Source organism: Sphingobium sp. WCS2017Hpa-17 (assembly GCF_031843765.1).
Classification (GTDB): Bacteria; Pseudomonadota; Alphaproteobacteria; order Sphingomonadales; family Sphingomonadaceae; genus Sphingobium.
Map to the genome: position 1 here is coordinate 57,099 of NZ_JAVTIV010000007.1, position 55,955 is coordinate 113,053.

The 55,955-nt window shown below is 63.1% G+C and carries 57 protein-coding genes (2 of these 57 cut by a window edge); 30 read left to right on the plus strand and 27 right to left on the minus strand.

The genetic code is table 11. The features are described from left to right. The 5 genes in view from ftsY to RQH62_RS12300 are tightly spaced (at most 43 nt apart) and all read right to left on the minus strand, a layout consistent with a single transcriptional unit that may run on beyond the window. Nucleotides 1-762, minus strand: the 5' portion of a protein-coding gene (gene ftsY / locus RQH62_RS12280; RefSeq protein ID WP_311269042.1) for a signal recognition particle-docking protein FtsY. Its footprint begins 177 nt before the window's first position; 762 of the gene's 939 nt are visible here — the first part of the coding sequence; it begins with the start codon at nt 760-762; its stop codon lies beyond the left edge, outside the window. Further along, nucleotides 762-2,096 (minus strand): tRNA (N(6)-L-threonylcarbamoyladenosine(37)-C(2))-methylthiotransferase MtaB, encoded by a 1,335-nt coding sequence (gene mtaB, locus RQH62_RS12285; RefSeq protein ID WP_311269043.1) that lies wholly within the window; start codon nt 2,094-2,096, stop codon nt 762-764. The genes ftsY and mtaB overlap by 1 nt, the downstream gene beginning before the upstream one ends. A 4-nt stretch (nt 2,097-2,100) precedes the next feature. Beyond that, complete coding sequence (gene dapF / locus RQH62_RS12290; RefSeq protein ID WP_311269044.1) at nt 2,101-2,901, minus strand: diaminopimelate epimerase; 801 nt, start codon at nt 2,899-2,901, stop codon at nt 2,101-2,103. Between the two features lie 43 nt (nt 2,902-2,944). Then, nucleotides 2,945-3,565, minus strand: a complete 621-nt coding sequence (locus RQH62_RS12295) for a TonB family protein (protein ID WP_311269045.1) — start codon at nt 3,563-3,565, stop codon at nt 2,945-2,947. 10 nt (nt 3,566-3,575) lie between these two features. Then, the gene (locus RQH62_RS12300; protein ID WP_311269046.1) at nt 3,576-4,973 is read right to left on the minus strand and encodes an amino acid permease; all 1,398 of its coding nucleotides are present in this window, start codon (nt 4,971-4,973) and stop codon (nt 3,576-3,578) included. Between the two features lie 509 nt (nt 4,974-5,482). Between RQH62_RS12300 and ffh the strand changes: the two genes are divergently transcribed. The 11 genes from ffh (at nt 5,483) to RQH62_RS12355 (ending at nt 15,229) form a co-directional block, all read left to right on the plus strand. Continuing rightward, nucleotides 5,483-6,958 (plus strand): signal recognition particle protein, encoded by a 1,476-nt coding sequence (ffh, locus tag RQH62_RS12305; RefSeq protein WP_311269047.1) that lies wholly within the window; start codon nt 5,483-5,485, stop codon nt 6,956-6,958. A gap of 118 nt (nt 6,959-7,076) precedes the next feature. Beyond that, the gene (gene rpsP, locus RQH62_RS12310; protein ID WP_311269048.1) at nt 7,077-7,526 is read left to right on the plus strand and encodes a 30S ribosomal protein S16; all 450 of its coding nucleotides are present in this window, start codon (nt 7,077-7,079) and stop codon (nt 7,524-7,526) included. A 5-nt stretch (nt 7,527-7,531) separates the two neighbouring features. After that, a complete protein-coding gene (rimM, locus tag RQH62_RS12315; RefSeq protein ID WP_311269049.1) occupies nt 7,532-8,026 on the plus strand; it encodes a ribosome maturation factor RimM in 495 nt (164 codons plus the stop codon). A 31-nt stretch (nt 8,027-8,057) separates the two neighbouring features. Then, nucleotides 8,058-8,330 (plus strand): AbrB family transcriptional regulator, encoded by a 273-nt coding sequence (locus tag RQH62_RS12320; protein ID WP_311269050.1) that lies wholly within the window; start codon nt 8,058-8,060, stop codon nt 8,328-8,330. Further along, nucleotides 8,327-8,725: a type II toxin-antitoxin system VapC family toxin gene (locus RQH62_RS12325; RefSeq protein WP_311269051.1), complete on the plus strand. Its 399-nt coding sequence runs from the start codon at nt 8,327-8,329 to the stop codon at nt 8,723-8,725. Before RQH62_RS12320 ends, RQH62_RS12325 begins: the two co-directional genes overlap by 4 nt. Next, nucleotides 8,722-10,224 (plus strand): serine hydrolase domain-containing protein, encoded by a 1,503-nt coding sequence (locus RQH62_RS12330; RefSeq protein WP_311269052.1) that lies wholly within the window; start codon nt 8,722-8,724, stop codon nt 10,222-10,224. The genes RQH62_RS12325 and RQH62_RS12330 overlap by 4 nt, the downstream gene beginning before the upstream one ends. 37 nt (nt 10,225-10,261) lie before the next feature. Beyond that, nucleotides 10,262-10,543 carry a hypothetical protein gene (locus RQH62_RS12335; protein ID WP_311269053.1) on the plus strand — a complete coding sequence of 94 codons (282 nt, stop codon included), beginning with the start codon at nt 10,262-10,264 and terminating at the stop codon, nt 10,541-10,543. Then, nucleotides 10,540-11,277, plus strand: coding sequence for a tRNA (guanosine(37)-N1)-methyltransferase TrmD (gene trmD / locus RQH62_RS12340; RefSeq protein WP_311269054.1), 738 nt, complete (start codon nt 10,540-10,542; stop codon nt 11,275-11,277). The genes RQH62_RS12335 and trmD overlap by 4 nt, the downstream gene beginning before the upstream one ends. Nucleotides 11,278-11,283: 6 nt before the next feature. Continuing rightward, the gene (rplS, locus tag RQH62_RS12345; RefSeq protein WP_150411837.1) at nt 11,284-11,649 is read left to right on the plus strand and encodes a 50S ribosomal protein L19; all 366 of its coding nucleotides are present in this window, start codon (nt 11,284-11,286) and stop codon (nt 11,647-11,649) included. A gap of 323 nt (nt 11,650-11,972) precedes the next feature. After that, entirely contained in the window at nt 11,973-14,648 is a 2,676-nt protein-coding gene (locus RQH62_RS12350) for a TonB-dependent receptor (protein ID WP_311269055.1), read from the plus strand. 68 nt (nt 14,649-14,716) lie between these two features. Beyond that, a complete protein-coding gene (locus tag RQH62_RS12355) occupies nt 14,717-15,229 on the plus strand; it encodes a GNAT family N-acetyltransferase (protein ID WP_311269056.1) in 513 nt (170 codons plus the stop codon). Here RQH62_RS12355 and RQH62_RS12360 read toward each other — a convergent pair. Next, nucleotides 15,222-16,547 carry an MFS transporter gene (locus RQH62_RS12360; RefSeq protein ID WP_311269057.1) on the minus strand — a complete coding sequence of 442 codons (1,326 nt, stop codon included), beginning with the start codon at nt 16,545-16,547 and terminating at the stop codon, nt 15,222-15,224. The two genes, RQH62_RS12355 and RQH62_RS12360, sit on opposite strands and share 8 nt — an antisense overlap. A gap of 86 nt (nt 16,548-16,633) precedes the next feature. Next, nucleotides 16,634-17,431: an RNA methyltransferase gene (locus RQH62_RS12365; RefSeq protein WP_311269156.1), complete on the minus strand. Its 798-nt coding sequence runs from the start codon at nt 17,429-17,431 to the stop codon at nt 16,634-16,636. Nucleotides 17,432-17,562: 131 nt separating this feature from the next. Between RQH62_RS12365 and RQH62_RS12370 the strand changes: the two genes are divergently transcribed. Continuing rightward, the gene (locus RQH62_RS12370; RefSeq protein ID WP_311269058.1) at nt 17,563-18,660 is read left to right on the plus strand and encodes an AI-2E family transporter; all 1,098 of its coding nucleotides are present in this window, start codon (nt 17,563-17,565) and stop codon (nt 18,658-18,660) included. A 602-nt stretch (nt 18,661-19,262) separates the two neighbouring features. Beyond that, a complete protein-coding gene (locus RQH62_RS12375; protein ID WP_311269059.1) occupies nt 19,263-19,568 on the plus strand; it encodes a DUF5076 domain-containing protein in 306 nt (101 codons plus the stop codon). Nucleotides 19,569-19,713: 145 nt separating this feature from the next. Here the strand turns inward: RQH62_RS12375 and RQH62_RS12380 are convergent, their stop codons facing one another. The 6 genes from RQH62_RS12380 to RQH62_RS12405 all read right to left on the minus strand — a co-directional run bounded on the left by RQH62_RS12380 (nt 19,714) and on the right by RQH62_RS12405 (nt 24,117). Next, on the minus strand, nt 19,714-19,986 hold the full coding sequence (locus tag RQH62_RS12380) for an HPr family phosphocarrier protein (protein WP_311269060.1): 273 nt from the start codon (nt 19,984-19,986) through the stop codon (nt 19,714-19,716). After that, nucleotides 19,983-20,387: a PTS sugar transporter subunit IIA gene (locus tag RQH62_RS12385; RefSeq protein ID WP_056683923.1), complete on the minus strand. Its 405-nt coding sequence runs from the start codon at nt 20,385-20,387 to the stop codon at nt 19,983-19,985. The genes RQH62_RS12380 and RQH62_RS12385 overlap by 4 nt, the downstream gene beginning before the upstream one ends. A 28-nt stretch (nt 20,388-20,415) precedes the next feature. Beyond that, nucleotides 20,416-21,342 (minus strand): RNase adapter RapZ, encoded by a 927-nt coding sequence (gene rapZ, locus RQH62_RS12390; RefSeq protein ID WP_311269061.1) that lies wholly within the window; start codon nt 21,340-21,342, stop codon nt 20,416-20,418. After that, nucleotides 21,339-21,779 carry an HPr kinase/phosphatase C-terminal domain-containing protein gene (locus RQH62_RS12395; RefSeq protein WP_311269062.1) on the minus strand — a complete coding sequence of 147 codons (441 nt, stop codon included), beginning with the start codon at nt 21,777-21,779 and terminating at the stop codon, nt 21,339-21,341. Before RQH62_RS12395 ends, rapZ begins: the two co-directional genes overlap by 4 nt. A 69-nt stretch (nt 21,780-21,848) precedes the next feature. Then, nucleotides 21,849-23,444 (minus strand): stimulus-sensing domain-containing protein, encoded by a 1,596-nt coding sequence (locus RQH62_RS12400; protein WP_311269063.1) that lies wholly within the window; start codon nt 23,442-23,444, stop codon nt 21,849-21,851. Beyond that, the gene (locus RQH62_RS12405; protein ID WP_311269064.1) at nt 23,413-24,117 is read right to left on the minus strand and encodes a response regulator transcription factor; all 705 of its coding nucleotides are present in this window, start codon (nt 24,115-24,117) and stop codon (nt 23,413-23,415) included. The genes RQH62_RS12400 and RQH62_RS12405 overlap by 32 nt, the downstream gene beginning before the upstream one ends. 279 nt (nt 24,118-24,396) lie before the next feature. Here RQH62_RS12405 and RQH62_RS12410 point away from each other — a divergent pair, with 279 nt between their 5' ends. The 3 genes from RQH62_RS12410 to RQH62_RS12420 all read left to right on the plus strand — a co-directional run bounded on the left by RQH62_RS12410 (nt 24,397) and on the right by RQH62_RS12420 (nt 27,412). Further along, entirely contained in the window at nt 24,397-25,998 is a 1,602-nt protein-coding gene (locus RQH62_RS12410; RefSeq protein WP_311269065.1) for a phosphoenolpyruvate carboxykinase, read from the plus strand. Nucleotides 25,999-26,114: 116 nt separating this feature from the next. Continuing rightward, nucleotides 26,115-26,426: a hypothetical protein gene (locus RQH62_RS12415; RefSeq protein ID WP_311269066.1), complete on the plus strand. Its 312-nt coding sequence runs from the start codon at nt 26,115-26,117 to the stop codon at nt 26,424-26,426. Nucleotides 26,427-26,593: 167 nt separating this feature from the next. Next, nucleotides 26,594-27,412 (plus strand): ferredoxin--NADP reductase, encoded by an 819-nt coding sequence (locus tag RQH62_RS12420; RefSeq protein WP_066600555.1) that lies wholly within the window; start codon nt 26,594-26,596, stop codon nt 27,410-27,412. 62 nt (nt 27,413-27,474) lie between these two features. On the opposite strand, the gene RQH62_RS12425 is transcribed toward RQH62_RS12420, so the two are convergent. From RQH62_RS12425 to RQH62_RS12440, 4 genes are all read right to left on the minus strand, one after another. Then, complete coding sequence (locus tag RQH62_RS12425; RefSeq protein WP_311269067.1) at nt 27,475-27,945, minus strand: hypothetical protein; 471 nt, start codon at nt 27,943-27,945, stop codon at nt 27,475-27,477. Beyond that, complete coding sequence (locus RQH62_RS12430) at nt 27,945-29,771, minus strand: DUF885 family protein (RefSeq protein ID WP_311269068.1); 1,827 nt, start codon at nt 29,769-29,771, stop codon at nt 27,945-27,947. Before RQH62_RS12430 ends, RQH62_RS12425 begins: the two co-directional genes overlap by 1 nt. 85 nt (nt 29,772-29,856) lie before the next feature. Next, complete coding sequence (locus tag RQH62_RS12435) at nt 29,857-30,408, minus strand: hypothetical protein (protein WP_311269069.1); 552 nt, start codon at nt 30,406-30,408, stop codon at nt 29,857-29,859. Between the two features lie 223 nt (nt 30,409-30,631). Next, entirely contained in the window at nt 30,632-31,261 is a 630-nt protein-coding gene (locus tag RQH62_RS12440; RefSeq protein WP_311269070.1) for an NYN domain-containing protein, read from the minus strand. A 541-nt stretch (nt 31,262-31,802) separates the two neighbouring features. Here RQH62_RS12440 and RQH62_RS12445 point away from each other — a divergent pair. The 3 genes from RQH62_RS12445 (at nt 31,803) to RQH62_RS12455 (ending at nt 37,934) form a co-directional block, all read left to right on the plus strand. Beyond that, nucleotides 31,803-33,872, plus strand: coding sequence for a TonB-dependent receptor domain-containing protein (locus tag RQH62_RS12445; RefSeq protein ID WP_311269157.1), 2,070 nt, complete (start codon nt 31,803-31,805; stop codon nt 33,870-33,872). Nucleotides 33,873-33,983: 111 nt separating this feature from the next. Beyond that, entirely contained in the window at nt 33,984-34,799 is an 816-nt protein-coding gene (locus tag RQH62_RS12450; RefSeq protein WP_311269071.1) for a CoA ester lyase, read from the plus strand. 210 nt (nt 34,800-35,009) lie between these two features. Beyond that, nucleotides 35,010-37,934 (plus strand): TonB-dependent receptor domain-containing protein, encoded by a 2,925-nt coding sequence (locus RQH62_RS12455; RefSeq protein WP_311269072.1) that lies wholly within the window; start codon nt 35,010-35,012, stop codon nt 37,932-37,934. Between the two features lie 272 nt (nt 37,935-38,206). Here the strand turns inward: RQH62_RS12455 and RQH62_RS12460 are convergent, their stop codons facing one another. Beyond that, a complete protein-coding gene (locus RQH62_RS12460; protein ID WP_311269073.1) occupies nt 38,207-40,312 on the minus strand; it encodes a bifunctional (p)ppGpp synthetase/guanosine-3',5'-bis(diphosphate) 3'-pyrophosphohydrolase in 2,106 nt (701 codons plus the stop codon). 111 nt (nt 40,313-40,423) lie between these two features. Between RQH62_RS12460 and RQH62_RS12465 the strand changes: the two genes are divergently transcribed. The 3 genes from RQH62_RS12465 (at nt 40,424) to RQH62_RS12475 (ending at nt 43,109) form a co-directional block, all read left to right on the plus strand. After that, nucleotides 40,424-40,906 carry a helix-turn-helix domain-containing protein gene (locus RQH62_RS12465; RefSeq protein ID WP_311269074.1) on the plus strand — a complete coding sequence of 161 codons (483 nt, stop codon included), beginning with the start codon at nt 40,424-40,426 and terminating at the stop codon, nt 40,904-40,906. Nucleotides 40,907-41,199: 293 nt separating this feature from the next. Then, nucleotides 41,200-42,312 (plus strand): histidine kinase, encoded by a 1,113-nt coding sequence (locus tag RQH62_RS12470; RefSeq protein WP_311269075.1) that lies wholly within the window; start codon nt 41,200-41,202, stop codon nt 42,310-42,312. Continuing rightward, nucleotides 42,309-43,109 (plus strand): LytTR family DNA-binding domain-containing protein, encoded by an 801-nt coding sequence (locus RQH62_RS12475; RefSeq protein ID WP_311269076.1) that lies wholly within the window; start codon nt 42,309-42,311, stop codon nt 43,107-43,109. Before RQH62_RS12470 ends, RQH62_RS12475 begins: the two co-directional genes overlap by 4 nt. A gap of 132 nt (nt 43,110-43,241) precedes the next feature. Here the strand turns inward: RQH62_RS12475 and RQH62_RS12480 are convergent, their stop codons facing one another. Further along, nucleotides 43,242-43,973 (minus strand): SDR family oxidoreductase, encoded by a 732-nt coding sequence (locus RQH62_RS12480; RefSeq protein WP_311269077.1) that lies wholly within the window; start codon nt 43,971-43,973, stop codon nt 43,242-43,244. A 179-nt stretch (nt 43,974-44,152) separates the two neighbouring features. Between RQH62_RS12480 and RQH62_RS12485 the strand changes: the two genes are divergently transcribed. Continuing rightward, nucleotides 44,153-45,046, plus strand: coding sequence for an AraC family transcriptional regulator (locus RQH62_RS12485; protein ID WP_311269078.1), 894 nt, complete (start codon nt 44,153-44,155; stop codon nt 45,044-45,046). Between the two features lie 65 nt (nt 45,047-45,111). Here the strand turns inward: RQH62_RS12485 and RQH62_RS12490 are convergent, their stop codons facing one another. From RQH62_RS12490 to RQH62_RS12500, 3 genes are all read right to left on the minus strand, one after another. After that, the gene (locus RQH62_RS12490) at nt 45,112-45,450 is read right to left on the minus strand and encodes a hypothetical protein (RefSeq protein ID WP_311269079.1); all 339 of its coding nucleotides are present in this window, start codon (nt 45,448-45,450) and stop codon (nt 45,112-45,114) included. A 107-nt stretch (nt 45,451-45,557) separates the two neighbouring features. After that, nucleotides 45,558-45,740: a hypothetical protein gene (locus tag RQH62_RS12495; RefSeq protein ID WP_311269080.1), complete on the minus strand. Its 183-nt coding sequence runs from the start codon at nt 45,738-45,740 to the stop codon at nt 45,558-45,560. Between the two features lie 287 nt (nt 45,741-46,027). Continuing rightward, nucleotides 46,028-46,444: a GtrA family protein gene (locus tag RQH62_RS12500; protein WP_311269081.1), complete on the minus strand. Its 417-nt coding sequence runs from the start codon at nt 46,442-46,444 to the stop codon at nt 46,028-46,030. Nucleotides 46,445-46,489: 45 nt separating this feature from the next. Here RQH62_RS12500 and RQH62_RS12505 point away from each other — a divergent pair, with 45 nt between their 5' ends. Further along, nucleotides 46,490-48,388, plus strand: coding sequence for a hypothetical protein (locus tag RQH62_RS12505; RefSeq protein WP_311269082.1), 1,899 nt, complete (start codon nt 46,490-46,492; stop codon nt 48,386-48,388). Here RQH62_RS12505 and RQH62_RS12510 read toward each other — a convergent pair. Then, entirely contained in the window at nt 48,350-48,808 is a 459-nt protein-coding gene (locus tag RQH62_RS12510) for a nucleoside deaminase (protein WP_311269083.1), read from the minus strand. The two genes, RQH62_RS12505 and RQH62_RS12510, sit on opposite strands and share 39 nt — an antisense overlap. Nucleotides 48,809-48,963: 155 nt before the next feature. Next, nucleotides 48,964-49,185 (minus strand): hypothetical protein, encoded by a 222-nt coding sequence (locus RQH62_RS12515; protein WP_311269084.1) that lies wholly within the window; start codon nt 49,183-49,185, stop codon nt 48,964-48,966. A 146-nt stretch (nt 49,186-49,331) separates the two neighbouring features. On the opposite strand from RQH62_RS12515, the gene rpmB reads away from it, so the two are divergent. Next, complete coding sequence (rpmB, locus tag RQH62_RS12520) at nt 49,332-49,625, plus strand: 50S ribosomal protein L28 (protein WP_120250800.1); 294 nt, start codon at nt 49,332-49,334, stop codon at nt 49,623-49,625. Between the two features lie 219 nt (nt 49,626-49,844). Here rpmB and RQH62_RS12525 read toward each other — a convergent pair whose 3' ends face one another. Beyond that, nucleotides 49,845-50,828: an esterase-like activity of phytase family protein gene (locus tag RQH62_RS12525; RefSeq protein WP_311269085.1), complete on the minus strand. Its 984-nt coding sequence runs from the start codon at nt 50,826-50,828 to the stop codon at nt 49,845-49,847. 188 nt (nt 50,829-51,016) lie between these two features. Here RQH62_RS12525 and RQH62_RS12530 point away from each other — a divergent pair, with 188 nt between their 5' ends. After that, nucleotides 51,017-51,475, plus strand: a complete 459-nt coding sequence (locus tag RQH62_RS12530) for a glycine zipper 2TM domain-containing protein (RefSeq protein ID WP_311269086.1) — start codon at nt 51,017-51,019, stop codon at nt 51,473-51,475. 59 nt (nt 51,476-51,534) lie between these two features. On the opposite strand, the gene RQH62_RS12535 is transcribed toward RQH62_RS12530, so the two are convergent. Continuing rightward, complete coding sequence (locus tag RQH62_RS12535; RefSeq protein WP_311269087.1) at nt 51,535-51,777, minus strand: hypothetical protein; 243 nt, start codon at nt 51,775-51,777, stop codon at nt 51,535-51,537. A 78-nt stretch (nt 51,778-51,855) separates the two neighbouring features. After that, nucleotides 51,856-52,071, minus strand: coding sequence for a circumsporozoite protein (locus RQH62_RS12540; RefSeq protein ID WP_311269088.1), 216 nt, complete (start codon nt 52,069-52,071; stop codon nt 51,856-51,858). A gap of 229 nt (nt 52,072-52,300) precedes the next feature. Between RQH62_RS12540 and RQH62_RS12545 the strand changes: the two genes are divergently transcribed. From RQH62_RS12545 to metH, 4 genes are all read left to right on the plus strand, one after another. Continuing rightward, entirely contained in the window at nt 52,301-53,272 is a 972-nt protein-coding gene (locus RQH62_RS12545) for a metalloregulator ArsR/SmtB family transcription factor (RefSeq protein WP_311269089.1), read from the plus strand. After that, entirely contained in the window at nt 53,269-54,189 is a 921-nt protein-coding gene (metF, locus tag RQH62_RS12550) for a methylenetetrahydrofolate reductase (RefSeq protein WP_311269090.1), read from the plus strand. The genes RQH62_RS12545 and metF overlap by 4 nt, the downstream gene beginning before the upstream one ends. Next, entirely contained in the window at nt 54,186-55,232 is a 1,047-nt protein-coding gene (locus RQH62_RS12555; RefSeq protein WP_311269091.1) for a homocysteine S-methyltransferase family protein, read from the plus strand. Before metF ends, RQH62_RS12555 begins: the two co-directional genes overlap by 4 nt. A gap of 121 nt (nt 55,233-55,353) precedes the next feature. After that, a protein-coding gene (gene metH / locus RQH62_RS12560) for a methionine synthase (protein WP_311269092.1) crosses the window boundary here: on the plus strand, nt 55,354-55,955 show its beginning. Its footprint extends 1,999 nt past the window's final position; only the first 602 of its 2,601 coding nucleotides appear in the window; its start codon is at nt 55,354-55,356; its stop codon lies off the right edge, out of view.

Below are 55,955 nucleotides of genomic sequence, written 5' to 3' on the forward strand. Positions count from 1 at the left end.
CGTCACTTGCGCGGTTTCCTTGAAGACTTCGATCTGGTTCAACGCATTCTGTCCCGTAGTGGCATCCAGCACCAGCACAACGTCGTGCGGGGCGGCCGGGTTCAATCGGCCCAGCACACGGCGCACCTTGGCCAGCTCGTCCATCAGTTCGGTCTTGTTATGGAGACGGCCTGCGGTATCCACGATCAGCACGTCGATGCCGGTTTCGGTCGCCTGCTTGACCGCGTCGAACACGATGCCGGCGGCGTCGCCGCCTTCCTTGCCCGCGACGATGGGGATGCCGAGCCGTTCGGCCCATACCTTGAGCTGGCCAATCGCCGCCGCACGGAACGTGTCGCCGGCCGCCAGCATCACGCCATAATCCTGCTCCAGGAAATTATTGGCCAGCTTGGCGATGGTGGTGGTCTTGCCCGAACCGTTGACGCCGATCACCAGGATGACCTGTGGGCGCGGGAAGGCTTCGATCTCCAGTGGGCGGGCGACCGGAGCGAGGGTCTTCTCGATTTCCTCCGCGATGATCTCGCGCAGATATTCTTCGGTCAGTTCCTTGTTATAGCGCCCTTCGGCCAGACGATCGCGCACGCGCGCGGCCATGGCGGGGCCAAGGTCGCTGACGATCAGCGCTTCCTCGATCTCATCGAGGGTCTGCGCGTCGAGCGCGGCCTTGGAGAAAAGGCCGGTGAGATTGTCGCCGAGCCTGTCGGATGTGCGCTTCAGTCCGCCGAAGAGGCGGTCGCGCCAGCTGGTGCCGGTATCAGTCATTATGCTGCCTCTTGCGCGATCAGGGCGTCCTTCTCAAGCCCCGTGATGGTGGCGCGGACGATGGAGGAGGGGGGCTGTGCCGATGCGAAGCGCACTGGCGCGAAATTTTCGGCATGGCCGGTCAGGCCGTTGCGTTCGACCAGCACCGATTGGGTGGAGCCGATCAGGCTGCGCAGCCAGCCGTCGCGGCGGGTGGCGCAGGCGTCGCGCAGGCGGGCGGCGCGGGCTTTGATCGTGGCGCGATCGACCTGCGGCATGCGCGCGGCGGGCGTGCCGATGCGCGGCGAGTAAGGAAAGATATGGCCGTGGACGATGTCGCATTCGTCGATCAGGGCGAGGCTGCCCGCGAACATAGCGTCGTCTTCGGTCGGGAAGCCGGCGATGATATCGGCGCCGATGCTGATGTCCGGGCGGGCGGCCTTCACGCGCTGGACGATGGCAATGGCGTCGGCGCGGCCGTGGCGGCGCTTCATACGCTTGAGGATCATGTCGTCGCCCGCCTGTAGCGACAGATGCAGATGCGGCATCATGCGCGGTTCGTGGGCGATGAGGTCGAACAGCCGTTCGTCTATCTCCACGCTGTCGATCGAGGACAGGCGCAGGCGGGGAAGGTCGGGCACGCCCTTCAATATGCGCTCGATCAGCAGGCCGAGCGACGGGCTGCCCGGCAGGTCCGGGCCATAGCTGGTGACGTCCACGCCGGTCAGGACGATTTCCTGATAGCCTGCGTCGACCAGTTCTTTCGCCTTTTCGATCACGGCACCCGCCGGGACGGAGCGGCTGTTTCCCCGGCCATAGGGGATGATGCAGAAGGTGCAGCGATGGTCGCAGCCATTTTGCACCTCCAGAAAGGCGCGGGCATGGTCAGAGAAGGCGGAGGCCATGTGCGGCGCGGTGTCGCGCACGGCCATGATGTCGGAGACTTTCACCTTCTCCGTCATGCCAGCGACCCGAAGGGCGGCGTCAGCCAACGCGGGCATCTCACTTCCTTCGTGTGGAGTAGAAAAGAGAGATCCCAGCTCGCGCTGGGATGACGGAAGATAAGTCTCTGCTTCCATCTTCTCCCGATTCCCGATCACGCCATCCACCTCCGCCATGGCGGCGAAAGTCTGCGGTTCGGTCTGAGCCGCGCAGCCGGTGACGAGGATGCGGGCGTCGGGCCGTTCCCGCCTGGCGCGGCGGATCGCCTGCCGGGTCTGGCGCACCGCCTCGGCCGTCACGGCGCAGCTGTTGACGACGATCAGGTCGTCTTGGCCCTGCGCCATGTCGCGTATCGCCTCGCTCTCTGCGATGTTCAGGCGACAGCCCATGGTGATGATGTCGGGGCCGGCCATAGGCTCAGAAACGCGACCAGTCGGCCTCGCCATCGAAGACATGGGTGGCGGGGCCCGTCATACGGATCGAGCCGCCGGGCGCCCATGCGATGACGAGGTCGCCGCCCGGCAGGCTGACGGTCACGGGACCGGTCATCAGCTTGCGCCGGATGGCGGCGACGGCGGTGGCGCAGGCGCCGGTGCCGCAGGCACGGGTCAGGCCGGCGCCGCGTTCCCAGACGACGAGGCGGATGTGGTTTTCGCCCACGACCTGCGCGAAGTTCACGTTCACGCGCTGGGGGAAGAGCGGGTCATGCTCGATCAGCGGGCCGAGGCGATCAAAATCGACGGACTCCAGATCGTCCATGAAGAAGATGACATGCGGGTTGCCGACATTGACGGCGGCGGGCGCGGGCAGATCTTCCCAACTGGCGCCCATGGTCAGCGTGTCCATGGGATAGGCGAGCGGGATAGCGTCCCAGTCGAAACGCGGGGCGCCCATGTCGACGCTGGCGCCGCCGTCGACGGACTTGGCGTCGAGCACGCCGGCCTTGGTGCGGATCAGCACATCGCGGCCGACGAACAGGGGGACGCAGCGGGTCGCGTTGCCGCAGGCTTCCACTTCGGTGCCATCGGCGTTGAAGATCTGCATCGACACGTCGGCGTCGTCGCTCTCGCCGATCAGGATCAACTGGTCGCAGCCGATCCCGGCATGGCGATCGGCAATGGCGCGAGCACGGGCTTCCGTCATGTCGACAGTGTTTTCCCGCGCGTCGATCACGACGAAGTCGTTGCCTAGGCCATGCATCTTCGAAAAACGTCCCATGGCGCGCATGTAGTGGGGGTGGAGGGAAAAGGCGAGTCTGGCGTTATTCCGCCGCGACCTGGAATTTGACTATGAGGTGCCGAACCACCGGCACTGGCCGGCCTTCAGCGTTGGTGGCCAGCGAAGTGTAGGCTTCCTTTGCTTGCTGGCATGCGACTTCGATCAGCTTTGCGGATGATTTGTCGGGTTTGAACGGTTCGCAAATGGTGATGTGCCCCGTTGGGTCGAGCTTCGTAATAAGTGATACGCTCTCCTCCTGCGCCCCGCCTGGCAAGCGCTTGACTTGCAACGTCATATCAACGGGCGGCACGTAGCGATAGGATGGGCCACCTTGATTGCCGGGGAGGCGCCAGGACAGTAGTCCTCTATAAGAGCCGTATGTCTCAGCGCCATTTTCGTCCTTCGCCGCTTTAAAGCGACCGCGTGAAGCGATCATGGCACAGGTTCGTTCGTCCAAATCGGCAGAGCCGCTGGTCGCTGTGATTATGCAGTTGGCAATGCGCCCGCTCGGCGCGATGAGAAGGGAAAATGCTACCGGCCCTTCCTCTTTCCGCTGCAGCGCACCCGAAGGGTAGTCGTTGTCGCTCAGCCAATATGCGGGCGACTTTGCCGGCATTGTCGGAACAAGTGTCGCGGCCAGCGTGATGCTCAGTACGGCAGTCAATTCCAACTCCTTATTTTGCGGGGTTCGCCCGTCTCTGCCCATAGAGAAAGTACACGCCCAGCCCAATCGCATTCCAGATCGCGCAGGCGATGATGGTCTTCATCGGCAGGCTGAGGAAGAGATAGGCGCAGCCGGCCACCGCGCCGATGCCCACGACCCATGCCGCAGGTGTGCGGAAGGGGCGGCGCAGGTCCGGGGCGCGTTTGCGCAGGACGAGAAGGCACAGGCCCACGGCAGTGAAGGCGATCAGCGTGCCGGCATTGGCCAGCGCCGCGATTTCGTCGATCGGCAGGACGCCGGCGATGATCGACACCAATGCCGCTGTCACCAGCGTGATCCGGGCGGGGGTGCCGCGCTTCGAGATTTTGGCAAGGCTTTGCGGCAGGAAGCCGTCGCGCGCCATCACCAGGAAGATGCGGCTCTGGCCGTAGAGGAAACCCAGCAGCACGGTCGGCAGCGCGATCACGGCGGCGATGGCGACGATGCGGGCGATGCTGCCCTGGCCCATTTCGCGCAGGATCAGCGCCAGCGGTTCCGGGCTGTCGGCAAAGCGGGTGAAGGGCAGGGCGCCGATCGCCGCTGCGGCGACGAGGACGTAGATGAGGGTGCAGACGATCAGCGACCCGACGATGCCGATGGCAAGGTCACGATCGGGGTTCTTGGCTTCTTCTGCGGCCGTCGAAATGGCGTCGAAACCGTAGAAGGCGAAGAAGATGATCGCGGCCGCAGCCATGACGCCGCGTTCCACGCCGTCCGGTCCCATATGTTTGGCAAAGCCGAAGGGCATGAAGGGTTCGAGATTGGCGGCGTCGAAAGCGGGCAGGGCATAGGCGACGAACAGGCTGAGCGTCACGATCTTGATGAGGACGAGGATAGTGTTGAGGCGGGCGCTTTCGCGCGTGCCGAACATCAGCAGGCCCGCGACCACGGCGATGATGAAGATGGCGGGCAGATTGATCGCGCCGCCCAGTTCCGGCCCCTTGGTCAGCCATTCCGGGAAGCCCAAAGGCGTCAGCAGCGGCGCGGCATAGCCGGACCAGCCGACCGCCACGGTCGACACGACCAGACTATATTCCAGGATCAGCGACCAGCCGACGATCCAGGCGATGCCTTCGCCCAGCACGACATAGCTATAGCTATAAGCGCTGCCCGCCGCCGGCATCATGGTCGAGAGTTCGGCATAGGCGAGCGCAGCGCAGGCACAGATGGCGCCGGCAATGGCGAAGGAGAGCAGGACGGCGGGGCCGGCACGATCCGCGCCGACGCCGATCAGCGTCAGGATGCCCGTGCCGACGATCGCACCGACGCCCAGCGCGAGGAGGTGTGGCCAGGACAGGGTGCGGGCCATCTGATGCCCTGCATCCTTCGGCGTCATCGCCTCCATCGGCTTGCGGCGTGTCCAACTCATGATCTTAGGCTCCCCTCTGTCTTTGCCTTAACTTCGCATATTTCCCGCAAAAAGCGAAATAAAGTTACACTGCGTTGATCCTATCGGAAAGTGGGAGGGTGCTGCTTGTCCGTGCCTTTCGGGGGGAGGGCAGCCTGCTTTAGATGTCGTCCGTTCGTCCTGAGCCTGTCGAAGGACGTTGCGCGCGTCCTTCGACAGGCTCAGGACGAACGGAGGTTGAGTGAGGCAGTTAAACGCGTAATGCTCTAGCAGGGAGGGGCGATGTAGGACAGGGAGCCATCTGTCGTCCGGCCATCCTTGCCGTTCCATGCGCCCGCTTGCACTTCTTGCCTGTTTCCCGTAAAGGCGCCCGTGCAATCGGTCGGTCTCCGTCCGATATCCTGACGACTCCAGGACGCCCAAGAGGGGCATCGGATGGACGCTGGCCGGCGAAGTTTCGCCCGCCGGCGATTTTGTCGTTTGATGGGTAAGCACGATTTTTCGGGCCTTTCGGCCCAAATGAGGTGGTGATGTTCGATTCGCTAAGCGATCGTCTCGGTGGGGTATTCGACAAGCTGCGTGGGCGCGGTGCGCTTACGGAGGACGATGTCCGCGCCGCGATGCGCGAGGTGCGAATCGCACTTCTCGAAGCCGACGTCGCGCTGCCCGTGGTGCGCCAGTTCGTCGATCAGGCCACCGAAAAGGCCGTGGGCAGCGATGTGCTGCGCTCGGTTACGCCGGGCCAGATGGTCGTCAAGATCGTATCCGACACGCTGACCGAGACGCTGGGGTCCGAAACCAGCGATCTGATGATCGACGTGTCGCCGCCCGCCGTCATCATGATGGTCGGTCTGCAAGGCTCCGGTAAGACCACCTCCACCGCGAAGATCGCCAAGCGGCTGAAGGAAAAAGAGCGCAAGAAGGTGCTGATGGCGTCGCTCGACGTCCAGCGTCCGGCCGCGCAGGAACAGCTTGCCGTTCTCGGCACGCAGACCGACGTTGCAACCTTGCCGATCGTCGCCGGACAGCAGCCGGTCGATATCGCCAAGCGGGCGTTGCAGGCGGCGAAGCTTCAGGGCTTCGACGTGGTCATGCTCGATACCGCAGGTCGTCTGCATGTCGATCAGGCGCTGATGGACGAGATGAAGGCGGTCGCCGACGTCTCCAATCCGGCGGAAATCCTGCTGGTGGTCGACTCGCTGACCGGGCAGGACGCCGTGAATGTCGCGACCAGCTTTACCGCGCAGGTGCCGCTGACCGGCGTGGTGCTGACCCGTATGGACGGCGATGCGCGTGGTGGTGCGGCGCTGTCGATGCGCGCCGTTACCGGCCGTCCGATCAAGTTCGCGGGCACCGGTGAAAAGCTGGACGCGATCGAGCCGTTCCATCCCGCCCGCGTCGCGCAGCGCATCCTGGGCATGGGCGACGTCGTGTCGCTGGTCGAGCGTGCCGCCGAGACGATCGACGCCGAGGAAGCCGACAAGCTGGCCAAGAAGATGGCCAAGGGTCAGTTCGACATGAACGACCTGCGTAGCCAGCTGAACCAGATGCGTCGCATGGGTGGTCTTGGCGCGTTGGCGGGCATGTTGCCGGGCCTCAAGAAAGCGCAGGCGGCGATGGCCAATAGCGGCGCGAACGACAAGACCTTGCTCCATCTGGATGCGATGATCGGATCGATGACGCCCAAGGAGCGGGAAAAGCCCGCCCTGATCAACGCCAAGCGCAAGATCCGCATTGCCAAGGGTGCCGGCCGCACCGTGCAGGATGTCAACCGTCTCCTGAAGATGCATCAGGAAATGGAAGGCGCGATGAAGAAGATCCGCAAGATGGGCGGCCTGAAAGGGCTGGCCAAGATGTTCACCGGTGGCGGCATGGGTGGCCTTGGTGGCCCCGATGGCGGCGCGGGTGGTCCGCCTGACCTGTCGGGTCTGGGCGGAAGCCTTGGTGGTCTGGGCGGCAATATGCCCAAGCTGCCGCCCGGTTTTCAGAATTTCATGAAGAAGTGAAGTAACCCGTCATCCCAGCGAAAGCTGGGGCCTCGCCGCCCGCAAACGGAGGAGAGGCGCCAGCTATCGCTGGGATGGCAATTCCTAAAAAGCAGTTGAGTTAGAAAGGTTTAGTTCCATGGCAACCTCCATCCGTCTGTCGCGCGGCGGCTCCAAGAAGCGCCCCTATTACCGCATCGTCGTGGCCGACAGCCGCGCACCGCGTGACGGCAAGTTCATCGAGCGTATCGGCAGCTACAATCCCGTCCTGCCCAAGGGCGACGAAAAGCGCGTCGTGCTCGACACCGAGCGTGCGAAGCATTGGGTTGCCGCTGGTGCGCAGCCGACCGACCGCGTCGCTCGCTTCCTGGACGCCGCTGGCGTGAAGGAGCGCAAGGCGCGCAACAACCCGAACAAGGCTGAGCCGGGTCAGAAGGCCAAGGACCGCGCTGAAGACCGCGCTGCCAAGGCTGCCGAAGCCGCTGAAGCTGCCGAAGCCGCCAAGGCTGCTGCCGCCGAAGCCGCTGCTGCGCCGGCCGCTGAAGAAGCGCCTGTTGAAGAAGCTGCTGCCGAACAGGCTGAAGGCTGAGCATAATGACAGACAAGCCCGTCACTCTGGCCGCGATCATCGGTGCGCATGGGGTGGCGGGCGATGTCCGTCTGAAACTCTTTGGCGAAGGGGCGGAAAGCCTCAAAAGCTACAAGAGTTTCGATGTGGCGGGGCGCATGCTGACGTTGAAGTCGGTGCGCCCCGGCCCCAATGGCGCGGTGGCCCGCTTTGCCGAAATCGGCGATCGCGGCGCGGCTGAAGCCCTGCGCGGTACGGCATTGACTGTGCCCCGTTCCGCCCTCCCGCCGTTGGCTGAGGGCGAATATTATCATGCCGACCTGATCGGCCTGCCCTGCACCGCAAGCACCGGCGAAGCGTTGGGCACGATCATCGCGGTCGAGAATTTCGGTGCTGGCGACATCATCGAGGTGGAGCGTCCTGCAGAGGAAGGCAAGAAGCCCAAGCGTTTCATGGCGCCGATGCACGCAGTGACCGTGGGCGACGACAGCGCCGTGATTGACGCGCTTTTCACAGAATAGTATATACACTCCGTATATACGGAGGTTCGCCATGGGCGAAGAGTATAGAGCCAAGGTCTTCAAGTCCGGCAATAGCCTGGCCTTGCGGCTGCCGCGCAGCCTGGGCCTTGCCGATGGCGAGGAGGTTGTGGTCATCTCCCATGACGATGGCAGCTTCTCATTTTGGAAGCAGGATCAGTCACAAGAGATATTGCTGGGTCTGTATGGCAGCATGTCGGCAGGTTTCATGAGCGATGGGCGCGGTGACGTCGATCAGGCGGATCGTGACTGGGGCGATGATGGCGGCGCGACGGCGGCTGCGTGACCGAACTTTCCTATCTGCTCGACACCAATGTCTGCATTGATTTTCTGCTGGGGCGTAGTGCGCCTTTGGCCCAACGCATGGGAGCCAATCTGGGCGGATTGGCCGTATCTGCGGTGACGGCAGCGGAATTGCGGGTGGGTAGCCGCATGTCCGCTGATTCGGACGGCGATACGCGGCGGATCGACACGTTCCTGTCCCTGATGCAGGTTATGGCCTTCGATGATGCAGCGTCGCATATCTATGCGAAAGTGGTGCGACAGGTTGGGGTGCGTCGGCGTGGCTTCGATCGTTTGATCGGAACGCAGGCTCTGGCTCTGGGCCTGATACTGGTCACCCGCAATGAAAAGGATTTCGCCGATATTCCCGGCCTGAGAGTGGAGGATTGGACGCAGTGACGGGACGCTTCTTCTCATGGTTGCTGCTGTTGAGCCTGCTGCCCGCGACGGCGCAGGCGGCCGATGAGAAGAGGATCGAGGCGGCGCTGCCGGCCATCGACACGCTGTTTGCCGATTTTCAGGTGGATAGTCATGCGCCGGGACTCGTCTATGGCATCGTCGCCAATGGCAGGCTGGTCCATGTGAAGGGGCTGGGGATGCAGGATCTGGTGCGCAAGCGGCCGGTGACGGCGGACAGCCTGTTCCGTATCGCTTCGATGACCAAGGCGTTCACCGCCCTGTCCATCCTGAAACTGCGGGAGGAAGGCAGGTTGTCGCTCGACGATCTGGCGGAAACCTATGTGCCCGAAATGCGCGGATGGACCTATCCGACCAAGGATAGCCCGCGCATCCGCATTCGCGACCTGCTGACCCATAGTGCAGGGCTGGTCGACGACAATCCCTGGGGCGACCGGCAGACGCCGCTGCCGGAGGCGGACTTTACGCGTATGCTGCAACAGGGGGTGCCGTTCAGCAGCGCGCCGGGCAGCCATTATGAATATAGCAATTTCGGCTTCGCGTTGCTGGGGCGGATCATCGCGAATGTCACGGGGCAGCCCTATCGCGTCTATGTCGAGCGGACGTTGCTGACGCCGCTGGGCATGACGTCCAGCGGCTATGAGATTGGCGAATGGCCGGTCGAGCGGCGGGCGATCGGCTATCGCTGGGAAGAGGGGCGTTGGAAAGGCGAGCCTGACATGCGGGATGGCGCTTTCGGGGCGATGGGCGGGTTGCAGACCAGCGCCAACGATTATGCACGCTGGGTGGCGTTCCTATTGTCCGCCTGGCCGGCGCGGGACGAGGCGGATGATGGACCGGTGTCGCGGGCATCGGTCAGGATGTTGGCCGAGGGCAGCAATTTCACCAGCGTAGCACAGCGCTACGGCGCGAGCGGTGCAGCGGCCTGTCGTCAGTCGCTATCCTATGGCTTTGGTATGCGGATCGCGCAGGATTGCGACCTGGGCCTGACGCTGGCGCATGGCGGCGGCTATCCCGGCTATGGCAGCCATGTGATGCTGATGCCCGACTATGGCGTGGGTATCTTCGTCTTCACCAACCGCACCTATAATGGCGGGGCGGGTCCGGCCTGGGACGCGGCCATCGCCTTGCAGAAGGCCGGTGCGTTGATCGAGCGGACGCTGGCGGTGTCGCCGCTGCTGGCGGAGGGCTATGCCGCAGCGGGGCGGATCTATGCGGCGGGCGATGTGGGCGCGGCGCGGGACCGGCTGGCGATGAATTTCCTGATGGACAGCGAGTTGGACAGTTGGCGGCGGAAGCTGGCCGCGCTGAAGGCGGAGGTCGGGGCATGTCGGACCGATGCGCAGATCAAGGCGGGTGGTGGCCTGTCCGGCAGTTTTACATGGGTTTGTGAGAAGGGCAGGGTGGCTGGCACCATCCTGCTCGCGCCGGCCCCGACGGCGCAGATCCAGGAATTGAAGATCGCGATCAAGGCCCCCTGATCTGGACGCTGGGCGCCGCATCGCCTAAGCGCGCTGCATGCCCATCGTTCCGCAACTTGCGCTCGGCGCCTATCTGCTGTTCCTGATCGCGTCCGGTTGGCGGCTGTGGGTCATCGGCTGGTCGCCGCGCATCAAGATGCTGACCGCCATGGCGCTGATCCTGCCGATGCCGCTGCTGTTCATCATTCCCGGCGCGATGCGGCATGACGGCTGGTCGGATATGCTGATCCGGTTGGGACTGACCCTGCTGATATGCGGTCTTCTCTGTCTGGCCGGCGGCTTTTCCGCGGCGCGGCTGCGGGCGCGGCGGTGCAAATGAGCTTTACGGCGCAGATATTGACGCTTTACCCCGATATGTTTCCGGGGCCGCTGGGCGCGTCGCTGGCCGGCCGGGCGCTGGCGGACGGCAAATGGACCTGCGATCCGATCCATATCCGCGATTTCGCCGCCGATCGCCATCGCACGGTGGACGATACGCCGGCGGGTGGTGGCGCGGGCATGGTGCTGCGGGCGGACATAGTGGCCAAGGCGGTCGATCATGCGCTGGACAGGCGCCCCGACCTGCCGGTGCTGGCGATGACGCCGCGTGGGAAACCCATCACCCAGCAGCGCGTGCGCGCATTGGCCGACGGGCCGGGCGCGACGATCCTGTGCGGCCGGTTCGAGGGGTTTGACGAGCGGATTTTCGACGCCCGGCCGATCGAGCAGGTCAGCATGGGCGACATCATCCTGTCCGGCGGCGAAATGGCGGCTTTGCTGCTGCTGGATGCTTGTGTTCGGCTGCTTCCCGGTGTAATGGGCGCGGCTTCCAGCGGAGTCGAGGAGTCCTTTGAAACGGGGCTGCTCGAATATCCGCATTATACCCGCCCGGTGGAATGGGAGGGTCGCGCGATTCCCGAAGTGTTGCGATCGGGGGATCATGCGAAGATCGCCGCCTGGCGGAAACAACAGGCGGAGGCAGATACACGGCTAAGGCGGCCGGACCTTTGGGAACGTCACATCGGCGTTCGGGACCGTTCGCCCTCTGGTGCGCAGCAAAAGACCAAGGACTGACGTTACATGAACATCATCCAGCAGATCGAGGCGGAAAACATTGCCGCTCTCGCCAAAGATATCCCCGAATTCCGTCCCGGCGACACCCTGCGCGTCGGCGTGAAGGTCATCGAAGGCGAGCGTAGCCGCGTTCAGAACTATGAAGGCGTGTGCATCGCCCGTTCGAACAAGGGCATGGGTTCCAACTTCACCGTGCGCAAGATTTCGTTCGGCGAAGGCGTGGAGCGCGTGTTCCCGCTCTATTCGCCCAACCTCGATTCGATCACCGTCGTCCGTCGCGGCGTCGTGCGTCGTGCGAAGCTTTACTATCTGCGCGGCCGCACCGGCAAGCGCGCTCGCATCGCCGAGCGTCGGGATAATCGCGAAGGTTAATCCTTCGCTGTCTCTTGACAGTTGTAAAAATGAAACAGGCGGTGACCCCCAGGGTCGCCGCCTTTTTCTTTGTGTTACAAATATTTGAATTGCTCAACGGTCGCCCGACGGCGGATGCCGACGGGAGGATTTTGCAGTGCGGCATAAATGGCGTTTGACCCGCCGTGCTTTTATGTCAGCCTTTCATTTCCAGACGTTACCAAATGTTGCGATGCCGAAATCCTTGATTTTGGCAGCGGGTGGTCGCGGCCAAAATCACTGGATCTGTCGGGGAAGGGGAATGTCGGAAGGCCTCAACTAAAAGACATTAAGGGGGCTTTTTGATGAAGATTGAGGGTCTGATTTCGCGCGGCGCGATTGCTGCTGCGCTCCTCTACACTGTTCCTGCCGTTGCGCAGGACGCCGGACCGCAGGAGGCCGCGCCGGCGGAACCGGGGCAAACCATCATCGTTACCGGTACTCGCCGTACCGACCGCACCGTCGCCGAATCGCCCACACCGATCGATGTCTATTCCGGCCAGGAACTGCAAAAGCAGGGAACGGCCGACATGAACCAGGTCATCCAGAATCTGGTGCCGTCCTTCTCGGTTGCGCGCTATGCGATCGGTGACGGTTCTTCCTTCGTCCGTCCACCCAACCTGCGCGGGCTGGCGCCTGATCAGACGCTGGTGCTGGTCAACGGCAAGCGCATGCATCGCAGCGCACTGGTCCAGATCGGCGCCAATGCCCAGTCGGCCGGCGCGCATTCGGCTGACCTTGCCCAAATCCCTGCCATCGCGGTCAAAGCTGTCGAAGTGCTGCGCGACGGGGCATCGGCGCAATATGGTTCCGACGCGATTGCCGGCGTCATCAACATGACGCTGCGCGACGATGTGGGTTATTCCGGCTATGCCCGCTACGGCCAATATTATCGCGGCGACGGCAAGGATTATCAGGTGGCGCTGAACGCCGGCTTCAAGCTGGGCGACAGCGGGGTCATCAACTTCAGCGGTGAATATGTGAACGCTGGCAAGACCAGCCGTGGCGTGACGCGCGCCGGCGCGCATCTGCTGGCGCAGGAACAGCCGGATATCGGGGTGCCCGCGCTGGCGCAGCGCTACGGCAATCCGAAGATGGAATCCTACCGCCTGTTTGCGAACGGCCATTTCGACCTGGACGACAACAGCAGCATCTACTTCTTCGGCAATTATGGTCACAGCTTCCAGGAGGAAAGCTTCAACTATCGCCAGTCGGTGGATACCGCCGGGGTCGATATCGAAGGCAACAGCTTTGGCCATAACGGCATTTTCAATGACTATTTCACGGATTTCGACAATACGCTGCCCGGCATCCAGACCGGTGCGGCTGGCGGCAACGTCTACGCGCCCAACGGTTATGATCCGACCACGCGCGACTATACGCAGGTGTCGACCTGCTCCGACCCGCTGGTGCAGAATTGGAGCTGTGTCTATTCGGGCGGCTTCACCCCGATCTTCTTCGGCAAGATCGACGATATTTCGGGCACGGTCGGCTATAAGGGGACGATGGGCTTCGGCCTGAACTACGACCTGTCGGGCAGCTATGGCCAGTCGACGCTGAAATATTCGATGAACGGCACGATGAACCCGTCGCTGGGCATCACATCGCCGACCGAATTTTACCTGGGCAAGCTGAAACAGAGCGAAACGCTGTTCAACGCAGACTTCAGCTATCCGTGGGAAGTCGGCTTCGCCAGCCCGATCACCATCGCCTTTGGCGGGCAGTATTTCCGGGAAGCCTATGAACTGGGTCTGGGCGACGCGGCATCCTATGCCGTCGGTCCCTATACCGGCAACCTGGTGTTCCATCAGGATGGGACGCCGGTGTTGAACGCGGACGGCACGCAATTGTCCGTTACCCTGCCGGTCGGCGCTAACGGCTTCCCCGGCTATGGCCCGGCCATTGCGGGTGAGAGCAGCCGCAATTCCAAGGGTCTCTATATCGACATCGAAGGCGACGTGACCGATCAGCTGTCGTTCGGCATTGCCGGTCGTTACGAGCATCTGTCCGACTTCGGCAATTCGACCACGGGCAAATTCTCGGCGCGCTACGCCGTCGTGCCTGACATCCTTGCCCTGCGCGGCACAGTGGCGACGGGCTTCCGTGCGCCGACGCCGGGTCAGGTCAATTCGAGCAGCATTGCGACGGTGTTCAATCCCGGTAATCCCAATGCGATCGAGTCCATGACGCTGCCGGTGACCAGCCCGGTCGCCGCCTTCCTGGGCGCAAAGCCGCTGACGCCCGAGGAGTCAGTCAGCTTCTCGCTGGGTACCGTGTTTACGCCGGCGCCGGGCGTCACGCTGTCGATCGACTATTACAATATCAAGGTGAAGGATCGGATCGGCACATCGGGTACCTTCGTGATCGACGATGCGCAACGTCCGACGCTCCAGTCGCTCGGCCTTGCCAACTATGCCACGGTCAATGAAGTGCAGTTCCTGACTAACGCCTTCGACACCCGGACGCAGGGCATCGATGTGGTCGGCAGCTACCGGATGGCGATCGGCGATCTGGGCGTGCTCAATTCGACGCTGGCCTTCAACTGGAACAAGACCAAGGTCACGGACCGCGATGCCACGGTGGTATCGGATGTGCGTGTTGCGCAGCTGGAAAAGACGCTGCCCAAGACGCGCGTCATTCTGACCGAAAACTGGACGGCCGGGCCGCTGTCCATATTGGGCCGCATGAACTGGTACGGCAAATATACCATGACGGATGACGGCCCGGTGTCGCAGACCTTCGGCAGCGAATTCGTGTTCGATCTGGAAGTCAGCTACGAGCTCAACGAGAATTTCACGCTGAGCGCAGGCGCGCAGAATATCTTCAGCAACTATCCCGACAAATTCTCCAATACCAAGGGGACGTTGGGTCCGGTCTATGCGTCGACCGGCGGCCGGTTCACCGGCGACATCTATCCGGATGTGTCGCCCTTCGGCTTCAATGGCGGCTTCTGGTACGCAAAGGCCGGTTTCAAGTTCTGATCCCTGCTGATCATTTTGTTGCAGCCGGTCCCTTGCGGGGCCGGCTGCTTCCTTGCATGGACGCCGGCATGCTTACCCATCGCCTTGCCACGGTCGCCGACGAAGCGGCGCTGTCCGCCGTCATGACCCGCGCCATCGAGCAACTGCAAGCCGCTTGGCTGACGCCGGAGCAGGTGGCGGCCAGCCATGGCTTCATGGGGCTGGACAGCCGGCTGATCGCTGACGGCACTTATTTCGTGATCGAGGATCAGGGTGCGATTGCCGGCTGCGGCGGCTGGAGCCGGCGGGCTACGGCCTATGGCGGCAATCACAGCGCGGGGCGGGACGACCGGCTGCTCGACCCAGCAACCGAACCGGCGAAGGTGCGGGCGATGTACACCCACCCGGATCATATCCGCAAAGGCGTGGGGACGATGATCCTGTCGCTGTGCGAGGCGGCGGCGAAGGCGGAGGGGTTTGCCGCGCTGGAACTGTCCGGCACGATGGCGGGGGTGCCGCTCTATCGCAGCTTTGGGTTCGAAGGCGTGCGGGAATTTGAGGATAGCGGCGTGCCTATGCTGCTGATGCGGAAAGTCATCTGACCGGGGCGGTGCGGCTGGTGAACCAGAGGCCGCCCAGGCTGATGACCGCTGCCGCCGACATGTAAAGGCCGACGAGGCCCACGCCCTGCATGCCGATCAGCCAGGTGGCGACGATCGGCGCGAGCGCACCGCCGATGATACCGCCCAGGTTGAAGGCGAAGGACGCGCCGGTGTAGCGCAGCTGGATCGGAAAGAGGGCGGGGAGATAGGCGCCCAGCGGCCCGTAAATGAAGCCCATCACGAACAGGGCGAGGCTGAGCGCGACGAAGATCGGCAGCAGCGCGCCGGTGCCGATCAGCGGCCCGAAGACGAGGCCCATTGCCACGGTGCCTGCGCAACCCCATGCGAGCGCGGTGGTGGGCGTGGTGCGATCCGACCACCAGCCGGCCAGCACGATGCTGAGCGCCATGAACAGGATCGCGCCCAATTGGATGGCTAGGAAGATTTCCCGGTCGATCTTGAGCGCGGTGGTGCCGTAGCCGAGCGCGAAGGCCGTCGCGATATAATAGACCGCGAAGCAGGCGGCGCAGGCGAAGGTGCCGGCGATCGCCGCGCCGAGGTGCGAGGAGAGCAAGGTGGCCAGTGGGACGGCGGGTGGCGGTGTTTCCTTCTGCGCGGCGGCAAATTCCGGCGTTTCGGTGAGTTTGAGGCGGACCCAGAGGCCAAGGATCACCAGCACTGCGCTGCCGATGAAGGGCAGGCGCCAGCCCCAGGCGAAGAAATCTTCGTCAGTGAGGAAGGCGCCCAGCAGCAGGAACAGGCCATTGGCGGCGATGAAGCCGACCGGGGCGCCCAGCTGCGGGAACATGCCGAAGCGTGCGCGCCAGCCGGGCGGGGCGTTTTCCACCGCCAGCAGCGCCGCGCCGCCCCACTCGCCGCCCAGGCCAAAGCCCTGACCGAAGCGCAGCAGGCACAGGATCAGCGGCGCCCAGTAACCGATCATCTGATAAGTGGGCAGGAAGCCGATCAGCAGGGTGCAGCCGCCCATCAGCATCAGCGAGGCGACCAAGGTGGCCTTGCGCCCGATGCGGTCACCATAATGGCCGAACACCGCCGCGCCGACCGGCCGTGCGAAGAAGGCGAGGGCGAGGCTGCCATAAGAGGCCATCAACTGCGCGGAAGGCGAGGAGGCGGGGAAGAAGAGCGAGGGGAAGATCAGGCTGGCGGCGGTGGCGTAGATGTAGAAGTCGTAAAATTCGACCGCCGTGCCGATCAGGCTGGCGGCGAGCACCCGCTTGTGCCGCCACATCTCTCCCATGCCGCTTACCTGTGTCACGTTGTCTCGCCCCCATTGCGTCATGCCAGCGTAGGCTGGCATCTCTCTCCTCCCGGCCGTTCCGGAAGAAAAGTGAGATCCCAGCGTTGACCTTCGGTCGCCCTTCGGGTCGCTGGGATCACGGTCTATTACGTTCTGCGTTTCTGATTCAGCAATTCATAGGCCATGACCGCCGTGGCCACGGCCGCGTTCAGGCTGTCGGCCTTGCCCAGCATCGGCATCTTCACCAGCTGGTCGCATTCGGCCTCATAGGATTCCGGCAGGCCCTGCGCTTCGTTGCCGACCAGCAGGAAGCTGGGGCTGGCGTAGCGCGGTTCCTGATAATCCTGCGTAGCCTTGAGGCTGGTGCCGATCAGTTCGCCCGGCCCTTCGCGCAGCCAGTGCATGAATTCGCCCCAGCGTGCCTGGGTGATGGACTGGGTGAAGAGTGCGCCCATGGAGGCGCGGACCGATTCGACCGAGAAGGGGTCGACGCAATCGTCGATCAGGATGAGGCCGCCTGCGCCCACGGCGTCGCCGGTGCGCAATATGGTGCCGAGATTGCCGGGATCGCGTAGCGATTGCGCGACGATCCAGATGTCGGCGGTGCTGCGGTCCAGCTTTGCCAGTGGGGTCAGCCGGTCGCGATAGACGCCGACCACGGCCTGCGCATTATCCTTGCCGCTGATCTTCGACAGAATGTCGGGCGTGGTTTCGATCACGTCGCCGCCGTCCGCCTCGATCGCGTCGATCAGTTCCAGCGCCAGCGGGTGGGTGGAGCCGGCATGGAACAGCATTTCGGGCAGCACGCCTTCCTCGCGCGCTTCGGTCAGGATGCGCAGGCCTTCGGCCAGGAACAGCCCCTCCGCCTTGCGATGCTTCTTTTCCCGCAGCGATCGGACGCGCTTCACCAGCGGGTTGGAAAATCCGGTGATTTCGCGTGCCACGGTGATTGCTGGTCCCAAAAGAGCGAAAGGAAGCGGCCTCCTTACCCATGGAAAGGCGAAAAGGACAGGGGGCAGGTTATGATGATCGTTCGGTGATGGATTTGGATCGCGAATTTTGCGATGGGACGGGCATGGATGCCAAAACGCCCCCGCCGCTGAACGTCACGCCGAAAATCGAGGATGGCTTCTTCCTTGGCGTCGTGCTGGTCGTGTCGATCGCCTTTGCGCTGGTGATCGAGCCTTTCTTTGCCGCCGTGCTGTGGGGCGTGATCGCCGCGATCGTGTTCGCCCCGCTCAACCGGCAGATATTGTCGGCGATCCCGAAACATCCCAATGGCGCGGCGCTCATCACCTTGCTGCTGATCCTGGGGGTCGTCATTGTCCCGGCTTTCGTGCTGAGTGCGGCGCTGTTGCAGGAAGCGGCCTATTTCTATGGCAAGATCCAGACGGGCGAGATCAATTTCGTGCGGCTCTTTTCCGATACGATCGCGGCGCTGCCGGACTGGCTGCGCCCCTATGTCCGTCGCCTCGGCCTCACCAACTTCTATGCCGCGCAGGAGATGGTGACGAAGGGCGTGACCAGCAGTTTCCGCACGCTGGCGGCGCAGGCATTCCAGATCGGGCAGAGCGCGTTCAGCTTCCTCGTCGCGCTGGGCGTGATGCTGTACCTGACCTATTTCCTGTTGCGCGATGGCGAGGCGCTGTCGCAGCGGATCGCGGCGGCCGCGCCGCTGCGCCCCAGCCAGCGGACGGCGCTGATCGAACAGTTCGTCATCGTCATCCGCGCGACGATCAAAGGGAGCATCGTCGTCGCCATCGTGCAGGGGCTGATCGGCGGCATCGTCTTCTGGGCGCTGGGGATACAGGGCGCATTGCTGTGGGGCGTGCTGATGGGCGCCTTCTCGCTGTTGCCGGCGGTGGGGACGGCGATCGTCTGGGCGCCCGTCGCCATCTATCTGTTCGCGACCGGTTCGATCTGGCAGGGCGCGGTGCTGGTCGCTTGCGGCGTTCTGGTGATCGGCATGGTCGACAATGTGCTGCGCCCGATCCTGGTGGGACGCGACACGCGGATTCCCGACTATGTCGTGCTGATCTCCACGCTGGGCGGGCTGGAGCTGTTCGGCTTCAGCGGCATCGTGATCGGGCCGGTGATCGCGGCCCTGTTCATCGCGACCTGGAACATCTTCACCCGGATGCGCGGCGCGGATGAGGCGGTCGTGGCCGGGTAACGGCGACGCGACGGGCCGAAGTTCACAGTGTCGCAGGGGTTTTTGCAGCTTTTGCGCTCGCGAGGCTTTCCTGAAGCGCTCGCGAGGCGCCTCCAGCGCGACGGCTGGGTCGCGCGGGCGCGCCGGTGATGCGACGGTGTCGCGCCCACCATGCAGCGGGGCAGGCGAAGCGCGAAATTTTTTCGCGTGAGAGGGGAGGCGTTGGTCCATCCATCAGGATAGATCAGAGGAAATCCTACATTGGAAGGGGAAAGCGGCGGGGTTGGTGGCAACCAAAGATGGCCGTTCCTTCTCCCTCGGAAGGAGAGGGATAGGACACCTTGCCGTCTAGCGGTTAGGCGGAGTTGGATGAGGGGGATTGGCGCTATGTCGAGCCATTCAGGTGAGGTTGCCTCCCCCTCACCCAGCTACGACTAGGCAGCAAGCTGCCAAGTCTGCGCAGCCTCGGCCAGAGGCACGTGACTCTGGCCGACCCTTGAGGGAGAGGGATAAGAGGATGGCCGTTCACGACCATTTTTGGTCGATCAAAGCAGCGCTATCACTTCCTGATTGCGGACGGGCAACCAGCATGTGATTAGCAGTCGTCGTGAATTGGAGTGACCATGGACGAACGAGCGATCCCCCCTGCGGCATTGCGTGACGCTGATGCGTGGGAGCCTCTCCGCGTTTGGATTGCTGAGCAAAAGCTACATTGCTCGTTGAAGGTCGGCGTATACGAAGAGAATGGCCCAATAGCCGAAGACACAGCGTGGGGCATTATATTAGCTGATGTTGCCAAACATCTCGCAGATGCCCTAGCCAAAGAAGGACTTCGAAATCGGGATACTGCGCTTCGCGAGATTTTCAGGAGTTTTGCTTCTGAGCTAGAGGAGCCAACAGCGGCCACGACCGGTAACTTCATCGATTGAAGGCCGCGTCTGCTTTTGCATCACTAAACCCAAAACCCGGCTGTCCCCTAACCACCCATGCCGGCCGTCTTGCGCTATCCGTTGACGCAGCGTGCGCCTGCCTGAGATCCCAGCTTTCGCTGGGATGACGGTTATTGGTTGGGGGTTACTCTTCGCCGAACTTGTCCTCGACCAGGCCGACCAGCTTGCCCAGGGAATCGGCCGCTTCAGCTCCGGTGGCCTTGATGGTGATATGGTCGCCCATGGCGGCGCCCAGCATCATCAGGCCCATGATCGACGTGCCGGTGACATGGTTGCCGTCCTTGCTGACGACGATGTCGGCGGGCAGGCCGCTGGCCAGGGTCACGAATTTGGCGCTGGCGCGGGCGTGGAGGCCGCGCTTGTTGCTGATACGGACTTCCTGGCTGATTTCATTCATGTGGTGCTGCCCAACAGTTCCGACGCTACGCTGATATATTTCTGCCCGGCTTCGCGCGCGGCGGCAACCGCGGCGCGCACGTCCATCACCTTGCGCGCGCTTTCCAGACGGATGAGCATGGGCAGGTTGATGCCGGCGATCACCTCGATCTCGCCCGCCTTGAGCAGGGAGATGGCGAGGTTGGAGGGCGTGCCGCCGAACAGGTCGGTCAGCAGGATCACGCCCGATCCGCTGTTCACGCGGGCGACCGCCGTCGCGATGTCCGCGCGGCGCAATTCCATGTCGTCTTCCGGCCCGATGCAGATCGTTTCGATCTGCTGCTGAGGCCCGACCACATGTTCCATGGCCACGACGAATTCGGTCGCCAGCGACCCATGGGTGACGAGTACGAGTCCGATCATCTGCTTTCGCGGCCCACCTTTGTCATGATTATGCTTTCGGGCCTCCCGGACGACGCTTCTCCAGACCATCCTGGGGCGTCGATTCAATATTGCGGTGCAAGATGGTGGGCGAAAAGCCGGCCTCTTGCAAGTATTTCGCGACACGTTCCGCCACATGGACGGAGCGGTGCTTGCCCCCCGTACAGCCGAACGCGACGGTGATATAGGCTTTTCCGCCCTCCGAATAGCGGGGCAGCAGGGTGGTGAGCAGATCCTCGATCTTGCCCACCGCTTCTTCATAGGCGGGATCTTCGGCGATATAAGCAGCGACCTCAGCATCAAGGCCGGTTTTCGGCCGCAGGTCCGTGTCCCAGTGCGGATTGCGCAGGAAGCGCATGTCGAACATCAGGTCGGCATTGCGTGGCACCCCGCGCGAAAAGCCGAAGGAGAGGATGGTCAGCACCGGGTCCGACAGCCGTTCGCGCGAGAATCGGTTGCGGATTTCCTGTTGCAGCGAATTGCTGGTGAAGCCGGTGGTGTCGATGACCTGCGTCGCCCAGCGGCGCAGGGGTTCGGTCATTTCCCGTTCGCGGGCGATGCCGTCGGCGGCCGGGCGGTCCAGCGCGAGGGGGTGGCGGCGGCGCGTCTCGGCAAAACGGCGCTCCAGCTCCGCGCTGGAACAGTCGAGGAAAAGGGTGTCGATGTCATGGCCGTGCCGTTCGCGCATGGCGCGGATGCGCTGGACGATGGCGTTGGCGTCGAAATCGCGGGTGCGGGCGTCGATGCCGAGCGCCAGCGGGCGCTCGTCCGCGCCGGCGTGACCGGCAGGCAGGGGGGTGTCGAGCAGCCGGTCGAGCAGGACGAGGGGAAGGTTGTCCACCACCTCCCAGCCCATATCCTCCAGCGTCTTGAGCGCGGTGGTCTTGCCGGCGCCGGAGAGGCCCGACAGCAAGAGGATGGTCTTGGGCTGGGTCATGCCGGGTCCAGTCCGAGCGTGCGCAGCGCCAGTTCGACCTTGATCGAGGCGGAGGCTTCGAACGGGGAAATCTTCACCACCGGCACGGCGATGCCGGCGACGGTGCGATGGACCGGCTCCAGCGGCATGCGATCGACCGGATCGAACAGGTCGGCGATGAGGGCTACGGGCGCGTCGGACAGGGCAGCCATGGCGACGATGCCGATGCCGCGCACCTCCATCTTGCCCCGGATCGTGTCCGGCGCGGTGGCGACCAGCCGGCCGTCGATGCGCTTCACCAGGGTATAATCGTCGCTGACCAAGGCGGCGCCACGGTCGATCAGGCGCAGGGCAAGGTCGGACTTGCCGCTGCCGCTTGGCCCGCGCAGCAACACGACGCGGCCATCAATGGCCACGCTTGTTGCATGCAGCGTCTCTGATGAAAGTGCGCGCGCCATAACCCCTTGGCGATCCTTCTAACCTGAGTTGCAGGGGATGGCTATGCCTTTGGCGGGCGGCCCTTCGTCCTATTCCGACACGATGCCGGGATCGCGCTCCACCGCCATGGGCAAGCGGACGACGAAGCGGGCGCCATTCTGCGCATCTTCGCGGTCGCCGATCGCGATCCTGCCCTGATGCCCCTCAACGATCGAGCGGGCGATGGCAAGGCCGAGGCCCGAATGTTTGCCGAACGTCTCCCCTTCCGGGCGGACGCTGTGGAAGCGGCGGAAGATATGTTCGCGCTCCGATGGCGGGACGCCGGGGCCTTCATCCTCGACACTGACCATGACCTGATCGTCGGCGACGGTGGCGATGATCTGAACAAGGCCAGCTTCGGGCGAGAAGGAAATGGCATTGTCGATAAGGTTGTCGAGGACGCGGATCAGCCGGCCTTCTTCCCCCAGCACCACCGCCACATCCTTGCGCGGGCGGGCGAAGGCGAGGCGGACGCTGCGGGGCACGCCGCGCGCTTCACGGGCAATGACCATTTTTTCGATGAGCAGGCCAAGGTCGATCGGCTCGAACCGGGTGCGGGACAGTTCGGCATCGACGCGCGAGGCTTCGGCAATGTCGGTGACGAGGCGGTCGAGGCGGCGGACATCATCCTGCGCGATGGCCATCAACTGTTCGCGCAGGTCCGGGCGATCGACGCGGTCGAGCGCGTCGAGGGCGGAGCGGAGCGAGGCGATCGGGTTTTTGAGTTCATGGGAGACGTCGGCAGCGAAAGCGTCGGTCGCGTCGATTCGCTGGCGTAGCGCGAGGCTCATGTCGGACAGGGCGCGGGCGAGCATGCCGATCTCGTCGCGGCGTTCAGGCAGGCGAGGGACCGTCACTTCGCGTGCCCGGCCGAGGCGGACGCGCACGGCGGCGCGGGCGAGGCGCTGTAACGGGCGGACGATGGTGCGGGCGAGGAAGAGCGAGAGCAGGACAGAGGCCAGTACGGCGACGGCCAGCACCATGCCGAGCCGCAGCCGTTCGGCCCGGACGATGCGGGTGATGTCGCGGGCGTTCTCGGTTGCGAGCAGGCTGGAGCCGTCGCGCACCGGGACGGCGGCGGAGATCATGAAGGTGCGGTCGGGCGCGTAGCGGTTGAGCGCCTGCGGATGGCCGGATTTGCGCGCGACGGCGACTTCGGGCCAAGCGTCGGCGTGATCGACTGTCGGCTCCTCGAAATCGGGCGGACGGTTGGCGGAAACGATCTTATCCACCGCCTTGTCCAGGAAGCGGGCGACATGGCGCTGCCATTCCTCTTCGGACGGGGAGCGAAGGCGGTAGCGCGGCGCATCCATGGTGAAGCTGTCGGCGATCAGTGCGCCGTTGGCGCCATAGCGGCGCACCCGGTCGCCGGTCTGGCGCGAATAGGCGGCGATCAGCGCATTGTGCCGGTCGGCCGGGGCATTCTCCAGGCCGATGGCGAGCAGCTTCAATTCGCGCGCCGACTGTTCCAGCCGATCATCGACGATGCGGGTGCGATAGCTGTCGAGATAGAAGAAGCCGCCCGCCAGCAAGGCGAGGGCGAAGACGTTGACCGCCAGAATGCGCGGCGTGAGGCTCAGTCGCCCCGACCAGCGCACCGTCAGCGGCGCGCAGTCATTCTTCGGAGAATCGGTAGCCGGCGCCATAGAGGGTGTCGATTGCATTGAAGTCGGAATCCACCTCGCGGAATTTGCGCCGCAGTCGCTTGATGTGGCTGTCGATCGTGCGGTCGTCGACATAGACGTCATCCTGATAGGCGGCGTCCATCAACTGGTTGCGGTTCTTGACCACGCCGGGGCGCTGCGCAAGCGTTTCCAGGATCAGGAATTCGGTGACGGTCAGGGTGACGTCCTGCCCGTTCCATTTGACCCGATGGCGCGCGGGGTCCATTTCCAGCCGGCCACGGATGATCGGGTCGGCCACCGGCTGGTCCGGGGCGTCGGGCGTCTTGCTGACTTCGGCGCGGCGCAGGATGGCGCGGATGCGGGCGAGCAGCAGGCGTTGCGAGAAGGGTTTGGCGATATAATCGTCCGCGCCCATCGCCAGACCCAGCGCCTCGTCCAGTTCATCCGCCTTGGATGTCAGGAAGATGACCGGCATCTGGCTCTTTTCGCGCAGCCGGCGCAGCAATTCGATCCCGTCCATGCGCGGCATCTTGATATCGAAGACGGCGAGGTCGGCAGGATTGTCCAGCAACGCCTTCAGCGCGCCTTCGGGATCGGAATAGATGCGCGTCATGAAGCCTTCGGCCTGAAGCGCGATCGACACCGAAGTCAGGATATTCTTGTCGTCATCCACCAGGGCGATGGTTGCGGTCATGCAGTGTCCCAGATGATCGTGAAAAAGCGGATATAGGGGCAGCGTTAGACGATGGCGACCCCGCTCGCAAGAAAGGCCGGACGGAACATCCTGCGCCCGGAACGTCGATATTCGGGACAAAGCCCCATGCACGGGGATTTGACGCTGTGTCCGCAAAGCCCTATGCCAATGACTGTCAGCAGCAAGAGACGCCGTGCGAACACAAGCGGTGCTCAAGGGGCGGATCGACCGTATTCACAAAGAGTGAAGCGGTAGGGAAACCATATCAGGAGTAAAGGCGTGCAGGCCAAATCCTCAATCACCCTGGCCGACCAGGGCATCACCACCCATGCCACTCAGTTCTGGAATCTCGGCACGGCGCCGCTGGTCGAAGCAGCGGTCCGCAACGGCGAAGGCATATTGTCCAAGGATGGTCCGCTGGTCGTGAAGACCGGCAAGCATACCGGCCGGTCGGCGAGCGACAAGTTCATCGTGCAGGATGCCGAGACGCAGGACACGGTGTGGTGGGGCAAGACCAACGTGCCCATGACGCCCGAGCATTTCGCTGCGCTGAAGGAGGATTTCCTCAAGGCGCTGGGCGAGAAGAGCACGCTTTATGTCGCCGACCTGTTCGGCGGGTCGCAGCCGGAGCATCGCGTCAATGTGCGCGTGATCAACGAGCGCGCCTGGCACAATCTGTTCATTCGCACGCTGCTGGTACGGCCGAGCGCCGAGGAACTGACGGACTTCGCGCCTGAATATACCATCATCGACCTGCCGACCTTCAAGGCCGACCCGGCCCGCCATGGTTGCCGCAGCGAAACCGTGATCGCGGTCAACTTCACCGAGAAGCTGATCCTGATCGGCGGCACCAGCTATGCCGGCGAAATGAAGAAGTCGGTGTTCGGCATTCTCAATTATCTGCTGCCGGTGAAGGGCGTGATGCCGATGCATTGTTCGGCCAATATCGGCGCGAATGGCGACACGGCGGTCTTCTTCGGCCTATCGGGCACGGGCAAGACGACGCTGTCGGCCGATGCCAGCCGCACGCTGATCGGTGATGACGAGCATGGCTGGTCGGATACCGCCGTCTTCAATTTCGAGGGCGGCTGCTATGCCAAGATGATCAACCTGTCGGCCGAGGCTGAGCCGGAGATCTTCGCTACCACCAAGCGGTTCGGCACGGTGCTGGAAAATGTCGTGATCGACGAGGAGACTCGCGAGATCGACCTGGACGACAACTCGCTGGCCGAGAATAGTCGCGGTTCTTACCCGATCGACTTCATCCCGAACACGTCGGAGAAGAATCTGGGTCCGGTGCCCAAGAATATCATCTTCCTGACCGCCGACGCCTATGGTGTGCTGCCGCCGATTGCGCGGCTGACCCCGGAACAGGCGATGTATCATTTCCTGTCCGGTTACACCGCGCGCGTCGCGGGGACCGAGATTGGCGTGACCGAGCCGACCGCTACCTTCTCCACCTGTTTCGGTGCACCGTTCATGCCGCGCCATCCGTCGGTCTACGGCAATCTGCTCAAGGAGCGGATCAACAAGGGCGGCGTGACCTGCTGGCTGGTCAATACCGGCTGGGCGGGCGGCAAGGCGACGATGCCGGGCATCAAGCGCATGCCGATCAAGGTGACGCGCGCGCTGCTGAACGCGGCGCTGGACGGCAGCCTGAACGAGGCCGAGTTCCGCACCGATCCGAACTTCGGCTTCGATGTGCCGGTGGCGGTCAATGGCGTGGAGCCGACCATCCTGGACCCGCGCGCCATGTGGGCCGACAAGGACGGTTATGACGCGACCGCCGCCACGCTGGTGAAGGCGTTCGTGGACAATTTCGCGCAGTTCGTGGACCATGTCGACGATGGCGTGCGCGGGGCTGCACTGGTCGCTGCCTGATCCATCGCATTGCGCAAGACAAGGGGCCGGGGGAGCGATCCTCCGGCCCTTTTGCTTTGGATCAGGGGCGCAAGCTGCTATCATGTAGCCCGACCTTTTATGCGGGAGTTTTGGGCATGTTTGACGATCTGATTGGCAAATTCGGCGGGCTGGACGCGATCGCGGCGCAGATCGGCCTGACCCCGGAACAGATGCAGGGCCTGTTCAGCGAGATCAGCGCCAAGATCGGTTCGGGCGAGACGAGCGTGTCGGCGCTGGCCGAGACGGCGGCCGAACATGGCGTGTCGGCGGACAAGTTGCAGGAATTGCTCGGTACGTTCGGCGGACCGGAAGCGATATTGGGTCAGTTGGGCGGCTTTTTCGACAAGGATGGCGACGGCAATCCGCTGAACGAACTGGGCGGCATCGCCAAGGGCCTGTTCGGTTAAGCGATAGGGGCGGGGCGCCCGCACAAAGGGCGCCCTATCGGGACCACAAGTTTTTTTGGCCTTGCCTTAATGGTGCGGGCGGGCCATTCGCGGATTTCGACTTTATTGCGAACGATCCGCAAAAGGCGTCGCCGGTGCGATGCCTCATAGACTGCAAGGATGGACTGTTGACCGACGAGACGATCGAAAAGCCGGTTCTGGAACCCACCGGCGCGCTTTCCGTGGAAACCGTGCTGTCGGTGAAGCATTGGAACGAGCATCTGTTCAGCTTCCGCATCACGCGGCCGGCCAGCTTCCGCTTCCGGTCGGGCGAGTTCATCATGATCGGCCTGAAGGGCGATAATGGCAAGCCGCTGCTGCGCGCCTACTCGATCGCCAGCCCCGCCTGGGACGAGGAAATCGAGTTCCTGTCGATCAAGGTGCAGGACGGTCCGCTGACGTCGAAACTCCAGAAGATCGAGCCGGGCGACCAGATCTATCTGGGTCGCAAGCCGACCGGCACGCTGGTGACCGACGCGCTGTTGCCGGGCAAGCGGCTGTTCATGCTGTCGACCGGTACGGGTCTGGCGCCGTTCCTTAGCCTGCCGCGCGATCCTGACGTGTATGAATTTTACGAGCAGGTCGTGGTGGTCCATTCGGTGCGCCGGGTGAGCGATCTGGCCTTCCGCGACGAGATGGAGGGCAAGTGGTCGGAAGACCCGCTGGTGTCGGAACAGGCGCCGAACCAGTTCCATTATGTGCCGACCGTGACGCGTGAACCGTTCGACGGCCACACCGCGCGGATCGACAAGCTGGTCGAGAGCGGCGCGCTGTTCGAGGGGATTCCGGGGGCGGCGAAGTTCGACCCGGAAACCGACCGGATCATGATGTGCGGCAGCATGGAGATGATCAAGCAGTTCGGCGCCTATTTCGAGGAGCAGGGCTTCACCGAAGGCTCCAACGCGGCGCCGGGGCAGTTCGTGATCGAGCGGGCCTTTGTTGGCTGAGGGCTGACACGCGAGAGAATGAAGAAGGGCCGGGGGAGCGATCCTCCGGCCTTTTTTTTCTTTCAACCTTTGAAATGAGGTGATGGAGTTCTCATCTTGGGGCGCGGAGGCCCGCCGAAGCGAGGATCCATCTTCCGAACCTTGTAAAATGGCAGCGAATAAGCGGGGTATCTCGATCCACTGCGGTCGAGATAGAGAATCCATGTTTCACCCACTTTAGGCAAAGGTTCGCCATCGTCGCAATCGCCACCGCCATGGCTGCCCGTACGGTGGAGATAAAACAGGCTGCCTTTGGGGACGCCATGTGCGACGCTGATCGTTATAGCTTTGGCTGACCAAGGCTCGTTATGTGGTTCGTGCGGACCGTCATAAGCGGCACTGACGATTTTGGCTGCAACGATCCGTTCATATTGTCTGGATGCAAGTTCATCCTGCGGCGTGAAGACGGCGCAAGCATGGGCGGATGGTCCCATGACAAGGCAAAGCCACAGGCCGATCATCATTTTGCCTATGGGAACTGCCGTCTGAGCCATTACGCCCCCTTCCGCTCCGCTACCCAGCTGTCGATGCTCTTGCCCAGCACCGTCATCGGCACGCCACCGCCCTTGACCACGGCGTCGTTGAACAGGCGGAAGTCGAATTTTTCGCCCAGCGCCTTTTGCGCTTGTCCCCGCAGGCGGACGATTTCGCCATGGCCGACCTTGTAGCCGCAGGCCTGACCCGGCCAGGCGCAGTAGCGGTCCACTTCGCCCTGCACATCCTCGATACTGGAGCCGTTGGTGGTGGCGAACCAGTGGATCGCCTTGTCGCGGGTCCAGCGCTTGGCGTGGAGGCCGGTGTCGACCACGAGGCGGCAGCAGCGATAGGCGATGGACTGGAGATAACCCAGCCGCCCGGCGATGTCGCCGTCATAGGCGCCCAGCTCGTCGCCCAGCTGTTCGGCATAGAGCGCCCAGCCCTCGCTATAGGCGTTGAAGGCGAGGAGCGAGCGGATGAGGGGCAGTTTATAGGTATATTCGCCCTGCCAGATATGGCCGGGAATCCCCTCATGATAGCAGAGGGTGGGGAGCGAATAGCGCGGCCAGATGCTGGTGTCGCGCAGGTTGATATAATAGTTGCCGGGGACCGAGCCGTCGATCGAGCCGGCGCCGGCATAGGCGCCGGGCGCGCCCGCTTCGATCTCCACCGGCACGCGCTTCACGATGAGGTTGGCGGGGACGAGGGTGGCGAAGGCGCGGGGCAGACGGGTGCGGATGTCGGCGAGGCGGCCGTCGATGAAGCTGAGGATCTGCTGACGGCCATTGTCGTCGTTGGGGAAGAGGTAGCGCGGGTCTTTGCCCATGGCGGTCATGCGTTCGCCGACCGTGCCTTTGGTCATGCCCAATCGCTTGAGCAGGCCGTCCATTTCCGATTGCAGCGCGGTGAGTTGCTGGAGGCCGAGCTTGTGCACTTCGTCGGGCGACATGGTGGTGGTGGTGCCGGCCTTGAGCGCCCAGGCATAATAAGCGTCGCCGCCGCGGAATTTCCACACGCCCGCGTCCATCGTGGCCCTGGCGCGCTGACGTTGCAGTTCGGCGACCTGGCGGGCGAGGGCGGGGGTGACGGCGTCGCGGACGATCTGCGCAGCCTTGGCACCATAGTCGCCGGGCATGTCCTTCGTGCGGCGGGCGATCGAGGCGACGGGCACTTGTTGGTCGATCGGCTGGCCCTGCACCATGGCCATTTGCCTGAGCGTCTTGTCGAGCAGGAAGGCGGGGGCGGTGACGCCGAGGCCGGCGTCATGCTTCAGCCGTTCGGTTTCGCCGTCGAGGTTCGCGGCATAGAGTTGCAGCCGGGCGAGATAGGCGTCGGCGTCGGCCGTGTCCCTGATGACATGGTTGGAGTCGAGGAAATCGGGGGTTTCGACGAAGCTGCCGGTATTCTGCGCCACGGCATAGGGGCTGTTGCGATAGGACCAGTTGCTGTTCATGATCGCCATGTCGCCGAAGGGGAAGGTGAAGCCTTCCGCCGCGGTTTCATGCGCGGTCAGCACCACTTCCACGTCGATGCGGGTCGCGGGCGAGAGCGGGGCGAGGTCGATGGCGCGGAGTTTGGCGAGGCGATCCTGCACATGGGCGGCGATCTGCGCCTGCCCTGCCGGCGTCTTGTTGCCGAGGCGGCTCTTGAGCGCGGCACGGGCGCCTGTGTCGAGGCCAAGGCCGCTCGCGGTTTCGGGGGCGTCGGCCAGCATCGCTTCGGCCATGTCCGCCAGCAGCGCCTGCGCGGCGGCGTCCGCGCCGGTGGCGGCGCGTGCGGGAAGGGCGCCGAGGGTGACGGCGGAGGCGCCGGCTGCGAGCAGCGCGCGGCGGGTGGTCAGCATGGGGGGAAGTCTCCGGTGGGTTTCGTCCCCTTAACTTCGCATATTTCCCGCAGATTTCGACATGTTATTTCCTATTGGCGACAGATTATGACAAGGCGGGGGTGGGGGCGAGGGACGGTGGCATGGCGCCGCTGGCCTGCATGAGGATGGGGTGGATGCACTGCCATTCCTCGGGCGAATAGGGGCCGGCCTCCGCCAGCCGGGCGAGCATGTGGCGGGTGGCGATCCGCTCGCGATGGGGGAGGATGGTGCCGCTGTCGCGGCAGTCGGCGCCGAGTGCGCGCAGGGCGGCGAAGAGCAGGCGGTGATTGGTTTGGGTGCGCGTGCCCACCACCTGTCCGCGCCGGACGATCGGGCGCTCCTGCCTTTCCTTCGCGATGGCGATGGCGCGGCCCCGGCTTTCGTCCAGCCCCATTTCCAGCGCCCAGTCCCAGGCGGCGGCGAAGCTTTCCGCGCCGGGTCGCGCCCGCAGATAATAAGCCGACCGCGGCGAACAGCCGACGCTGCGCGCCGCCTGCGCTACCACGCCGCAGCGGGACAGCGCGGCGATGAAAGCCTTTTGGGCGTCGGACGTCCACCCCCGCGCGCGGCGGGCGAGGAGGACGGGGGCGAAATGGAGGAGATCTGGCTGGGTCATGCCGGGGAGGGTGGCATGAAGCGGTGCGTGTAGGACAGGGAATAGGGTTGATTGCAGAATGTCAGGTAACGGGCGAGACGCGACGGATAGCTGCCGATATCATGGGCGGGGCGGACGCTTTGGTCATTCGCGGGCGAATAATCTCAATCACCCAGGGCAAAGGCACTTCTGTTACCCGGCTCTAACTTGAACGCATATTTCCGGCACCGCCAGATGAGTCAGTCTATTTGCGTAGCAACTCAAAGTCTCCCGCATTTAAAGTCCGAAACTCATGCACCTGAGGCTCAAGCGCTATAGAGATACCTCGGTTGATAAACGCAACCTCATTCCGCCAGCCCTTGCCGAGTGATTTCATAAGAGCGGGGACGTAGTCAGAATCGCCTGCAACAAGAACGATCGTTGCAGGTCCTTCCTGTGACCAAACAGTCTCTACAATTTCGGCGATCAAGAAGGCGTCGTCCTGCTTTGAGCGATTGCCAGAGCCGAGATAGCCTCGTCTCACCGTAAATCCCTTGGCCTCGGCGGCTTTCCAGAAACTATCATCATCGGGAATCACGCCCGCTATATAAGCGCTGGCGACAGGACAGACATTACCTTCCGTATCTCGGCAGACCTCAGCGAGCATTTGCCCGAAGTCTATCCTAAAGCCTTTGCCCTTTTCGTGATTTGTAATTCCGTAAAAGAGGTTTTGATCGTCTACGAACACGTGAACACGCCGATCAATCAGTTCCGCATGCGCTCCGGCTCGTCCCGTCCGGAAAGTCTCCTTGTCCGCTTTCTTAGCAGAAGACCGATTTTTACTCGGCTTCTTCGCGGCATTTTCAGAAGCCTTCTTGGAGTATTTTGAAACCACGTTTCACCTCGCTAGCGGTCAGAGATTGGCGCTCTCCACCAAAGTGGCGATCAACTGGGTAATTTCAAGGTGGATACGCCTACGAAACGATATTATGCGATATATCAATTTGGACTCTTGTGATTTGGCGTTCCCCTAGGAATGTAAGTAAATTCCAACTGGGCGGAAACGCCCGCGGCTAAAAGGGTTTATGGACGTCCGGTTGCGAGTTGAGGCTTGTCTCTTCAAGCGTCCGATATTGGTGCATGGGCGACCGCCATGGAGAGTGGCGGATCGTCGCCATGGCGTGACAAATATGGCTGCCGCGCTGTCTGCAATGCCCAACCCATCCCATCCGCCGCCAATCCGTCTCCCCTCTGTAACGAATGGTTTCCCTCACTCCCGACCCGCTCCACTTCATTGACATCCCCTTGCGGCACCTCTCAACGGCGGGCGTATTAGTGAGACGCATTCGCATTAGCTTTGAGGGGGATTTATGGGGTCGACGCGGTTGGGTGTTGTGGCGCGGGCTTTTGGTGGGGCCGGGGTGCTGGCGCTGGCGATGATGGGGCAGGTGGCGATCGCGGCCGAGGCGACGCCGGAGGCCGGGCCGGCGGAGGGCGACAGCAGCTCCGCGATCGTCGTGACGGCGGCGGGCTATGAGCAGAATATCGTCGAGGCGCCGGCCAGCATCACCGTGCTGGGGCGCGAGGAATTGCAGGAAAAGCGGTTCGGCAGCCTGGCCGAAGCGCTTCAGGACGTGCCGGGCATCGACGTCGGCGGCGAAGCGGGCAAGACCGGTGGCCTCAACATCTCCATTCGCGGCATGCCCAGCGACTATACGCTGGTCCTGATCGACGGCCGTCGCCAGAATGCGCCGGGCGGGGTGACGCCGAACGGCTTTGGCGAAACGTCGACCAGCTTCATGCCGCCCTTTGCCGCGATCGACCGGATCGAGGTGGTGCGCGGGCCGATGTCCACGCTCTATGGGTCGGACGCGATGGGCGGCGTGGTGAATATCATCACCCGCAAGGTCGGCGACCGCTGGGTCGGCACGGCGAGCGCGGAAAGCACGATCCAGGGCGACGACCGGTTCGGTAATATCCAGTCGGTGAACGGCTTCATGCAGGGGCCGGTGATCCGCGACCTGCTGGGGCTGACGCTGCGGGGCAGCGTGTTCCATCGCGAGGGATCGAATATCGATATTCCGGGCGATCCGGCGCTGACGCTGGGGCGCAATCCGGTGCGGTCGGACGTCTATAATTATGGCGCGCGGCTGAGCCTGACGCCCCATGCCGATCATGATTTGTGGTTCGAGTTCGACCGCAACGAGCAGAATTATGACAATAGCGAGGGGCAACTGGGCACGCTGGGTTCGGGCGGCTATGCGCCGGAACAGCGGTTCAACCGTTCCAACTATGTCGCGGCGCATACATGGCGCATGGGCTTTGGCCAGCTGGATACGACGCTGACCCGCAATGAGACGGAAACGATCGGCCGCCTGATCCCCAATGGCACGCCGGGCGCCACGCCGGGCAGCGCGCGGACGTTGGAAGCGCGCAACGACATATTGGATTCGCGCTTTGCCGGGAAGGTCGGGCCAGTCGCCTTCACCGTGGGTGGCCAATATTGGAAGGCGCGGATGGTCGAGGGCGTTGCCCCCGAGCCGTTCAAGTTCACCCAGTGGGCGGGCTTTGCCGAAGCGACTTTGACCGTGACGGACGGGTTCAACATCACCGGCGGCGCGCGCTACGACAATCACAGCACCTTCGGCGATAAATGGTCGCCGCGCATCTATGGTGTGTGGAACATCAATGAGGCGCTGACGCTGAAGGGTGGTGTCAGCCGTGGCTTCAAGACGCCGCGGGTCGAGCAGATCGCCAGCGGCATCATCGGCTTCGGGGGGCAGGGGCGTATTCCGCTGATCGGATCGCCGGACCTGACGCCCGAAACCAGCACCAGCTATGAAGCGGGCCTCTATTATGACGCGCAGGGCTTCTTCAGCGGCAATGTGACCCTGTTCAACAACGACTTCACCGACAAGATCGCGACGGGCACAGGTATCCCCAACTGTCAGTTCGCGGGTAATCCGAACCGGCCCGGTTGCCTTGATGTCGGGCCGTTCCCGACCGTCGATCTGCTCGGCCAGTCGGTCAATATCGATAAGGCGCGGACGCGCGGGGCCGAAGTGGCGACCCGTTTCCAGTTCACCCCCGCTTTGTCGCTGTCGGCGAACTATACCTATACCGAAACGGAGCAACTGAGCGGATCAGAGGAAGGCTTGCCGCTGATCGGCATGCCCAAGCATATGTTGAACGGCAATCTGCGCTGGAAGCTGGGCGAAAAGTCCAGCGTCTGGGCGCGGGCGGAAATCCGGTCCAGTCGCTATCGTGGCAATAATGCGCAGCAGGTCGCGGTCAACGATTTCCGCAGCTATGAGGTGTTCCATGTCGGTGGTTCCTACGCGATCACACCGGCCTTCCGTCTGGCGGCGACGGTCTATAACGTGCTGGACACCGATTTTGCCGTCTATGTGCCGTATATGAGCGGCGCGAACACCGTCTATACGCCAGCCTATTCGATCAATCAGGAAGGGCGGCGGCTGTGGCTGTCGGCGACGGTGGACTTCTGATGCTCCGCCGGGCGACGGGTTTCCGTCGCCCGGTACGATTGGGGGTTGGGAGCGGGCTGGCTATTGGCTAACGGGAGGGTGAAGCCATCCAAGGCCACACGGAGAGTGTCCATGCAGTTGCGCCATGCCCGTTCCATCCTGTTCCTGCCCGCGTCCAACGTGCGCGCCATCGCCAAGGCGCGGACGCTGCCCTGCGACATGGTGATACTGGATCTGGAGGACGCGGTGCCGGATGAAGCCAAGGACAGCGCGCGCGACGGGGCGGTCGCGGCGCTGGCAGAGGGCTTTGGCGAGCGGATCACGGCGTTGCGGATCAATGTCGAGGGGACGTCCTGGCATGGGGTGGAGATGGTCGCGGCCAAGACGGCGGCGGTCGATTATATCGTGCTGCCCAAGGTGGAGCATGCCCGGCAGGTCAAGGATGTGTTCAGCGTCTGCCACAAGCCGGTGATCGCGATGATCGAAAGCGCGCAGGGCGTGCTGGCGGCGGTGGAGATTGCGCGGGCGGAGGGCTGTGCCGGGCTGTTCATGGGCAATAACGACCTGCGCAAGGATCTGGGCATCCCGCCGTCGGCCGGGCGGGCGGGGCTGAGCCATGCGATGCAGGCGGTGGTGCTGGCGGCGCGGGCGGCGGACATTGCGGTGTTCGACGGCGTGTTCAACCGGCTGGACGACGAGGCGGGGCTGGAGGCGGAATGTGCCGAGGGCCATGCGCTGGGCTTCGACGGCAAGACGCTGATCCATCCGAGCCAGGTGACGGTCGCCAATCAGGTGTTCGGCCCGGACGCGCAGGCGCTGGCGGACGCACGCCGGCTGGTCGAGGCGGCGACCGGCGGGGCGGAACGGTTCGAGGGGCGCATGATCGAGACGATGCATGTCGAGGAAGCACAGGCGCTGATCGCGCGGGCCGAGGCCGTGGGCGAATAAGTCCAATGCCGTAGCGGAAAGAGCGGATTCCGGGCGGTTTTGCCGGTCAGTTTCCGTTAATCATGCCGTGTTGCAGTGATGCTACAGTTGGCAACAAAAGCGCTACAATGCTCTCCATTCGTCGCAGCGCGGTTGATCCCGCCCTGCGCTTTTGGCGTTTTCCGTTGATCGGGCTCTCCCCCTAGAGCTTCGGAAACAGAGGGATATTTCATGCAACGCACCGCTGCGGCGGCGCGCAGGCTCCTTGCGGCCAGCGCGCTCACGACCCTGTTCGCCCTTCCCGCGCTGGCACAGGATGCTACACCCGCCGATGATGGCGACACCATCGTCGTCACCGGCAGCCGTATCCAGCGCAGCGATTACAATATCGCCAACCCGCTGGTGACGGTGACGGCCGCGACGCTGGAACAGTCGGGCAACGTCCAGATCATCGATACGCTGGCGCAGAATCCGGCGCTGATCAATTCGCTGGGCGGGGCGCGGACGTCCGGGTCCAACAGCGATTTCGGCGCGGTCGGCGTCGCGCTGCTCGACCTGCGCGGTCTGGGTGAGGATCGCACGCTGGTGCTGGTCAATGGTCGCCGCCATGTGGCGAGCCTGGCCGGGTCGGCGGCCGTCGACATCAACACTATCCCCAACGACCTGATCGAAGGCGTGGACGTGCTGACCGGCGGCGCGTCGGCCATTTATGGCGCGGACGGCGTGTCGGGCGTGGTCAATTTCCGCCTGATGCGCAATTTCGAGGGTTTCAAGGCGAGCGGGCAGGTCGGCATTTCCAGCCGGGGCGATGCGGGCCAGCGCTACGGATCGCTGACCTATGGCAAGAATTTCAGCGACGGGCGTGGCAATATCGCGTTGTCCTACGAGTTTCGTGAGCAGGACCGGCTGAGCAGCTTCAATCGCAGCCGCACGGGCGATCCGCTCCATACCTATGGCATCGTGCGTGATCCGGCGGACATTCCCGACAATCCCAATGTGCCCGACCGCCGGCCGTTCAACAATCTGCGCTATGCCGACAGTTCGCTGGGCGGCGCGATCGACGTCGATTTCGATGGCATCCCGGACTTCACCGGCGAGGGCAAGGTCTATGATCGCGGCCTGCTGCTGCCGTCTTCGGGCGGCCTGACGCAGGGCGGGGACAGCACGCCGCTGGCCGGCTATCAGGGCGATTTGCAGGCCTATAACCGGGTGCATAATTTCAACCTGCTGTCGCATTATGATTTCAGCGATGCGGTGAAATTCTTCTTCGAAGCCAAATATGTGAAGAACAGGACGAAGACGCTGGCGCAGCCTTCGTTCGACTTCTTCACCTATTTGTCGCCGGACAATGCCTATTTGCAGGACCAGTTCGGCGATCTGGCGCCCGAAGGCGCGCTGGTGTCGCGCGACAATTTCGACATGGGCGTGCGCGGCGAGAAGAACAGCCGCGAGACGATGCGCTTCGTCGGCGGGTTCGAGGGCGCGATTTCCGATCATGCGAAATATGAACTGTCCTATACGTTCGGGCAGACCAAATCGAAGGTGCTGCTGACCGACTATCGCATCGGCGACCGGTACTGGGCGGCGATCGACGCGGTGCGCGATCCGGCGACGGGCCAGATTGTCTGCCGATCGGATCTGGACCCGACGGGCAACATCAATCCCGACAATTATGATGCGCCGGCGACCACCTTCACGCCGGGCGCGGGTAGCGGGTGTCGTCCGCTCAACCTGCTGGGCAATGGATCGCCCAGCCAGGCGGCGCTCGACTGGGTCAATGCGGACATCATGAACCGCGCCAAGATCCAGCAGCATGTGATATCGGGATCGATCTCCGGCGATTTCGGCCAGTTCTTCGAACTGCCGGGCGGTCCGATCGGCTTTGCGCTGGGCGCAGAGTATCGCAAGGAAAAGAGCCTGTTCATCACCGATGATCTGCTGAAGCAGGGCGCGCTGGCCGATTTTGCCGCGCAGCAGAATTCGCGCGGCAGTTTCGACGTGAAGGAAATCTTCGGCGAATTGTCGGTTCCGGTGCTCAAGGAAGTGCCGTTCGCCTATAATCTGAGCTTCGGCGCGGCGTTGCGCCTGTCGGATTATTCGACCATCGGCAAGACCACGACCTGGAAGGTCGATGGCGTCTATGCACCGATTCCCGACATCAGCTTCCGGGGTACCTGGTCACAGGCGGTGCGCGCGCCGAACATCAACGAATTGTTCGCGCCGCTGAACGGCAGCTATGCCTTCATCGGCGATCCGTGCGATCCGGTCTATATCAACGAGGGGACGCAATATCGCGTCGCCAATTGCCAAGCGACACTGAGCGCGCTGGGTCTGTCACCTGCGCAGATCGCCGCCTTCAATCCGGAGAACGACCCGACCGCCACGGTCAGCCTGCCCGGCAACACCGGCGGCAACCGCAACCTGCGCGAGGAAACGGCGCGGACCTGGACGGCGGGCGTGGTGCTGCGTCCCAGCTTCATCCCCGGCCTGATCGCCTCGTTCGACTGGTATGACATCAAGCTGAAAAATGCGATCAACTCTGCCACGGCCGAGGAAGTCGCTGAACTGTGCGTCGACCAGCCCAGCCTGGACAATGTATTCTGCGGCAATATCAGCCGCGATGCGACCACCGGCTATATCAATGGCTGGTTCGTCCAGCCGCAGAATGTGGCCAATTTCCGGACGTCGGGCGCGGATTTCAAACTGAACTACGGCTTCAAGACGGCCAAGGCCGGCAATTTCGCGCTCACATTGGTCGGCGGTTATCTCAACAAGCTGGAATTCATCGCCACCCCCGGCGCCGCCGTCGATATCGATCGGGAGGAAGCCTATTATCCCAAGTGGAACGCGACCGGCGACATCACCTGGACGCTGGACAAGCTGACGGTCAACTATGGCATCAGCTGGTTCAGCAAGACGCGCCGGTACGAGCTGGAACAGACCAACGCCAATCCCGACATCGCGGCACCGGAATATCTGCGCTACAAGGAAAAGTGGCAGCACGACATTTATGTCGCCTATGATGTGGACGAGCGGTTCCGCTTCTATGTCGGTGCGAACAACCTGTTCGACCAGCAGCCCTCGATCGCGTCGAGCAACTATCCGATCAGCTATGTCGGCCGTTATATGTATGCGGGAGCCAAGATCACGATGTGATCGGGTCCGGGCATCAGGATTAAAGGAAGGGGCGGATATTCTCCGCCCCTTTTTTATGGATGATGCCTGCGTAGCTTTAGCACGGGTAGGATAGAAGCGTTCGTGCTGAACAGGGACCGAGCGCCTGGGATGCCTGTATCGAAGGCATTGAACAGCCGTACTTCGATACGCCACTTCGACTTCGCTCAGCGGCTACTCAGGACGAACGGAGGTGGGACATCTCCTATCATCTCGCTTTGAAAATGCCCGAACGGGCATTTTCAAAGCGCGCCTCAGACCCGGTCGGCCTGCACCACCACGTCGATCGCGCGCAACGCCGACAGGATGCGGTTGAGATGCTGCGCGTCGGCGACTTCCAGATCGATGATGTCGGTGTGGAAGGGGCCTTCGCGGTTGACCAGTTGCAGGTTGAGGATGTTCGCCTTGGTTGCGCCGAAGACATTGGCGACGGCGGCGAGGGCGCCCGGCTGGTTCTTGACGATGACGGAGAGGCGGGCGGTGCCGCCCTTCGACTTGCTGTCCCAGCTAAGGTCGACCCAGTCGTCGTCCTGCTCCACCTCCAGCGATCGGCAGTCGATGGTGTGGACCTCGATCGGTTCGCCGGTGCGGCGGACGCCGACGATGCGGTCGCCGGGCACGGGATGGCAGCAATCGCCCAGATTATAGGCGATGCCGGGCGTCAGGCCGCGAATGGACACCGGCTCATGCTGGCGCGGATGGGCTTCTTCCATGCCCTCATGCGAGGTGGAGCCGGGGATCAGCGCCTCCATCACTTCGCTGTCGAGCAGGCGATGGGTGGCGATCGCCACCATCAGCGCGGCGCGATCCTCCAGCTTCAGGCGCTTGAGGGCGGCGGTCACGGCCTTGTCGCCCAGCTCCTTGGCAAGGTCGGGGGAGAAGCGGCTGACGATTTCCTCATAGAGTTTCTCGCCCAGCTTGATTTCCTCGCCCCGCTGTTTCTGGCGGATATAGCGGCGGATGGCGGCGCGGGCCTTGCCGGTGATGGCGAAGGTCAGCCAGCCCGGTTGCGGTTCCTGCCCTTCGGATTTCAGGATTTCGACCTGATCGCCATTTTCAAGATTGGTGCGCAGCGGCACGACGCGGCCATTGACCTTGGCCCCCACCGTCTGGTTGCCGAGCGATGTGTGGACGGCATAGGCGAAGTCGACCGGGGTCGACCCCTTGGGCATCTGATGCAGTTCGCCCTTGGGCGAGAAGGCGAAGATGCGGTCCTGATACATGGCCATGCGGGTATGTTCGAGCAGTTCGTCGGCATCCTGGCTCTGTTCCAGGATTTCGACGAGGTCGCGCAGCCAGGCGGCATGATGGTCGGTGGCGTCCCCCTTCTGCTTATAGGCCCAGTGCGCGGCGAGGCCGAGTTCCGCGTCATTATGCATGTCGCGGCTGCGAATCTGCACTTCGATCCGGGCATTGTCCTGATGGATGACCGTGGTGTGCAGCGACTGATAGCCGTTGCGCTTGGGCGTGGAGATATAATCCTTGAACCGGCCGGGCACCATCTTGAAGGTCTGGTGGATGATGCCGAGCGCGCGGTAGCAATCCTCATGGCTGTCGGTGATGACGCGGAAGGCCATGACGTCGGTCAGCTGCTCGAAGCTGATGTGGCGTTCCTGCATCTTCCTGAAGATGGAATAGGGGTGTTTTTCGCGGCCGGAGACGCTGACCGACATGCCCTTGCCCGCCAGCAGCAATTGCAGTTCGGCGCCGATCCGGTCGACCTTGTCATGGCCGCCTTCCTTCAGCTGCTCCAGCCGCTTGGTGATGCTGGCATAGGCTTCCGGCTCGATCTCGCGGAAGGAGAGCAACTGCATTTCCCGCATGAAATCATACATGCCGATGCGTTCGGCAAGCGGGGCATAGATATCCATCGTCTCCTTGGCGATGCGGCGGCGCTTGTCGGGATTCTTGATGAAGTGCAGCGTGCGCATATTGTGCAGCCGGTCGGCCAGCTTCACCAGCAGCACGCGGATGTCGTCCGACATGGCGAGCAGGAATTTGCGGAGATTTTCCGCCGCCCGCTCATTTTCGGACATGGCTTCGATCTTGGACAGCTTCGTCACGCCGTCGACCATGCGCGCGACATCCTTGCCGAACGCGCTTTCGATCTCCTCATAGGTGACGAGCGTATCTTCGATCGTGTCGTGCAGCAGCGCGGTCACGATCGTCTGGTCGTCCAGGTTGAAGTCGGTCAGGATGCCCGCCACCTCGATCGGGTGGCTGAAATAGGGGTCGCCGCTGGCACGTTTTTGCGAGCCATGTTTCTGGACCGAAAAGACGTAGGCGCGGTTGATCATCGCTTCGTCCGCATCCGGATCGTAGCGCTTTACCCGTTCGACAAGTTCATATTGACGCAGCATCGTTGCCCGATTGTGTGAGAACGGGCTTGCGGTGCAACAAAAAAATCCCATTTGGCATGAATAAGGCTGCGATTTTGCAACGCCTGTTGCTTTGCGCTATGCGTGACGGTCATGAAACATAACCTTGCTCAGGATCTGGAACAATGCGCGTTGCCCAGCGCGCTGGAGATGATGGGCGAACGCTGGTCGTTCCTCATCCTGCGCGGCGCGCTGTCGGGCATCCGCCATTTCGAGGAGTTTCAGTCCACGCTGGGTATCGCCCGCAACATATTGGCCAACCGCCTGTCGCGGCTGGTCGAGAACGGCATTTTGGTGCGCCAGCCTATGCAATGCGACCGGCGCAAGGTCGAATATCGGCTGACCGAAAAGGGGCAGGGGCTGGCGCCGGCCATGATCGCGCTGCGCCAGTGGGGCGAGAAATGGGGCTGCGGCACCCCCGCCTGTCAGGTGCTGGCCGACAAGCGCGATGGCCAGCCGATCCGGCCGATCGGCATATTGGCGCATGACGGGCGCACGCTGGAACTGGCCGATCTGGTCTGGCTGTGCACCGACGAGGTGACGCCGATGACGGAAGAGCCGGCCGCGGCGGCTTGATGCGGATTTGGATGAGGAAACCTGGCGCAGTGGTTGCGCTTGGCTTGTGACGTCGCATCCCACTCACCCAGCTGCGACTAGGCAGCAAGCTGCCAAGTCTGCGCAGCCCTCTCCCCCGCAGCGGAGAGGGATATAGCGGCAGCCCGGAACAAGCATCTTTGACCGTCGGCATAAATGGTGTGGACCTCGTTGGATTTTGATTGAATCGAAATCGTGGTCCAGTTTTTGTCTGCCGTGATTTCCGAGCCGTGAAATGTTCCATTTCACTCGAAATCACTCTAAGTCTGGACGCAATGTCCGTCACCGTTCCCCGCATCAAGCCGCAGCCCTTCTTCGCTGACAAGAATCGCGCCTTCTGGAATCTCCAGTCGCTGGGATGGGCCGGGGCCTTCCTGCTGCGCGGATCGTCCACCATCGCCAATGGCCAGCCGCTCTCCAGCCTGGTGCCGGTGCTGATTTCCACCGTCAGCGGTTATTCGGTGACGCTGCTGATCGCGGTGATGTTCCGCTTTCTGGTCAAGAAGCGGCCGATCATTACCTGGGGCGTGTCGATCGTGACGGTGGTGGCCGCTGCGGCGCTGGTCGCGTTCATCGACGCCTGGGTGTTTTCGACGCAGAACCGGGCAAGCGAGACGGCGGGGCTGCAACTGTTTCTGGGCGCCTTCTATCTGTCGATGACGCTGCTGGGGGCATGGTCGTCGCTTTATTATGCGATCAATTTTTACTTGACGGTGGAGGAGCAGGCGGATCAGCTGCTGCGGCTGGAGAATCAGGCGGCGAACGCGCAGCTGGCGATGCTGCGGTATCAGCTGAACCCGCATTTCCTGTTCAATACGCTCAACAGCATTTCCACGCTGGTGCTGCTTAAGCAGACCGACCGGGCCAATGCGATGCTGTCGCGGCTCTCCTCCTTCCTGCGCTATACGCTGATCAACGAGCCGACCGCGCAGGTGACGATCGAGCAGGAAATCGAGACGCTGAAACTTTATCTGGAGATAGAGAAGATGCGGTTCGAGGATCGGCTGCGCCCGGTCTTCACCATCGACCCGGCGGTGGCGCAGGCGCGGCTGCCGTCGCTCCTGCTCCAGCCGCTGGTCGAAAATGCGATCAAATATGCGGTGACGCCCAAGGAGGAGGGGGCCGAAATCGCGGTTACGGCGCAGCCTGCCGGGGATAACGTCCGGATCGTCGTATCGGACAGCGGGCCGGGATTGAACGAAGGCGGAATGAAGCCGCACATTCCCATGAGCGAGGGGACGGGCGTGGGCCTGCCGAACATCCGGGACCGATTAATTCAGGCCTTCGGGGAACGACAGAGCTTCGAAACGCGTTCCACGCCGGGCGGATTTTCGGTCATCATCGAATTTCCGCTTAACATGGATGAAACATCGAAAGTGGCCGCATGACCATCAGAACAATCCTCGTCGATGACGAAAGCCTGGCCATTCAAGGGCTCCAGCTGCGTCTGCAAGCGCATGAGGATGTCGAAATTATCGAAACCTGCAACAACGGCCGCGAAGCCATCCGCGCGATCAAGACGCATAAACCCGACCTTGTGTTCCTCGACATTCAGATGCCCGGCTTCGACGGCTTTTCCGTCGTGCAGGGCCTGATGGAGGTGGAGCCGCCCCTCGTCATCTTCTGCACCGCCTATAGCGACCATGCGATCCGCGCGTTCGAGGCGCAGGCGGTCGATTACCTCATGAAGCCGGTGGACGAAGGCCGTCTGGCCGACGCGCTGGACCGCGTGCGCCAGCGGCTGAACGAAAAGCGGCAGGTGCAGGAAGTCGAAAAGCTGCGCGAGGTACTGGCCGAAGTCGCGCCGCAGGCGATGAGCGATTTCGTGACCGACGATGATTCGCCCGCATCCAGCCGGTTCGAAAAGCTGATCAACATCAAGGATCGCGGCCAGATTTTCCGCGTCGACGTGGATTCGATCGAGCGGATCGACGCGGCGGGCGACTATATGTGCATCTATACCGCCGACAATTCGCTGATCCTGCGCGAGACGATGAAGGATCTGGAAAAGCGGCTGGACCCGCGCAATTTCCAGCGCGTGCATCGCTCGACCATCGTGAATCTGAGCCAGGTGCGGCAGGTGAAGCCCCACACCAATGGCGAATGTTTCCTGGTGCTGGAAAGCGGCGCGCAGGTGAAGGTCAGCCGGTCGTACCGCGATGTGGTGGCGCGGTTCGTGCATTGATCTGAACCGCCCCCTTCGACTGACTGCTTGCAGCAGTCGCTCAGGACAGGCTTCGACAGGCTCAGGGCGAACGAAAGTGGGTGTCATGTAAATGGGCCGCCTCATTGTCAGGCGGCCCATTTGCCTATGCGCTCAATCCATCGTCCGCACCGGGCGCACGATCAGTTCGTTGACATCGACATCGGCGGGCTGTTCCACCGCATAGGCGATGGCGCGGGCGATCGCGTCCGGGGTGAGGGCGATGGCACGGAAATCCTGCATCGCGGCGGCGGCGCCCGCTTCGGTGATGGTGCCGGCCAGTTCGGATTCCACCACGCCCGGCGACACCACGGTCACGCGGATATCGTCATGTTCCATGCGCAGCCCATCGGAAATGGCGCGGACCGCATATTTGGTGGCGCTGTAGACGCCGCAGGTCGGCCAGACGCGATAGCCACCGATCGATGAGATATTGACGAAATGGCCGCTGCGCTGCGCCTTGAACCGGGGCAGGGCGGCGGCAATGCCGTGCAGGACGCCGCGAATATTGACGTCGATCATCCGGTCCCATTCATCCACCTTCAGGCTGTCGAAGCGCGAGAGCGGCATGAGGCCGGCATTGTTGACGAGCACGTCGATGCGGCCAAATTCGGCCTCCGTCGCGGCGATGAAGGCCTCGACATCGGCGCGGTCGGTGACGTCCAGTGCGCGGAAGGCGACCGTGCCGCCGGCCGCGTTGAGTTCGTCGGCAAGGCTGGCCAGCCGGTCGGTGCGCCGCGCGCCCAGCATCAGCTTCGCGCCGCGCGCCGCCAGCAGCCGCGCCGTGCCTTCTCCAATGCCGCTGCTGGCGCCGGTGATCGCGATGATTTTGGTGTCGATTGCCATGTCCTGTCTCCCAGATTGGGCGGATCGACGGTCGATCCGATGGCTTATGGATGCGCCATCATGAGGGTGGGGCGGTAGAATGGGCTTGCGCGATGATTGCACGATTTTCCAGATGTGGAATGGGCGGGCTGTTCGGGTGAAGGCATGACGGATAAGATCGGTGGTAAGGAGAAAGCCAGATGTCGCATGATGCCCTTGGTCAGCAGATTGCCCGATATGCCGATGGCGACGGGATCGTCGATACGGCCATCCCGCGCCTGACGCTGGTGCGCTGGAGCCATGCGGACGAGCCGGTGCATATGCTCCAGCGGCCCGCGCTCTGCATCATCGCGCAGGGGGCCAAGCGGGTGATGCTGGGCGATAGCGTGGTGGCCTATGGGCCGGCCAGCTATCTGGTCACCTCGCTCGACCTGCCGATCACCGGCATGGTGACGCAGGCGAGCGACGATGCGCCCTATCTCTGCTTCTGCCTCTATCTCGATCCGGTGCTGCTGTCCGATATCGCCATTTCACTGCCGCCCGCCGCGCCGGTGGCGGAGGGGAGCGCATTGTCGCTGCATCCGATCACGCCGGAATTGCTGGATGCGGCGAGCCGGCTGACGGCTTTGCTGGGCGATCCGGCGGGCGCGCCGCTGCTGGCGCCGATCATCGAGCGGGAATTGCTGGTGCGGCTGATGACCGGGCCGAGCGGCGGCATCGTGCGCGCGATCGCGGCGGGGGAGAGCCGGACGGGGCAGATTGCGCGGGCGATCGGCTGGCTCAAGGCGCATTTCCGCGAGCCGTATAATGGGCCGGGGCTGGCCGATCTGGCGGGGATGAGCGTGTCGAGTTTCCACGAGCATTTCCGCCGCGCGACCGCGATGACGCCGCTGCAATATCAGAAGCAGTTGCGGTTGCAGGCGGCGCGCACGCTGATGCTGGCGGACCGGCTGGACGCGGCGGAGGCGGGGTTTCGCGTGGGCTATGACAGCCCGTCGCAATTCAGCCGCGAATATCGCCGCCTCTTCGGCGCGCCGCCGGTGCGGGATATGGGGCGGCTCAGGGCGCTGCCGCAGGTGGCGATGGCGATTTGAGGGGGGGGCTTTGGGTGGTTAGGGGACTGTCCGGTCCGGAACACCATAGTTTGAAATCAGACGCCTCAGTGTGATTGCCGCTTGTCTCGAAGCCGACGCCAAATTGCGTAGCCTGTCGATGTGGGTAGCGCGATGATTAGATAAGTTACCGGAGCTAAAAGCCCCCATGCCAATATTGCCGCGAAATCTGCCCGTCCCGGATTGCCATGAATATTTGGATCATAATTATCTGGGATCGGTGTCGGGAATGATGAAACATAGACCGCAAACGCGAAAAAGATAATTGGTAGAAGCCCAAGTCGAAGCAGCCACCATCGCAAAGGAAAGCGTTCGTCAAAAATTGCGCTGAGGAGGTAGCTAAGGCCAACAATCGTAAGTGGCGGAACCAATATAAGAGCGGTCATGACACAGCCTCGAGCGATTGCTTGAATGCAATCATAGTTGCAACGACCGGTTTTGGCGAAGCTATTTCCGTCCGTAAAAGTCCAGAAATGGTCGGTAGCTGATAGGCTCAAAAATCATGGCTGGTTGAGACAGCCATGTAGATCATCCAGCCCAACACCGTATTCACCCCCATCACGCATATTATGCCGATGGCTGCCTGCCCACGTTTGCCATCCAAAAGATCGTGAAATCCCCGCCAAAATCCAAACGCTATATTCAGTATCCAAACCAACGACGCTACAATCACCACGGCTGTCACTCCCATGACCCAAAACGAGGTATGGCAGCTTTTAGGGTTTCATCGAAAGAGGCTGAACGGCAATTTCTGGTCGGTAGCGGACTTGTCCCTTCATTTGATCTTCAACCGTCATCCCAGCGAAGGCTGGGATCTCAGGCAGGCGCACGCTGCGTTGACGGATAGCGCAAGACGGCCAGCCTCCTTCTATTGTCGCCTGAGACCCCAGCCTTCGCTGGGGTGACGGCTATTGGGTAAGTGGGAAGGAGCACGATAAGTCCGTCATTGGTCGTTGGAAGTCATCACCTAAACACCCACTGCCGGTTCAGTCCGAACATCACTGCCGGCGTCACGAAGAGCATGGCGGGGATGGGGGACCATTCGGGCCAGCCCATATGGGTGACGCACAGGAACACCCAGAGCGCGTTGAGGGCGTAGCTGATCAGCGAGACGATGACGAATTTCGCGCCGCGCGCGGCGTGGCTGGTGTCGCCGCCATGGCCGCGGAAGGTGAAGAGGCTGTGGCTGACATAGCCGATCGCGACGGCGGCGAGATAGCCGATGAAATTGGCGGCCTGCGGATGGAAGCCGGCGAGCGCCGCGAGGCTCCAGTAGATCGCGGCCTGACAGGCGGTGACGAACAGGCCGGTCACGCCATAGCGGACGATCTGCCAGAAGAGCGCGCCATGTTCTGCATAAAGTCGTGACAGATATTTCATGGCCGGCCCCGTTGCGCTTTGATGCGGAGCGTCTAATCGACAGCCATGACCTTGCCTAGCCGCGATATCCTGTGCGCCCGCGCGCGCCATTGGGCGCCGATCCTGACCGCTTATGCGCAGCGGCACTGGAAATGGCTGACCTTCCTGATCTGGATCGTCATCGCCATCGTCATGGTCGCGACGCGCTGGCCCGCCGTTCACTGGCTGGTGCTGAGCGATACGGACGATAATATCCGCTATGTGCAGGTGAAGGACTGGCTGGCGGGGCAGGGCTGGTATGACCTGCGCCAATATCGGCTCGATCCGCCGGGCGGGGCGAATATCCACTGGTCGCGGCTGGTCGACATTCCGATCGCGGGTTTGATCCTCTTCTTTCGCGCCTTCGTCGATCAGGGGCTGGCCGACCGGCTGGCCTGCGCCATCGCGCCGTTGCTGCCGTTGTTGCTGCTGATGCTGAGCCTGGGCTTTATCGGGCGGCGGCTGGCCGGGCCGAACGGCTGGGTGCTGGCGGTGCTGGCGCCGCTGGCCGCGCAGATGGGGCTGGGCATGTATGCGCCGATGCGGATCGACCATCATGGCTGGCAACTGGCGCTGGCGGTGACGATGCTGGCCGGCGTGATCGACGGTAATCGCCTGCGCGGCGGGGTGATGGCGGGGATCAGCAGCGCGCTGTCGATCGCCATCGGCATGGAGATGATCGTCTATCTGGCGGCGGGCGGCGGGTTGATCGCGCTGCGTTGGGTCTTCCGGCCGGGGGCGGAGCGGCGGATGCTGCCCTATGGGCTGAGCCTCGCGGGGGCGACGTCGCTCTGTTATGTGCTGTTTGCCAGTTACGCCAATCGCGAAATGGTGTGCGACGCGATATCGCCCATCTGGGTGGCGGTGTTCGGCGCGGCGGGCGCGGGCATGGTGATCCTGTCGATCGCGCCGCTGCGGACATGGCCGGTGCGATTGGCGGCGGGCGCTGTCGTGGGCGGCGCGGTTGCGGCGTTTTTCTATCTGAACTGGCCGCAATGCCTGACCCCCTATCAGATTTCGCCGGAGTTGCAGCGGCTGTGGCTCGCCAATATCCGGGAGGCCAAGCCGATCACGGCGCAGGCGCAATCCATGGTCGTGCCGCTGCTGGCGGTGCCGGCGGCGGGGCTGGTCGGTCTGCTCTGGGCGCTGTGGGATGCGCGGCGGGACAGCGAGCGGCTCTGGGCCTGGGCGACGGTCGGCGCGATGATGCTCTTTTCCACCGCGCTGCTCTTCTGGCAGTTGCGGGCCGGGCCGGCGGCGCAGTTGCTGGCGATTCCGCCTGCCGCCTGGGCCGCGCACCGGCTGGTCGCGGCGGTCCTGACGGGGACGCGCCGGGTACGGATCGCGGCCGGGGTGGGCGTGGCGCTGCTGGCGGCGATCGCCTGCGCCTATCCGCTCTATCCGCAACTGGTGAAGCTGTATCAGGAGGCGACGGGGACGAAGCCCAGGCCCTGGCGCCCATCGGCGATCGCGCGCACCGACGCGATCAAGAAGGCGAACGGGCGATGCCGCACGCTGCCCGCGCTGGAGGTGCTGGATCAGTTGCCGCCCGCGACCATCTTCACCATGGTCGATCTGGGGCCGCGCCTGATCGCGACGACGCATCATAGCGCTATCGCCGGTCCCTATCATCGCAACGGCGCGACGATCCTGGACATGCACCATGCCTATGACGGGCCGGCGGATGGCTTCCGTACGATCGCGGCGAAGCATCATGCCACCTATCTGCTGGTCTGCCCGAACTTCCCGGAAGGGACGATCTACCAATCGCGCAGCCCGCGCGGTTTCTATGCCGGGCTGATGCGGGGGGCGATTCCGAACTGGCTGGTGCCGGTGACGCTGAAGACGGGCATGACGTTGCCGTACCAGCTTTACCGGATCAATTACTCAGCGTCGGGCGGCGAAAAAGTCGCGGAGCAGCGCTGAGGCTTCGGCTTCGGCGAGGCCGCCATAGACTTCGGGGCGGTGCAGGCATTGCGGCTGGGCGAAGAGGCGCGGCCCCTGTTCGATTGCGCCGCCTTTGGGATCGCCCACCGCATAATAAAGCCGGGCGATGCGGGCGTGCGATATGGCGCCTGTGCACATCGGGCAGGGCTCCAGCGTGACCCACAGGTCGCAGCCGGTCAGGCGATAGTCGCCCAGATGCGCGGCGGCGGCGCGCATCGCGACGATTTCGGCATGGGCGGTGGGGTCATTGTCGCGGCGGTTGCGATTCTCGCCCTCGCCGATGATGGCGCCATCCTTCGTCACGACGGCGCCGATCGGCACTTCGCCCGCCGCCTCGGCCGCGCGGGCAAGGTCGAGGGCATGGCGCATGGGCGCGGGCAGGGGAAAGGGCGGAGCCATCAGCCCCGCCCGTTACAGGATTGTCAGCCCGAGCGGAAGGATCGGAGCAAGTAGGCATTGCACCGGTCCGTTGCCCTGCCCGGATACCCTATGAAAGTATCAGGTAGGAGGCCTGGTGGGGGAGCGGGCCGGCGCGGTGCCTCAATCAAAGTAATTTAGGGCTTCTTCACGTCCACCGTGGGAACGTCGACCGTTTCCTTGCGGGTGCCGACCTGCACCTTGGCGACGTTCGCTTCATATTTGGGCAGCGCGCCTTCCTTGACCGCGACTTCGGGCAGGCGGCCATCCTGTGTTTTTTGCAGGTCGATGAAGCCGGTGGCGATGCCGCCGGCCAGAACCAGCAAAATGATGACCAATAATCCACCAATGACTCGCATTTGTCCCTCCTCTGGGTTAGTTGCCCTTTCAACGCGTGGGGTCGCAGAGGGTTGCGATCCTGCCTTGCTGCGGCTTGACGGGGACGACGAATCCCGTTATCGGCGCGGCTTTCCGAACGAACCCGAATTTCAAAGGTTGATTGACTATGTCGCGCATTTGCGAGCTGACCGGTAAGGGTCGCCAGGTGGGTCACAATGTTTCCCACGCCAATAACAAGACCAAGCGCGTGTTCCTGCCGAACCTGCAGAACGTGTCGCTGATCTCCGAGACGCTGGAAACCACCGTGAAGCTGCGCGTGTCGACCCATGGTCTGCGTTCGGTCGAACATAATGGCGGCCTGGACAACTGGCTGGTCAAGACCAACGACGACAAGCTGTCGTTGAAGGCTCGTCGCCTGAAGCGCGACATCGTCAAGAAGAAGGCTGCCGTCGCAGCCTGATTTCTGACCGATTCGTTTCGGCATAAGGAGCGGCCCCTCACCGGGCCGCTTTTTTGCGTTTGAATTTGGTGGTGCATGATATTTCACCCCTCCCGCTTGCGGTAGGGGTGGCGAGACCTGCGCGCGCAGCGCTCTAGTCGCAGCGGGGTGGGCCGTAGCGATGTTCAGCCCACCCCCTTAGCCCCCTCCCGCCAGCGGGAGGGGGAATAATCTGGTCGTTCAATCCATCCCGAATTTCAGCAGCAATGTGCGCTGAAAGAATTCGTGATTGTCGTCGGATATGATCCAGATGACCGGGCGGCCATTTTCGTGGGACACCGCCAGCCCCTCATAATTGTCGGCCAGCAAGGGCGGGGCCAGCCGGGCGAGGGTGCGGGCCTTGAGTTCTGTGCCCGGCTCCAGTCTTTCGGGCAGGTCGACGATGGCGATCACGCCGGTGAAGAGTTGCTCCACGGTCAGGCGGCGGTTGAGCACCAGAAGGTGTCGGGCGTCCAGCGCCACCGCGTCGGTCGGGCGATAGCCGCGCGGCGCGGTGTAGCGCAGGTGGATGGGGCTGGGCGTATCCTTTTCAGCCGGGTCGCCGGCGAAGAGCAGGCTGTCGTGCCGTCCGTCCGCGGTCATCCCCATTTCGCCGATCGCCAGAAAGCGGCCATCGGGCAGGCGGGCGAGGGATTCGATCGACCCGGTCTTGGGCCATGCCATGATCTCCGGCCAGGTGCGGCACGCTTCCACGCGGGCAAAGCCGGGGCTGTAGCGGCAGATGGCCTGTTGCAACTCGAACCCCACCCAATAGCGGCCGGTCGCCGGATCATGGGTCAGGCTTTCCGAATCCCATGCCCACCATGGGCGATGGCGGTCCTGCGGGCGGATCGGCAGCGGGGCGATGAAGGGATGGCCCTCGCCAGCGCCGGGCGCGACGCGGAATCCCATCAATATGCCGGAATCGCTGAGGCCCAATATATCACCCGCCGGCGACACCAGCAGCGCGGAAATACCGCCAAAGCCGGGATTGGCGCTCTCCAGCTGCCAGCCGCCCAGATAGGTGAGAGCGCCGACATGGCTGAGGCCGGGGTCGATGCTGCTGAGCGGCAGGGGGCGGGCGGTGACCAGCAGGGTGCCGGGGCGCACCACTTCCGGCTTTCCCATATGCGGGGCCGGCAGCAGCAGGATGGCAAGGAGGAGGACGATCAGGATTCGCTGCATCGCGCCTGCCATAGGGCATAATCCGGCAGGACGCAGCACAGCTGTGACGGGCCGTTTGCAGGTGAACGGCGGCTGACACCCCCATTCAGGCTCGGCTCAAGGCGAATCGGTCATAAGGATATCAATCGAAGGGCAATCCCGTTCTTTTCAACGGCCGCCCAAGAGGATGGCATATGAGGAGAAGCGCCATGAAGATGAAGTTTCTTGTAAATCTGGGAGCCGCTCTGGCCATGGGCGCCGCTTCCTTTGCCATGACGGCGACCCCGGCTGCGGCGCGCGACCATTATTATCGCGGTGGCTATGACCGTGGCGACTATTATCGCGGCGGATACGACCGTGGCTATCGCGGTGATCGTGGCTGGCGCGGTGATCGCGGCTATCGCGGTTACCGCAACGACGGCTATCGCGGCTATCGCGGCGACGGCTATTATCGCAACAGCTATCGTGGCGGGTATCGCGGCGGCTATCGCTGCCGGGACAATGGCACGGGCGGCACCATCATCGGCGCGATTGCCGGTGGCCTGCTCGGTAACGAAGTCGGCAAGGGTTCGGGCCGCTATGGCCGTCGCGGCGACGGCACCACGGGCGCCATCATCGGCGCGGGCGTGGGTGCGCTGGCCGGCCGGGCGATCGACCGCAACTGCTAAGGCCTTATTGAAGGCTGAATGATGAGGAGGGTCGTCCCGATGGGGCGGCCCTTTTCGCGTCAGGGCTTTGGCGCGGGCTGCGGCGCGACGCGTTTGCGGTCGGCGCCGGCAGCGGTGATGGCAGCGGGGTTGAGGCCGGGATCGGCGCTTTGGGCGGCGCCGGTGCGCGCGTCCAGTTGCGCGGCGGCGTCATTCAGCGCCTGGGCTTCGCCGGCACTGACGCCGCCGACGCCATCCTGCGATCCCGATCCGCAGGCGGCCAGCATGAGAAGGGCGGCGAGGGGGAGGAGAGGACGGACCATGATATGCTCCAAAAGAAAAAGGGCCGCCCCGTTGTCGGTGCGACCCTTTCCTAAATTCCAGACCCGAACGGGACTGAATTACATCGCGTTCGAAGCGTTGTTGGTCGCGTTCGAAGCCGCGTTCGCAGCGTTGTCGGCAGCGTTCAGCGCGGCGTTCATGGCGTTGTCGGCAGCGTTCGAGGCGTTCTCGGCCGAGTTGGCGGCGTTGTTGGCAGCGTTTTCAGCACCGCCCGAGCAAGCGGCCAGGCCGAGCGAAGCGGCGAGAACGAGCGAAAGAGCAATCGACTTGGTCATGGGTTTAAACCCCTCTCTGAGAAAAATAAAAATGCAGACCACTCTCGGAGAAAAGCTCACCCCCCATTGCGCCTGCGGGCCGATTCGTACTGCCTTGGAATGCGCAAGGCAATCCCATTCATGGGTCTGAAACGTAGGATACCCGCCATTTCATCGCTTTATGGATGAAAAATGCACGGAAAATTCACTGGCATTGACGTATATAAAGATTTCTTTATATGGAATGGTCATGCACGCCGCACTCGATATATTCCGGGCACTTGGTGACCCGACGCGGCTGCGCATCATTCACCTGTTGCGGGCGATGGAGCTGGCCGTGGGGGAGATTGCGCAGGTCGTCGGGCAAAGCCAGCCGCGCGTGTCGCGCCATGTCCGCATATTGGCCGAAGCCGGGCTGGTCGAGCGGCGCAAGGAAGGCAATTGGGTGTTTCTGCGGTTGGGCAAGGATCGCTCGGTCGTGCCGTTCGTGGCCTTGTTCGATCACCTGGAACCATCCGACAGCGAAGCCTTGTGGCAGGCAGCGGATCTGGCGCGGCTTGCCGCCGTGCGCGCCGACCGGGCGCGGGCGGCGGAAAGCTATTTTGCCGAACATGCCGAGGAATGGGACGCGATCCGGTCGCTCCATGTCGCCGAAGCGGAGGTGGAGACGGCCATGGTCGCGCTGCTGGGGCAGGAACCGATCGGCCATCTGCTGGACATCGGCACCGGCACGGGGCGGATGATCGAATTGTTCGGCGACGGCGCGGATCAGGTCACGGCGCTGGACCGCAGCCCGGACATGTTGCGCCTGGCCCGCGCCAAGCTGCCACAGGATGCCGGTGACAAATATGCGCTGTTGCTGGGCGATTTCCTGGACCTGCCGCTGGAGCCGGGCAGCGCCGATACGGTGGTGCTGCATCAGGTGCTGCACTATGCGCAGGCGCCCGAGATGGTGATCGCGGAAGCGACGCGGGTGACGGCGGCGAACGGCCGGGTACTGATCGTCGATTTCGCCGCGCATGAACGGGAAGAGCTGCGCCTGCGCGACCAGCATGCGCGGCTGGGCTTTTCCGATGAACAGATGGACGGCTGGTTCGCGCAGGCGGGGCTGGCGCTGGAACGGGTGGACACGCTGCCCGGCCAGGAATTGACGGTGCAATTATGGCTGGGACGGCGGCAAGGCGCCGCGATCCAGCGACATGAAGGACGGATTTCCGCATGACCCTCCACGATCCAGCCGCCCCGCTCTATGCGGATCTGGCCGGCGACGCCCGTGTCAGCTTCGAATTTTTCCCGCCCAAGACGGAGAAGATGGAAGCGCAGCTGTGGTCGGCGATCGAGACTTTGGCCCCGCTGGCGCCGAAATTCGTGTCCGTCACTTATGGCGCGGGTGGTTCCACGCGCGAGCGTACCCATAATACGGTCGCCCGCATCGCGAAGGAAACGTCGCTGTCCGCCGCCGCGCACCTGACCTGCGTGGCCGCCAGCAGGCAAGAGATTGGCGAGATTGCCGATGCCTATTGGGAGGCGGGCGTGCGTCATATCGTCGCGCTGCGGGGCGATCCGCCGGAAGTGGGCGGCACGTTCGAACCGCATCCGGACGGTTATGCCGGCGCGGCTGATCTGGTCGAAGGGCTGATGAAGCGCCATCCGTTTGAGATCAGCGTGTCGGCCTATCCCGAAGTCCACCCGGAGGCGGCGAGCGCGCAGAGCGACCTCGATAACCTCAAGCGCAAGCTGGACGCCGGGGCGACCCGCGCGATCACCCAATTCTTCTTTTCGCCCGACGCCTATTTCCGATTCATGGACAAGGTCGGCGCGGCGGGCATCACGGCGGATATCGTGCCCGGCATCATGCCGGTCAGCAATTTCGCCGCGACGCAGCGTATGGCCGCCATGTGCAATACCGATGTGCCGTTGTGGATGGCGCGCCTGTTCGAAGGGCTGGATGAGCATCCCGCGTCGCGCCAGCTGGTGTCGGCGACGATCGCCGCCGAATTGTGCCGCAAGCTGTATGAAGGCGGCGTGCGCGATTTCCATTTCTATACGCTCAACCGGGCGGAACTCAGCTTTGCGATCTGCCATCTGCTCGGGCTTCGGGCAAAGGCATCGGTCGCCCAATCGGAGAAAGCGGCATGAACGCCGAAGCACAATTGCGCGCGCTGGCCGCTGACAAGATTCTGATCTTCGACGGTGGCTATGGCACGTCGATCCAGAAACATGGCCTGACGGAGGCGGATTATCGCGGCGACCTGGACCTCGCCAAGGATCAGAAGGGCAATAACGACCTTCTGTGCCTGACGCGCCCGGACATCGTGGAAGGCATCCATACGGCCTATCTGGAGGCCGGCGCCGACATGATCGAGACGAACACGTTCAGCTCGACCAAGATCGCGATGGCCGATTATGGCTGCGAGCATCTGGTGTGGGATCTGAATGTCGCCGCTGCAAAGCTGGCGCGTACGGCCTGCGAGAAGGCGACGGCGAAGGACGGCAAGCCGCGCTTCGTCTGTGGTTCGATCGGGCCGACGAACAAGACGCTGTCCATCTCGCCCGACGTCAACGATCCGGCGTTTCGCGAGGTCGATTATGATACGCTGAAGGCCGACTATCGCGAACAGTGCGAGGCGCTGATCGCCGGCGGCGTGGATTTCCTGCTGGTCGAAACCTGTTTCGACACGCTCAATGCCAAGGCGGCCGGCATGGCTGCCCGTGAGGCGGAAGCGGCGGCGGGCCGGTCCGTGCCGCTGATGCTCAGCTTCACCATCACCGACATGTCGGGCCGCAACCTGTCGGGGCATACGATCAACGCCTTCTGGTACTCGCTGCGGCATTTGAAGCCGCTGACCATCGGGGTGAATTGCGCGTTTGGCGCGGATTTGCTGCGGCCCTATCTCAGCGAATTGTCGAAAAATGCCGATACGCTGATCCTGGCCTATCCCAATGCCGGCCTGCCCAACGAACTGGGGCAATATGACGAACTGCCCGAAACCACCGCGAAGCTGATCCGCGACTGGGTGGATGAAGGGCTGGTCAACATGGTTGGCGGCTGCTGCGGCACGACGCCCGCGCATATCGGCGCGGTGGCCAAGGCGCTGGACGGGCATAAGCCGCGCGTGGTGCCGGAACTCGAAGTCGTGACCCGGCTGGCCGGGCTGGAGCCGATGCACATCGCGGCCTGAAAATGAGGAGGAGAGAAACCCTCTTCTCCGTTCGCCCTGAGCTTGTCGAAGGGCTATGCTTTCTTTGAAGAAAAGGACTGGGCTTCGACAAGCTCAGCCCGAACGGATTGAAATTGATCCTATGACCACCAAGACCACCGCCACTTTCGTCAATATCGGTGAACGCACCAACGTCACCGGATCGGCCAAGTTCAAGAAGCTGATCATGGCGGGCGACTATGCCGCCGCCATCGATATTGCCCGTGAACAGGTTGAAAATGGCGCGCAGATCGTCGACGTCAACATGGACGAAGGCCTGCTCGACGCGGTCGAGGCGATGACGACCTTCCTGAAGCTGATGACGTCGGAACCGGATATCAGCCGCGTGCCGGTGATGATCGACTCTTCGAAGTGGGAAGTGATCGAGGCGGGGCTGAAATGTGTGTCGGGCAAGCCGGTCGTGAACTCGATCAGCATGAAGGAGGGCGAGGAGGCTTTCCTGCATCATGCGCGCTTATGCATGGCCTATGGCGCGGCGGTGGTCGTCATGGCGTTCGACGAGACGGGGCAAGCCGATACACAGGCCAGAAAAGTCGAGATTTGTGAGCGCGCCTACAAGCTGCTGATGACCATCGGCTTCCCGCCCGAGGATATCATCTTCGACCCCAATATCTTCGCGGTGGCGACGGGGATCGAGGAGCATAACAACTACGGCGTCGATTTCATCGAGGCGTGCCGCGAGAT

Coding starts and splice junctions, on each gene's coding strand:
- mtaB (WP_311269043.1), bottom strand. CDS start 2,096: ATGGCCGGCCCCGACATCATCACCATGGGCTGTCGCCTGAACATCGCA.
- dapF (WP_311269044.1), bottom strand. CDS start 2,901: ATGGGACGTTTTTCGAAGATGCATGGCCTAGGCAACGACTTCGTCGTG.
- RQH62_RS12300 (WP_311269046.1), bottom strand. CDS start 4,973: ATGAGTTGGACACGCCGCAAGCCGATGGAGGCGATGACGCCGAAGGAT.
- ffh (WP_311269047.1), top strand. CDS start 5,483: ATGTTCGATTCGCTAAGCGATCGTCTCGGTGGGGTATTCGACAAGCTG.
- rpsP (WP_311269048.1), top strand. CDS start 7,077: ATGGCAACCTCCATCCGTCTGTCGCGCGGCGGCTCCAAGAAGCGCCCC.
- rimM (WP_311269049.1), top strand. CDS start 7,532: ATGACAGACAAGCCCGTCACTCTGGCCGCGATCATCGGTGCGCATGGG.
- RQH62_RS12320 (WP_311269050.1), top strand. CDS start 8,058: ATGGGCGAAGAGTATAGAGCCAAGGTCTTCAAGTCCGGCAATAGCCTG.
- RQH62_RS12335 (WP_311269053.1), top strand. CDS start 10,262: ATGCCCATCGTTCCGCAACTTGCGCTCGGCGCCTATCTGCTGTTCCTG.
- trmD (WP_311269054.1), top strand. CDS start 10,540: ATGAGCTTTACGGCGCAGATATTGACGCTTTACCCCGATATGTTTCCG.
- rplS (WP_150411837.1), top strand. CDS start 11,284: ATGAACATCATCCAGCAGATCGAGGCGGAAAACATTGCCGCTCTCGCC.
- RQH62_RS12350 (WP_311269055.1), top strand. CDS start 11,973: ATGAAGATTGAGGGTCTGATTTCGCGCGGCGCGATTGCTGCTGCGCTC.
- RQH62_RS12355 (WP_311269056.1), top strand. CDS start 14,717: ATGCTTACCCATCGCCTTGCCACGGTCGCCGACGAAGCGGCGCTGTCC.
- RQH62_RS12360 (WP_311269057.1), bottom strand. CDS start 16,547: ATGCCAGCCTACGCTGGCATGACGCAATGGGGGCGAGACAACGTGACA.
- RQH62_RS12370 (WP_311269058.1), top strand. CDS start 17,563: ATGGATGCCAAAACGCCCCCGCCGCTGAACGTCACGCCGAAAATCGAG.
- RQH62_RS12375 (WP_311269059.1), top strand. CDS start 19,263: ATGGACGAACGAGCGATCCCCCCTGCGGCATTGCGTGACGCTGATGCG.
- RQH62_RS12380 (WP_311269060.1), bottom strand. CDS start 19,986: ATGAATGAAATCAGCCAGGAAGTCCGTATCAGCAACAAGCGCGGCCTC.
- RQH62_RS12385 (WP_056683923.1), bottom strand. CDS start 20,387: ATGATCGGACTCGTACTCGTCACCCATGGGTCGCTGGCGACCGAATTC.
- rapZ (WP_311269061.1), bottom strand. CDS start 21,342: ATGACCCAGCCCAAGACCATCCTCTTGCTGTCGGGCCTCTCCGGCGCC.
- RQH62_RS12395 (WP_311269062.1), bottom strand. CDS start 21,779: ATGGCGCGCGCACTTTCATCAGAGACGCTGCATGCAACAAGCGTGGCC.
- RQH62_RS12400 (WP_311269063.1), bottom strand. CDS start 23,444: ATGGCGCCGGCTACCGATTCTCCGAAGAATGACTGCGCGCCGCTGACG.
- RQH62_RS12405 (WP_311269064.1), bottom strand. CDS start 24,117: ATGACCGCAACCATCGCCCTGGTGGATGACGACAAGAATATCCTGACT.
- RQH62_RS12415 (WP_311269066.1), top strand. CDS start 26,115: ATGTTTGACGATCTGATTGGCAAATTCGGCGGGCTGGACGCGATCGCG.
- RQH62_RS12425 (WP_311269067.1), bottom strand. CDS start 27,945: ATGGCTCAGACGGCAGTTCCCATAGGCAAAATGATGATCGGCCTGTGG.
- RQH62_RS12430 (WP_311269068.1), bottom strand. CDS start 29,771: ATGCTGACCACCCGCCGCGCGCTGCTCGCAGCCGGCGCCTCCGCCGTC.
- RQH62_RS12435 (WP_311269069.1), bottom strand. CDS start 30,408: ATGACCCAGCCAGATCTCCTCCATTTCGCCCCCGTCCTCCTCGCCCGC.
- RQH62_RS12445 (WP_311269157.1), top strand. CDS start 31,803: ATGATGGGGCAGGTGGCGATCGCGGCCGAGGCGACGCCGGAGGCCGGG.
- RQH62_RS12450 (WP_311269071.1), top strand. CDS start 33,984: ATGCAGTTGCGCCATGCCCGTTCCATCCTGTTCCTGCCCGCGTCCAAC.
- RQH62_RS12455 (WP_311269072.1), top strand. CDS start 35,010: ATGCAACGCACCGCTGCGGCGGCGCGCAGGCTCCTTGCGGCCAGCGCG.
- RQH62_RS12460 (WP_311269073.1), bottom strand. CDS start 40,312: ATGCTGCGTCAATATGAACTTGTCGAACGGGTAAAGCGCTACGATCCG.
- RQH62_RS12465 (WP_311269074.1), top strand. CDS start 40,424: ATGAAACATAACCTTGCTCAGGATCTGGAACAATGCGCGTTGCCCAGC.
- RQH62_RS12470 (WP_311269075.1), top strand. CDS start 41,200: ATGTCCGTCACCGTTCCCCGCATCAAGCCGCAGCCCTTCTTCGCTGAC.
- RQH62_RS12475 (WP_311269076.1), top strand. CDS start 42,309: ATGACCATCAGAACAATCCTCGTCGATGACGAAAGCCTGGCCATTCAA.
- RQH62_RS12480 (WP_311269077.1), bottom strand. CDS start 43,973: ATGGCAATCGACACCAAAATCATCGCGATCACCGGCGCCAGCAGCGGC.
- RQH62_RS12485 (WP_311269078.1), top strand. CDS start 44,153: ATGTCGCATGATGCCCTTGGTCAGCAGATTGCCCGATATGCCGATGGC.
- RQH62_RS12490 (WP_311269079.1), bottom strand. CDS start 45,450: ATGACCGCTCTTATATTGGTTCCGCCACTTACGATTGTTGGCCTTAGC.
- RQH62_RS12500 (WP_311269081.1), bottom strand. CDS start 46,444: ATGAAATATCTGTCACGACTTTATGCAGAACATGGCGCGCTCTTCTGG.
- RQH62_RS12505 (WP_311269082.1), top strand. CDS start 46,490: ATGACCTTGCCTAGCCGCGATATCCTGTGCGCCCGCGCGCGCCATTGG.
- RQH62_RS12510 (WP_311269083.1), bottom strand. CDS start 48,808: ATGGCTCCGCCCTTTCCCCTGCCCGCGCCCATGCGCCATGCCCTCGAC.
- RQH62_RS12515 (WP_311269084.1), bottom strand. CDS start 49,185: ATGCGAGTCATTGGTGGATTATTGGTCATCATTTTGCTGGTTCTGGCC.
- rpmB (WP_120250800.1), top strand. CDS start 49,332: ATGTCGCGCATTTGCGAGCTGACCGGTAAGGGTCGCCAGGTGGGTCAC.
- RQH62_RS12525 (WP_311269085.1), bottom strand. CDS start 50,828: ATGCAGCGAATCCTGATCGTCCTCCTCCTTGCCATCCTGCTGCTGCCG.
- RQH62_RS12530 (WP_311269086.1), top strand. CDS start 51,017: ATGAAGATGAAGTTTCTTGTAAATCTGGGAGCCGCTCTGGCCATGGGC.
- RQH62_RS12535 (WP_311269087.1), bottom strand. CDS start 51,777: ATGGTCCGTCCTCTCCTCCCCCTCGCCGCCCTTCTCATGCTGGCCGCC.
- RQH62_RS12540 (WP_311269088.1), bottom strand. CDS start 52,071: ATGACCAAGTCGATTGCTCTTTCGCTCGTTCTCGCCGCTTCGCTCGGC.
- RQH62_RS12545 (WP_311269089.1), top strand. CDS start 52,301: ATGCACGCCGCACTCGATATATTCCGGGCACTTGGTGACCCGACGCGG.
- metF (WP_311269090.1), top strand. CDS start 53,269: ATGACCCTCCACGATCCAGCCGCCCCGCTCTATGCGGATCTGGCCGGC.
- RQH62_RS12555 (WP_311269091.1), top strand. CDS start 54,186: ATGAACGCCGAAGCACAATTGCGCGCGCTGGCCGCTGACAAGATTCTG.